Here is a 56031-nt window from a genome sequence, read left to right on the forward strand (position 1 = left end):
CCACCGGCAGGGCGACCATGCGTTCCAGGTCGACGCTGGTGATCGAGTTGATGGTGTTGATCAGCGACACCGCGTCGGCGCCGCCGCGCTGGGCGGCGCGCGCCGACTGGCGGATGTCGGTGATGTTGGGGGTGAGCTTGACGATCACCGGCAGCGAGCAGTGGGTCTTGCACCAGCGGGTGACCATCTCCACGTACTCCGGCACCTGGCCGACCGCCGCGCCCATGCCGCGCTCGGGCATGCCGTGGGGGCAGCCGAAGTTCAGCTCGATGCCGTCGGCGCCGGTGGCTTCCACCAGCGGCAGGATGTATTTCCACGACTCCTCGACGCAGGGCACCATCAACGACACGATCAGCGCGCGGTCCGGCCAGTCCTTCTTCACCTGGGCGATCTCGCGCAGGTTGATCTCCAGCGAGCGGTCGGTGATCAGCTCGATGTTATTGATCCCCTGCACCTGGCGGTTCGGCCCGAAGTGCGCGGAATAGCGCGACGACACGTTGACCGCCGCCGGGTCTTCGCCGAGGGTCTTCCAGACCACCCCGCCCCAGCCCGCCTCATAGGCGCGGACCACGTTGTAGGCCTTGTCGGTGGGCGGCGCGGATGCCAGCCAGAAGGGGTTGGGCGACTTGATGCCGGCGAATTCGATAGACAGGTCGGCCATCACGCAGCCTCCACGTTGAGCATGAGTTGGGCGTGGATCGCTTCCGCCGCCAGTTTGCCGTGCTGCACCGCCTGCACCGTGAGGTCCTCGCCGAGCGCCACGCAGTCGCCGCCGGCGTAGATGCCCGGGATGCTGGTGCGCATCTGCCCGTCGACCTGGATGCGGCCGCCGTCGCGGCGCAGTTGCGCCGCCAGCGGATCGCCCAGGCTGGCGTCGTCGAAGGCCTGGCCGATGGCCTTGAAGATGGCGTCGGCGGCCAGCTCGAAATGGTCGCCGGTGTCGCCCAGGCGGCCGTTCTCCAGGCGGGTGCGGGCGAAGCGCATGCCGCGCACCCGGCCATGCTCGTCGAGCAGTACCCGTTCCGGTCGGGCCCAGGTCAGCAGGCGCACCTGGCTGGCCTTGGCGATCTCCTGCTCGTGGCCGGTGGCGCCCATTTCCTCGAAGCCGCGGCGATAGACCAGATTGACGTCGCGGGCGCCGAGCCGGCTCATCTGCACTGCCATGTCGATGGCGGTGTTGCCGGCGCCGATGACGATGCAACGGTCGGCGACGGGCAGGTCGAGCAGGTCGTCGCTCTGCCGCAGTTCGCGGATGTAGTCGGTAGCGGCGAGCAGGCCGGGGGCGTCTTCGTCTTCCAGGCCGAGGCGCTTGCTGGCGGCCAGGCCGATGCCGAGGAACACCGCGTCGTACTCTTCGTGCAGGGCGCCGAGCGCGAGGTTGTCGCCGAGGCGTTGGCCGTGGCGCAGTTCGATGCCGCCGATCTGCAGGAGGAATTCCACTTCGCGCCGGGCGAAGTCGTCCACCAGCTTGTAGCGGGCGATGCCGTACTCGTTGAGGCCGCCGGCCTTGGCGCGGGCCTCGAAGAGCACCACCTCGTGGCCGTGCATGGCCAGGCGGTGGGCACAGGACAGCCCGGCCGGCCCGGCGCCGACCACGGCGATGCGCTTGCCGGTGGCCGGCGAGCGCTTGAACGGATGCTCGCTGAAGCCGGCGTGGTCGAGGGCGTAGCGTTGCAGCTGGCCGATCAGCACCGGCGCGCACTCCTGCGCGTTGTTGCGCACGCAGGCCTGCTGGCAAAGGATCTCCGTGGGGCAGACGCGGGCGCAGCTGCCGCCGAGGATGTTCGCCGAGAGGATCTTCTGCGCCGCGCCCTGGACATTCTCCTGGGCGATGCTGCGGATGAACCCGGGGATGTCGATGCCGGTCGGGCAGGCGTTGACGCAGGGCGCGTCGTAGCAGTACAGGCAACGGGCGCTTTCGAGGTCGGCCTGGCGGGCGTTGAGCGGCGGCGCGAGGTCGGCGAAGCGCTCGGCGAGCGTGTCCGCGCCGGCGTCCGGACGGGGGAGGTGGTTCAGGGAATCGATCACGGTTGTAGCCTCTCTTCTGGTTTCTTCTCGGGGCAGTCAACGGCAATACGGCACCGTCCGGCCTCTACGGGCCGGTCCGGTATTGCGGGAAGGATCAGCGCTCGACGGCGACCGGGCGCTGGCGTTCGGCGCGGCGGCCGAGCACTTCGTACACCGACGGGTAGGCCGGGCGCTCCACGTAGCGTCCGGCGCCGGGTTCGGCGCGCAGGTCGCCGGCGGCCCAGAGCAGCTTGCCCTGGCTGATGGTGTGGCTGGGAACGCCGCGCACGGTGCGGCCTTCGAAAATGTTGAAATCGACCCGCTGGTGATGGGTGGCGGCCGAGAGGGTGCGGCTGCCCTGCGGGTCCCAGAGCACCAGGTCGGCATCCGCGCCGACGCGGATCGCGCCCTTGCGCGGGAACAGGTTGAAGATCTTCGCGGTGTTGGTGGAGGTCAGCGCGACGAACTCGTGCATCGACAGGCGCCCGCTGTTGACCCCGGCGTCCCAGAGCAGCGCCAGGCGGTCCTCGATACCGGCCGTGCCGTTGGGAATCTTGCTGAAGTCGTCGCGGCCCATGGCCTTCTGTTCGGCGCAGAAGCAGCAGTGGTCGGTGGCGGTGGTATGCAGGTTGCCGGACTGCAGGCCGCGCCACAGCGCTTCCTGGTGTTCGACGGGACGGAACGGCGGGCTCATCACGTAGCCGGCCGCGGTGGCCCAGTCCGGGTGGCGGTAGACGCTGTCGTCGAGCAGCAGGTGCCCGGCCAGGACCTCGCCGTAGACCGGCTGGCCCTTGGCGCGGGCATAGGCGATCTCGTCCAGTGCCTCGCGGCTGGAAATATGCACCAGGTACAGCGGCGTACCCAGCGTCTCGGCGATGCGGATGGCGCGGCTGGCGGCCTCGCCCTCGACCTGCGGCGGCCGCGACAGCGGGTGCGCCTCGGGGCCGGTGAGGCCCTGGGCGAGGAGTTTCCGCTGCAGGTGGAAGACCAGTTCGCCGTTCTCCGCGTGCACCGTCGGCACCGCGCCTAGCTCCAGGCAGCGCTCGAAGCTGGCCACCAGGGTATCGTCGGCGGCCATGATGGCGTTCTTGTAGGCCATGAAGTGCTTGAAGCTGTTCACCCCGTGCTGCGCCACCAGTTCGCCCATCTCCCGCGCCACCTCGTCGCTCCACCAGGTGATGGCGACGTGGAAGCCGTAGTCGGCGGCGGACTTCTGCGCCCAGCCGCGCCAGGTGTGGAAGGCCTCCAGCAGCGACTGCTGCGGATTGGGAATGACGAAGTCGATGATCGAGGTGGTGCCGCCGGCCAGCCCGGCCGCGGTGCCGCTGAAGAAGTCCTCGCTGGCCACCGTGCCCATGAAGGGCAACTGCATATGGGTATGGGGATCGATGCCGCCCGGCATCAGGTACTGGCCGCCGCCGTCGAGGACGTCACAGCCGGAGGGGGGGTCGAGGTTCTCGCCGATGGCCTGGATCAGGCCGTTGGCACAGAGCACGTCGGCTCGATAACTCTCTTCGTGAGTGACCACGGTGGCGCCACGGATCAACAGGGACATGCCGTCTTTCCTCGCAGGCTGACCGGTCGTTGCCGGTTCTTGAAATTGTTTTTTCGCCATGCGCCGAGGGTTTCGTTAATCCTGTCAGCGCTGACAGGATTCGAATCTAGATGCTGATCATGGATTGAGCAAGATTATTTTCAAATGGTTGTTTGAGTTTATAACTAATTGATTTTGAATGAATAAAAATAAATATCACCAAAATGGTGAGGGTTCTCACCATTTTGACGCGCTTGACAAGAACGCAAAAAGGTCGAGATTTCCCATGCAAAATCAGCCGCTTGAAAGCCGTGTTCGGGCGGTTGTGGGGAGATGAAAGAAGTTCGCCTGCACTCCTTTGGTTCCTGACCGGGACGACAGGCTCGCGCATTTCCCCCGACGACGCGCCGGACTGCCCGCCGGCATGTCGCCGTGATTGTCGATGAAGTGTTTCAGATCAGTCGGTTACCTCCAGTAGACCGGCCTGCCCAGTGACGTCGCGGGGTTTTCGGCACGCTTATTGAGTGCCGCCCGCGACGGCATTGTCCGGACCGGAGGTGCGGTACTGGTGGTGCGGTACTCCGGCCATCGCATTAGCCCGATGAGCGAATAACTAGAAGAATCCTGGAGAGGCCCATGCAACAGAGCAGATCGGAAGTGACCGAGCGCGACGGCTTGGTCGAGCTGTCCGCCGGCAGCGACGTACTCGACAGTCCCCGCTACAACCACGACATCGCCCCGACCCGGGTGGAACAGCGTACCTGGAACAAGTGGCACATCACCGCGCTGTGGATCGGCATGTCCATCTGCGTGCCCACCTACACCCTCGGCGGAGTACTTACCGCCTACTTCGGCCTCAGCGTCGGCGAAGCGCTGCTGGCGATCCTGCTGGCCAACCTGGTGGTGCTGATCCCGCTGACCCTCAATGCCTTCGCCGGCACCCGCTACGGCATTCCCTTCCCGGTGCTGCTGCGCGCCTCGTTCGGGATCATCGGCTCCAACGTGCCATGCCTGATCCGCGCCGTGGTCGCGTGCGGCTGGCTCGGCATCCAGACGCTGTTCGGCGGGCTGGCGATCCACCTCTTCCTCGGTTCGCTCTTTCCCGCCTGGAAGGCCCTCGGCGGCACCGGCGAGGTGATCGGTTTCCTCCTGTTCTGGGGCTTGAACCTTTGGGTGGTGCTGCGCGGCGCGGAGTCGATCAAGTGGCTGGAGACACTCTCGGCACCGCTGCTGGTGCTGGTCGGCCTCGGCCTGCTGGTGTGGGCGCTGCCGCACATCTCGGTCAGCGAACTGCTGGCGCAGCCGCCGAAGCGTCCGGAGGGCGCCAGCGTCACCGGCTACTTCATGGCCGGGCTGACCGCGATGGTCGGCTTCTGGGCCACGCTGTCGCTGAACATCCCCGACTTCAGCCGCTACGCGCGCAGCCAGAAGGATCAGATACTCGGACAGATCTTCGGCCTGCCGCTGACCATGTTCCTGTTCGCCGCCCTCGGCGTGGTGATGACCGCCGCCTCGGCCTCGCTGGTGGGCGAGACGGTTTCCGACCCGGTCAGCCTGATCGGCCACATCCCCAGCCCCGGCTGGGTAGCGGTGGCGATGGCGTTGATCATCGTCGCTACCCTCTCGACCAACACCGCGGCGAACATCGTCTCGCCGACCAATGACTTCCAGAACATCGCGCCGAAACTCATCGGCCGCACCCGCGCGGTCTGGCTCACCGGTTTCATCGGCCTGGCGCTGATGGCCCACGAGTTGCTGAAGAAGCTCGGCTGGATCGTTTCCGACCTCAGCCTGGAAAGCGTCTACTCCAACTGGCTGCTCGGCTACTCCAGCCTGCTCGGGCCGATCGCGGGGATCATGGTGGTGGACTACTTCCTGGTGCGCAGGCAACGCCTCGACCTCGCCGGACTCTACCGCGACGACGTCTACCCGGCCTGGAACTGGCCCGGCTTCGCCGCCTTCGCGGTGCCGGTGGCGCTGACCGTCATGGCCATCGGCAATCGCCAGTTCCACTGGTTCTACGACTACGGCTGGTTCACCGGCTCGCTGCTCGGCGGCGCGCTCTACTACGGCCTCTGCGGCCGCCGCGCGCGGAGCCCGGCGGCGCTGGCCAAACCGCTGCCCTGATGGGCGCACAGGCGGCCGGCGAGCCGCCGATACCCACTCCAAGCCTGAGGAGACGACAATGAGCACTGCCCGGAACGTCCTGCAATCCACCCAGCGGCACATCGATGGCCAGCGTCTCTGGCAATCGCTGATGGATCTCGCCCGCCTCGGCGCCACCGCCAAGGGCGGGGTCTGCCGCCTGGCCCTGACCGATCTCGACCGCCAGGCCCGCGATCTCTTCGTGCAATGGTGCGAAGCGGCCGGCTGCACGGTCAGCGTCGATCGGGTCGGCAACATCTTCGCCCGTCGTCCCGGGCGCAATCCGGAACTGCCGCCGGTGATGACCGGTAGCCACATCGACACCCAGCCCACCGGCGGCAAGTTCGACGGCTGCTTCGGGGTGATGGCCGGCCTCGAGGTGATCCGCACCCTCAACGACCTCGGCGTGGAAACCGAGGCGCCGCTGGAGGTGGTGGTGTGGACCAACGAGGAAGGCTCGCGTTTCGCGCCCTGCATGATGGGCTCGGGCGTATTCGCCGGGAAGTTCACCCTGGAGGAGACCCTGGCCAAGCGCGATGCCGACGGTGTCAGCGTAGGCGAGGCGCTGGACGCCATCGGCTATGCGGGGGCGCGCGATTGTCTCGGGCATCCGGTGGGTGCCTATTTCGAGGCGCACATCGAACAGGGGCCGATCCTCGAGGACGAGGAGAAGACCATCGGCGTGGTGCTCGGCGCGCTCGGCCAGAAGTGGTTCGACCTGTCCTTGCGCGGCGTCGAGGCACACGCCGGGCCGACGCCGATGCACCTGCGCAAGGACGCCCTGGTCGGCGCCGCCGCGGTGGTCGAGGCGGTCAATCGCGCGGCCCTCGGCCACCAGCCGCACGCCTGCGGCACGGTCGGCTGCCTGCACGCCTATCCCGGCTCGCGCAACGTGATACCTGGCGAAGTGAAGATGACCCTGGACTTCCGCCATCTGCAACCGGAGCGCCTGGACGCGATGATCGCCGAGGTCCGCCAGGTGATCGCCGCGACCTGCGAGAAGCATGGCTTGCAATACGAGCTGGTGCCGACCGCCGACTTCCCGCCGCTGTACTTCGACCAGGGGTGCGTCGGCGCGGTGCGCGAGGCGGCGCAGGCGCTGGGGATGCCGCACATGGACATCGTCAGCGGCGCCGGTCACGACGCGATCTTCCTTGCCGAACTCGGTCCGGCGGGGATGATCTTCGTGCCCTGCGAGAACGGCATCAGCCACAACGAGATCGAGAATGCCAGTCTGGACGACCTGGCCGCCGGCTGCGCGGTGCTGTTGCGAGCCATGCTCAAGGCTTCCGAGGCGATCGCCGGCGGCCGCCTGGCGGCCTGAGCGGCGCTTCCATCGAGGCGCGGGCATTGACCGCCTTCTACACGGGTTCGGTAGGGCGAATAACGCCAGGGGCGTTATCCGCCGATGCGCGGCTGGTCGGCGGATAACCGCGTTGCGGTCATGCGCCCTACGTGGCGGTGCTGCGCGGGGTACGGTGGGGCGTTATCCGCCGCTGCGTCGCTGGGGCGGCGCGCTGGGTTCAGATCACCTTGCCGTCGCGCAGTCTTTCCAGCGCGGCCGCGTCCAGGCCGAGGAGCGTCTCGAGGACATCGTCGGTGTGCTGGCCGAGGGTAGGCGGCGGGTTGCGGTATTCCACCGGCGTCTCGGACAGGCGGATCGGGCTGGCCACCTGCGGCACCGTGCCGCCCAGCGGGTGCGGCAGCTCCACGCGCAGGCCGCGGGCCTGCACCTGCGGGTCGGCGAACACCTGCGCCAGGTCGTTGATCGGCCCGCAGGGCACGCCGGCGCGCTCCAGGGAAAGAATCCACTCGGCGGTGCTGTGCAGCACCGTGGCCTGGCGGATCAGCGGGATCAGCACCTCGCGGTTGGCCACCCGCGCCTTGTTGGTGGCGAAGCGCGGGTCGTCGGCCCATTCCGGATGGTCTGCCAGCTCGGCGAACTTGCGGAACTGGCTGTCGTTGCCGACCGTGAGGATCATGTCGCCGTCGGCGGTGGGGAAGTCCTGGTACGGCACGATGTTCGGGTGCGCGTTGCCCAGGCGCCGCGGCGGCACGCCGGTGGTCAGGTAGTTGAGGGTCTGGTTGGCCAGGCAGGCGACCTGCACGTCGAGCAGGGCCATGTCGATGTGCTGGCCGATGCCGCTGACGTCGCGGTGGGCGAGGGCGGCGAGCACCGCGGTGGAGGAGTACAGTCCGGTGAGGATGTCGGTCAGCGCCACGCCGACCTTCACCGGACCGGCGCCTTCCTCGTTGTCGGCGCGCCCGGTGAGGCTCATCAGGCCGCCCAGGCCCTGGATCATGAAGTCATAGCCGGCGCGCTTGGCATAGGGGCCGGACTGGCCGAAGCCGGTGATCGAACAGTAGATCAGCTTCGGGTTGACCTGCTTCAGCGATTCGTAGTCGAGGCCATAGGCCTTGAGCCCGCCGACCTTGAAGTTCTCCAGCAGGATGTCGGCCTTGGCCGCCAGTTCGCGGACGATGCGCTGGCCTTCCGGCTGGGTGAAGTCCACCGTCACCGACTTCTTGTTGCGGTTGGCCGAGAGGTAGTAGGCCGCCTCGCCGGTGTCGTTGCCTTCGGCATCCTTGAGGAACGGCGGGCCCCAGGCGCGGGTGTCGTCGCCGCTGCCGGGGCGTTCGATCTTGATCACCTCGGCGCCGAGGTCGGCGAGGATCTGCCCGGCCCAGGGGCCGGCCAGGACACGGGACAGGTCGAGTACGCGGATATGGGAAAGGGCGCCGGGCATGACGGTTCTCGCTGCTGGGGGCTGGAAACGGAAATGGCCGGGAAGACGGGTTCCTTGCCCGTCTCCCCGGCGGCCGGCGCGCTACCGTGAAAAAGCGCGCCGGGGTGTTGCTCGGTGACTCAGAAGAACGCCTGGATGCCGGTCTGCGCGCGGCCGAGGATCAGCGCGTGGACATCGTGGGTACCCTCGTAGGTGTTCACCACCTCCAGGTTGACCAGGTGGCGGGCGATGCCGAACTCGTCGGAGATGCCGTTGCCGCCCAGCATGTCGCGGGCCAGGCGGGCGATGTCGAGGGCCTTGCCGCAGCTGTTGCGCTTCATGATCGAGGTGATTTCCACCGCCGCGGTGCCTTCGTCCTTCATCCGCCCCAGGCGCAGGCAGCCTTGCAGGGCCAGGGTGATCTCGGTCTGCATGTCGGCCAGCTTCTTCTGGATCAGTTGGTTGGCGGCCAGCGGGCGGCCGAACTGCTGGCGGTCGAGCACGTACTGGCGGGCGGTGTGCCAGCAGAACTCGGCGGCGCCCAGGGCGCCCCACGAAATGCCGTAGCGCGCCGAGTTCAGGCAGGTGAACGGACCGCGCAGGCCGCGTACTTCGGGGAAGGCGTTCTCTTCCGGAACGAACACGTTGTCCATCACGATCTCGCCGGTGATCGAGGCGCGCAGGCCGACCTTGCCGTGGATCGCCGGGGCGCTCAGGCCTTCCCAGCCCTTCTCGAGGACGAAGCCGCGGATCTGCCCTTCGTCGTCCTTGGCCCAGACCACGAAGACGTCGGCGATCGGGCTGTTGGTGATCCACATCTTGCTGCCGCTCAGGCGATAGCCGCCGTCGACCTTCTTCGCCCGGGTGACCATCGAGCCCGGGTCGGAACCGTGGTTCGGCTCGGTCAGGCCGAAGCAGCCGATGTACTCGCCGCTGGCCAGCTTGGGCAGGTACTTCTGCCGGGTGGCTTCGTTGCCGAATTCATGGATCGGCACCATCACCAGCGAGGACTGCACGCTCATCATCGAGCGATAGCCGGAGTCGACGCGCTCGACTTCGCGAGCGATCAGGCCATAGCAGACGTAGTTGAGGCCGCTGCCGCCATAGGCTTCGGGAATGGTCGCGCCGAGCAGGCCGGTCTCGCCCATCTCGCGGAAGATCTTCGGGTCGGTCTGTTCGTGGCGGAAGGCTTCGAGCACGCGCGGGGCCAGCTTGGCCTGGGCGAACTGCTGGGCGCTGTCGCGAACCATGCGCTCTTCTTCGGTGAGCTGCTGGTCCAGCAGCAGGGGATCTTCCCAGTTGAAGCTAGCTTTGGTGGCCATGCGTACATCCTCGTCGAGCGGTAGCGGAGGCTGGCGTGGGCCAGCCGGAATGGAAGCATCCTAAGAGCCTGGCGAGTGGGGCGGCAAACGAGGAATTCGCACTGATCTGTGCTATTTTCTCACTCCGAAAAATGAATGCCCGTATTTCATGCCCTTCGCGAGGCGCGAGGAAGCGTGACCAGGGCGTCATAGATGCGAAACCAGCACTCCGGAGTCTTCCGTGCGACGCAAGATCCCTTCCACCGCCGCGCTGGTCAGCTTCGAGTCCGCCGCGCGCCACGAGAGCTTCACCAAGGCGGCGGAAGAACTGTCCCTGACCCAGAGCGCGATCTGCCGGCAGATCGCCACGCTCGAGGAGTTCCTCGGTGTCGAGCTGTTCCGTCGCTCGCGGCGCGGGGTCAAGCTCACCGAGGCCGGGCTGTCCTATAGCCGGCGGGTGGCGGTACGCCTCGACGCGGTGGAGCGCGACACCCTGGCGGTGATGGGCCACCAGGGCGGCGGCGCGATCGAGCTGGCGGTGGTGCCGACCTTCGGTACCCAGTGGCTGTTGCCGCGGCTCAAGCGCTTCCAGCGTCTGCACCCGGAGGTCACGGTCAACCTGACCAACCGTACCCGTCCGTTCCTCTTCGCCGACACCGAGTTCGACGCCGCGCTGTACTTCGGCGATGCCGACTGGTCGGGTACCGTCTCGCATTTCCTGATGCGCGAGAATCCGGTGCCGGTGTGCAGCCCGGAGCTGCTGGGCGGGCGCCGAACGCTGAGCGCCGAGCAGATCGCCGGGCTGCCACTGATGCAGCAGAGCACCCGGCCCTACGGCTGGCGCCAGTGGTTCCATTCCCAGGGCCTGAACGTCGCCCACGACATGAGCGGGCCGCGCTACGAGCTGTTCTCGATGCTCGCCCAGGCGGCGATGCACGGCATGGGCGTGGCGCTGGTACCGCCGTTCCTGATCCAGGAGGAACTGGCCGACGGCCGGCTAATCGTGCCCATGCAACATGCCTATTTGAGCGAGAACGCGTATTACCTGATCATTCCCGAGCGCAGGGTCGAGTCGGCCATGCTCAACGCCTTCCGCGACTGGCTGGTGGAAGAGGCCAGGCAGTACCGCGAGGCCAACGGACTCGGCTGAACGCGCAGGAACACCGGGCGGCGCAGGCAGGACGCGCCGCTCCGGGACCGGGCTTGCCGGCCGGGTCCCGCGGAGCCGCGGCGGCGATCCCGCCGGGCATCCTCCACGACGGCCAGGACGGCGGCCGCGGAGCACCACACCAGGAGTTCACATGAATTTCCACACCCGCAAGTGGGTCAAGCCAGAAGATCTCAACCCCAACGGCACCCTGTTCGGTGGCAGCCTGCTGCGCTGGATCGACGAAGAGGCGGCGATCTACGCGATCATCCAGCTGGGCAACCAGCGCGTGGTCACCAAGTACGTTTCCGAGATCAACTTCGTCAGCTCGGCGCGCCAGGGCGACATCATCGAGTTGGGCATCACCGCCACCGACTTCGGCCGCACCTCGCTGACCATGACCTGCCACGTGCGCAACAAGATCACCCGCAAGAGCATCCTCACCATCGACAAGATGGTCTTCGTCAACCTCGGCCCGGACGGCTTGCCGGCGCCCCATGGCAAGACCGAGATCACCTACATCAAGGACCAGTTCAAGGAAGACGAAGTCCTGCCCTGAGCGGCGCGCCAGGCGGCCGGCAGCCGAGCCGGCCGCCGCGTTTCAGAACAGCCGGGTGAGCAGCCAGTAGAGCGAGGCCGAGAGCAGGATCGCCGCCGGCAGCGTCAGCACCCAGGCCATCAGCAGGTTGCGGATGGTCCTCCACTGCAACCCCGAACCGTTCGCCGCCATGGTCCCGGCCACCCCCGAGGAGAGCACGTGGGTGGTGGACACCGGCAAGCCGTACAGGTCCGCCGCGCCAATGGTCAACATCGCCACGGTTTCCGCCGAGGCGCCCTGGGCGTAGGTCAGGTGGGTCTTGCCGATCTTCTCGCCGACCGTCACCACGATGCGTTTCCAGCCGACCATGGTGCCCAGGCCGAGGGCGATGGCCACGGCGATCTTTACCCACAGCGGGATGAACTTGGTGGCGTCGTCGATCTTCTGCTTGAACGCCTGCAGCTTGCCGCGGGTGTCGGCGTCGAAGCGGCCGACGCCGTCCTGGTCCATCAGGCGGATCGCCTCGGAGGTCAGGTACATGTCGTTGCGCACGTTGCCCATGGCTTCCGCCGGTACCCGCGAGAACGCACCGTAGCCTTTCACTTCCCGGCCGATCGAGCCGGTCAGCGCGGCCAGCGCCGGGATCAGCTCAGGCGATGCCTGCTTGCTGCGCACGTACTCGGAGAGCACCTGGCGCGGATCGGCCGGCGCCGGTTGCGGCGCGCTCTTCACCAGCGCTTGCCGGGTGACCTCGGCGACCGCGGCGAACTGCACCGCCTGGTCCGCCGGCATGGTGCGGTTCAGCGCGTAGGCCATCGGCAGGGTGCCGACCAGGATCAGCATGATCAGGCCCATGCCTTTCTGCCCGTCGTTGGAGCCGTGGGCGAACGATACCCCGGTGCAGGTCAGGATCAGCAGGCCGCGGATCCACCAGGGCGGCGGCGCCTTGCCCTTCGGCGCCTTGTACAGTGCGCGGTTCTTCACCAGCAGGCGCAGCGCCAGGAGCAGCAGGGCGGCGCAGGCGAAGCCGATCAGCGGCGAAAGCAGCAGCGAGTAGCCGACCTTGCTCGCCTGGCCCCAGTCCACCCCGCTGGTGCCGTCGCGGCCGTGCATCAGCGCATTGGCCACGCCGACGCCGATGATCGAGCCGATCAGGGTGTGCGAGGACGACGCCGGCAGGCCCAGCCACCAGGTCCCGAGGTTCCACAGGATGGCGGCGATCAGCAGGGCGAAGACCATGGCGAAGCCGGCCGAGGAACCGACTTGCAGGATCAGTTCCACCGGCAGCAGGGCGATGATGCCGAAGGCCACCGCGCCGCTGGAGAGCAATACGCCGAGGAAGTTGAAGCAGCCCGACCAGACCACCGCGAAGTGCGGCGGCAGCGAGTGGGTGTAGATCACCGTGGCCACGGCGTTGGCGGTGTCGTGGAAGCCGTTGACGAATTCGAAGCCGAGGGCGATCAGCAGGGCCACGCCGAGCAGCAGGAAGGGCGTCCAGGTGGTGACCGCGCTGCCGACGTCGTCGATGTCCTGCACCAGGCTGTAGGCGCTGAACAGCAGGCCGATGGCGAGGGCGGCGAAGAAGACGATGGCGGCGAGGCGGCCGGGCTTGTGCTCGAGTTGCGGCTTGCCGGCGCTGGCGATGGCGTCGGCGGGAAGGACATCGGTGGTCATGGTGCAGGTCCGCGCTGGGGTGACCGGCACATCATGGGCAGGCGATTGTGACAAGTTGTGTCTTGCGCCTGTCGGCTTCGGCTGGCGAAGAAAAGGGCAGGGGCCGCGGGAGGCCGCTGGAAGCCGGATGGGGTCGGGCGCCAGGCGGCCTGCCCGCTGCGGGCGCGAAGGTTAATGAATTCCTGCGATGAGTGCCATCATTTCGTCGCTAGAAAGTTGGCATGTCGAGAGATTTGCCGAACCGGACACGCTCGGGAAGGCGAGAGGCGCTGGACTAGACTGAGAAGTGCGCGGCAGGACCGGTCGCTTGCCGGTCCGTCGCGCGGGACGAGCGTCTTCGTCCCGGGGTGGCCCGGCCGGGCGGCCGGGGAGGTCGATATGCGTATGCCGTGGCGGCTCGCGCTGGCGCTGTGGCTGTGCTTAGCCGGCCAGGCATGCCTGGCCGCCAGCGCAACGGTGCGGGTACTCTCCGTGGACGGCGCGATCGGCCCGGCCAGCGCCGATTACCTGGTGCGCGGCATCCAGCGTGCCGCCGAGGACGGCGCGCAACTGGTGGTGCTGGAAATGGACACGCCCGGCGGCCTGGACCCATCGATGCGGCGCATCGTCAAGGCGATCCTCGCCAGCCGGGTACCGGTCGCCGGCTTCGTCGCTCCCGCCGGCGCCCGGGCGGCCAGCGCCGGTACCTATATCCTCTACGCCTGCCATGTCGCGGCGATGGCGCCCGGTACCAATCTCGGCGCCGCCACGCCGGTGGCGCTGGGGGCGCCGGACGAAGCCGAAGGCAAACCCCCGGCGCGGGGCGCCGGCCCCATGGCGCGCAAGCAGGTCAACGATGCCGCCGCCTATATCCGCGGCCTCGCGCAACTGCGCGGGCGCAACGCCGAATGGGCCGAGCGCGCGGTGCGCGAGGCGGTCAGCCTGGCGGCGAGCGAGGCGGCGGCGCAGAAGGTGATCGACCTGCAGGCTCGCGATCTGCCCGACCTGCTGCGCCAGCTCGATGGCCGCAGCCTGCGCGTCGGCGAGCGCGCGTTGACCCTGGCCACCACCGGCGCCACGGTCGAGCGCCAGGCACCGGACTGGCGCGCGCGGCTGCTGGCGGTGCTCACCGACCCCAGCGTGGCGCTGATCCTGATGATGATCGGTATCTACGGGCTGATCTTCGAACTGGCCAATCCCGGCATGGCGCTGCCCGGCGTGCTTGGCGGCATCTGCCTGCTGCTCGGCCTGTACGCCCTGCAGATGCTGCCGGTCAACTACGCCGGTCTGGCGCTGATCGCGCTGGGCCTGGCGTTCATGGTGGGCGAGGCGTTCGTCGCCAGTTTCGGCGTGCTCGGCATCGGCGGGATCGTCTCGTTCGTGGCCGGCGCGCTGATCCTGATCGATACCGAGGTGCCCGGCTACGGCATTCCGCCAGGCCTGGTGGTGGCCCTGGCATTGCTCAGCGCGGCGCTGATCGTCGGTCTGCTGGGCATGGCCCTGCGCGCTCGCCGGCAGGCGGTGGTGAGTGGCACCGCCGGACTGGTCGGCAGTCTGGCGACTGTGGCGGCGGTGGATCCCGAACAACCCTGCGCAGGCTGGGTGCTGCTCCAGGGCGAGCGCTGGCGGGTGCTCGCCACGCGGCCGCTGGCGGTGGGCCAGCCGGTCTGGGTGCTGGCACGCAAGGGCCTGCTCCTGGAAGTCGCGCTGGCCGATGAAGGAGGTGGATGATGGGTATTTCCTATGGTTTGGCGATGTTGCTGGCGTTCCTCGCGCTGCTGCTGTTCAGCGCGCTGCGCATCCTCCGCGAGTACGAGCGCGGCGTGGTGTTCCAGCTCGGGCGCTTCTGGAAGGTCAAGGGGCCGGGGCTGGTGCTGGTGATCCCGGCGCTCCAGCAGATGGTGCGCATCGACCTGCGCACCATCGTTCTCGACGTGCCGCCGCAGGATGTGATTTCCCGCGACAACGTTTCGGTGAAGGTCAACGCGGTGGTGTACTTCCGCGTACTCGATCCGCAGAAGGCGATCATCCAGGTGGAGAACTACCTGGCCGCCACCAGCCAACTGGCGCAGACCACCCTGCGCGCGGTGCTGGGCAAGCATGAACTGGACGAGATGCTCGCCGAGCGCGAGCGCCTGAACCTGGATATCCAGCAGGTGCTCGACGCGCAGACCGATGCCTGGGGCATCAAGGTGGCGAATGTGGAAATCAAGCACGTCGATCTCAACGAATCGATGGTCCGCGCCATCGCCCGGCAGGCCGAGGCGGAACGTGAGCGCAGGGCCAAGGTGATCCACGCCGAGGGCGAGCTGCAAGCCTCGGAGAAACTCATGCAGGCGGCGCAGATGCTCGGCCGGCAGAGCGGTGCCATGCAGTTGCGCTACATGCAGACCCTCGGTGCGATCGCTGGCGACAAGAGTACGACCATCGTCTTCCCGATGCCGATCGAACTCTTCGGCGGCAAGTACCCAGGTGCCGCGCCGCGGAACGAAAAGGCTGCCGGAGAGGACCAGGAGAGGTGAAAGCGCCCGGTTTGTGATCGAAATATCATCGAGCCGCGACACGGGGACATGCGTGCCCGGGGTCGGGATGGCTATGCTGTGGCGATCCATCCCCGGGAACCGTCCTTCATGCTGCGATGCGCACTCCTGCTGCTGTCATTGCTTCTTTCCTGTGCTTCGCCCGCCGCCAACCTGCGCCTGGTCGGCGACGCCTGGCCGCCCTTCGTCGATGCGCGCCTGCCCGGCAACGGCCTGGCGGTCGAGCTGGTGACCACCGCGCTCAAGCGTGCCGGCTTCGACGCCAGCTTCCAGCAGGTGCCCTGGTCGCGGGCCCTGTACGGCGTGCGCAGCGGCGACTACGACATCGCCCTGAGCGCCTGGTACGAGCCTGCCCGCAGCCTCTATGGGCAGTTTTCCCGCGCCTACCTGACCAACCGCATCCGCCTGCTGCAACGCAAGGGCCGCGGCATCGAGTTCACCCGCCTGAGCGACCTGCGGCCCTACCGCATCGCGGTGGTGCGCGACTACGCCTACGCCCCCGAGTTCGACCGCGACAGCGGGCTGCAGAAGGTCAACGTGACCAGCTTCGCCAATGCCGCGCGGATGCTCGAGGCGGGGCGGGTCGACCTGGCGGTGGAGGATGAGCTGGCGCTGGGCTTCGCCCTCAACGGCGAACTGGCCTACCTGCGCGACAAGCTCGAGGTCCTGCCGACGCCGCTCGGCGAAAATGGCCTGCACCTGCTGGTGAGCCTGAGGAACCCGCGCCACGAGGAAATCGTCGACGGCTTCGACCTGGCCATCCGCGGCATGCGCGACGACGGCAGCTACCAGCGTCTGCTGCAGCGCTACGGCGCGCGCTAGGGCTGCCCGGGCAGCGGCTGCTCGCCGGCCAGTTCCTTCTTCAACAGGTGCGCGGCCAGGGTGCGCAGCGGCGCGAGCTGGCGGCAGATGTGCGCCAGCTGGGTCTGCACCAGGCGATGGCCGTCGTCCATTTCCTCGGGCATCTGTTCCAGTTCCTTGGCCAGCGCTTCCTCCTCCTCGCTGTAGATGGCGACCGGACGCTTCTGCTCCAGGCAGGCGGCGATCTCCTCCAGACTGGCGGAGAGGCGCTCGGCGGCGCGTTGCAGGAGGCCGTCGCTGGCGTCCTCGGGCAGGTTCTCGCGGTGCGCGCCGAGGCCGGACAGGTAGCTGAGCAGGGTGTGCGTGAGGACCAGGAAGCGGAAGCCGATCTCCGCGTCCTTCCTGAAGTGGCCGGGCTCCAGGAGCATGTTCGAGAGGGTGGTGGAGAGCGCCGCGTCGGCGTTGTGCGCGTTGCGCCGGGCGGTGCGGTAGTCGAGGTCGTCGCGCTTGCCGGTGGCGTACTGCTGCATGATCTGCCGCAGGTAGCGGCTGTTGCAGGCCAGGGTGTTGGCGAGCATGCGGTTGAGCCGGCGGCCCTGCCAGTCGGGCAGCACCAGGAACACCGCGAGGCCGGCGATCAGGCTGCCCAGCAGGGTGTCGAACAGGCGCGGCAGGATAAGTCCGTAGCCGTCGCCGACCTGGTTGAAGCAGAACAGCACCAGCAGGGTGATCGCCGCCGTCGCCAGGGTATAGCGGCTGCTGCGGGTGGCGAAGAAGGCCACCCCGGCGGCGACCGCGAACAGCGACTGCACCAGCGGGTTGGGGAACAGGTCGATCAGCGCCCAGCCGGCCACCAGGCCGACCAGGGTACCGAGGATCCGCTGCACCAGGCGCAGGCGGGTCGCACCGTAGTTGGGCTGGCAGACGAACACCGTGGTGAGCAGGATCCAGTAGCCCTGGGTCGGGTGGATCCAGTGCAGCACACCATAGCCGGCGGTCAGCGCCAGGGCCATGCGCAGGCCGTGGCGGAACAGCAGCGAGGTCGGGGTGAGCTGCTGGCGCAGGCGCTCGAAGGCGTCCTTCAGGCTGCGCGGCGAGCGATCGAGCAGGGCGCTGTCCTGTTCGTCGGCGATGGCGTCCGGATTGCTCGCCCCGGCCAGCTTGCGGTCCAGCGTGGCGAGGTTGGCGGCCAGGGCGCCGAGCGAGCGCAATAGGCCCTTCCAGGCCGGGTTGCTCTGCTGGCGCAGGTGTTCGAGCGATGCCTGCAGGTCCTCCAGGGCCTGCTCGCTGTCGTCGTAGTCGAACGGCTGGCGCAGGCGGATCGCCCGCGCCAGGGCCTGGCAGGCCTTGCCCTGCTGGTTGAGCAGGCGCTGGCAGCGGAACAGCACGTCGCTGTGGAAGAACGCTTCGGCCAGGCGGTTGTACGGGTAGTGCGAGGAACTGGCGCGCTCGTGGACATCCTGGGCGATGAAGTAGAGTTTCAGGTAGCGGCTCACCTTCGGCCCCGGGCGGCCGTGGCCGAGGCGGTTGAGGATGGTCTCCTTGGCCTGGTTCAGCGCCACCACCACCTTGCCGTTCTGCCGCGCCAGCGCCAGGCGCTGGCCTTCCACGTCGAGCTGGCGCAGGGGTTCGAACAGGCTCGACTTGATCCGCAGGTACTCGCCCAGTTCGAAGTACAGGCGCGCCAGGCTCTGCTGCACCGGCTGGTTGGAGAACAGCGCGTTCCACAGCACCGAGAGCAGCCCGTACCACGCCGCGCCGGCCACCAGCAGCAGCGGTTCGTGCCAGACGTCGGCGACCTCGCCGCCGCGCTGGTCGACGCCGATCATGGTGTAGATCGACAGGATCAGGGTCGCCGAGGCGATCGCCGCGTAGCGTTCGCCGAGAGCGCCGAGCAGGATCATGCCGAACGCCGACAGCGCCATCCCGGAAACGAACAGCCAGGGATAGGGAAACAGGAGTTCGACGGCGAAGGCGGCGACGCTGAAGCACAGCAGGGTCACCAGTAGCGCCTGCAGGCGGCCGAGCCAGTTGTCGTCGGTCTCCGCCAGGGCGCTGGCGATGATCCCGAGGAACAGCGGGATCAGCAGCTCGATGCGGCCCTGCCACCAGCACAGCAGCATGGCTCCGGCCAGGGCGAGGAAGACCCGCAGGCTATAGGCGAACTTGTCGAGGGCCCAGAGGCGGCGGAGCGTATGTGTCAGCGAAGTGGGCGGCATGGGGGCGGAGGGCTGTCCGAGGGTCCGTGATTCAGCCTATGTGGGCTGTCTGGCGAATTCAAATGGCTCGCACGGGTTGCTGTCCCGCCCGAGCCGGCCATTCGCGGATGCAGGCTTCGTGCCTTCGAGCGCTGAGACGCCGGCGCCGGCGCGGAAGCCACCCGCCGGCGCGGCTCGCGCCCTGACCGCGGCGCGCGGCGGTTGCCGCAGGGGGCCGTTACAGCAGGCGCACCTTGAACGAGCGGCCCTTGATCCTGCCTTCGCTCAGGCGCTTCAGGGCCTGGTGGGCGAGGCCGCGCTCGATGGCGACGAAGGCCTGGAAGTCGAAGATGGCGATCTTGCCCACCGCGCTGCCGGGCAGCCCGGCGTCGCCGGTGAGGGCGCCGAGCAGGTCGCCGGGACGTACCTTGTCCTTGCGACCGCCGGCGATGCACAGGGTGCTCATCGGCGGCAGCAGCGGTTCCGGGTTGGCCTTCAGCTGGCCGAGGGCGTACCAGGCCAGCGGCTGCTTCTGCAGATCCTCGATGGCCTGCGCGCGGCTGGCCTCGGCCGGTGCCACCAGCGACAGGGCCAGGCCCTTCTCGCCGGCGCGCCCGCTGCGGCCGATGCGATGGATGTGGACCTCCGGGTCGCGCGCCAGCTCGACGTTGATCACGGTTTCCAGGGCGGCGATGTCCAGCCCCCGGGCGGCCACGTCGGTGGCCACCAGCACGGTGCAGCTGCGGTTGGCGAATACCGTCAGGACCTGGTCGCGTTCGCGCTGCTCCAGGTCGCCGTGCAGGGCCAGGGCGGAGATCCTGTGCGCCTTCAGCGCGTCGGCCAGTTCCTGGCACTGCTGGCGGGTCTGGCAGAACGCCACGCAGGATTGCGGGCGGAAATGCTGGAGCAGGCGTACCACGGCGTCCATGCGCTGCTTCGGATCGATCTCGAAGAAGCGCTGCTCGATCTGGCTGTCGGTGTGCAGCGACTCGACCTTCACCTGCTGCGGATCGCGCATGAAGGCCTTGGCCAGTTTCTCGATGCCGTCCGGGTAGGTGGCGGAGAACAGCAGGGTCTGCCGGCGCTCGGGGAGCTGGCCGATGATCTCGGCGATGCTGTCGTAGAAGCCCATGTCGAGCATCCGGTCGGCTTCGTCGAGGACCAGGGTATTGAGCCCGTCGAGGACCAGGGTGCCCTTGCGCAGGTGCTCCTGGATGCGCCCGGGGGTGCCGACGACGACGTGCGCGCCATGCTCCAGCGAAGCCACCTGCGGGCCGTAGGGCACGCCGCCGCAGAGGGTCAGGACCTTGATGTTGTCGGCGGCGCGGGCCAGCCGGCGGATCTCCTTGGCGACCTGGTCGGCCAGCTCGCGGGTCGGGCACAGCACCAGCGCCTGGCAGCCGAAGTAGCGCGGGTTCAGCGGCGCGAGCAGGCCGAGGCCGAAGGCGGCGGTCTTGCCGCTGCCGGTCTTGGCCTGGGCGATCAGGTCGCGACCCTGGAGGATCAGCGGCAGGCTCTGCGCCTGGATCGGCGTCATCTCCCGGTAACCGAGGGAGTCGAGATTGGCCAGGAGGTCCGCGGAAAGCGGCAGCGAGGAGAAAACGGTGGAAGTCACGGGGAGGGCTCGGCAGGCGATTCGAGCGGGCTAGTCTAGCAGCCTGCGGCCGCTTGCCGCGTGCGAGCGCCGCCGAGGCAGCGGCGACAGGCAATGTATCTTTGGCCAGTACCATTCGTCAGAAAAACGAAAAAAGCGCGTTTCTGTATTTTTATACAGGTTCGCTTTCCTCAGTTTTTTGTCGTAGAGTGCTGACACTGTGTTTGCATGGGTCGCCGTCGATCGTGACCTGATGCGGTCGGAAATTCCAGCCCGTCCTGCTCGACTCCTTGTAACTCCTTGCAACTCAGTTACCGGCTACGATTTCGTGGCTAAATCAATACCCCTAGTTCCAAGGAGAACTTGCAATGTCCCGTCAGAACGGCACCGTTAAGTGGTTCAACGAAACCAAAGGCTACGGCTTCATCACCCCGGAAAGCGGCCCGGACGTTTTCGTTCACTTCCGTGCCATCGAAGGTAACGGCTTCAAGACCCTGGCCGAAGGCCAGAAGGTCAGCTTCGAAGTCGTGCAAGGCCAGAAAGGCATGCAGGCCGAGCGCGTTCAGGTGATCAACTAAGATCCCTGGGCCCCAGCCCGAAGAACCCGGATGGAAACATCCGGGTTTTTTATTGCCCGCAGAAACCCGTCACACTGTCTTCACCTGCCGTTCACCCAGTCTTGCGAGCACCCGGTCAGAGTGGCCCGGTCCCGTACGGAGTCGTTTCGATGAAGCCTGTGCAATCCCGTCGTCTGGCCTTCGCCGCACTGTTGTCGCTATCGTTCTCTTCCGCGTCCTGCCATGCCGCCGCCGAGCACTGGGGCTGGATCGAGCAGTCCTGGCTGATGCCCGAGCGCATGCAGGCCAAGGCCAAGCTGGATACCGGCGCGCTGACCTCGTCGCTGGACGCGAAGAACATCCATCGCTACAAGAAGGACGGCGAGCGCTGGGTGCGCTTCGAGGTGGTGCTGCCCACCGCCGGGAGCAAGGCGCCGGTCAGCGTGACCTTCGAGCGCAAGGTACTGCGGGTGATCAAGGTGCGCGGCGCCGGCGGCAGCGACAGCCGCCCGGTGGTGGCGATGGACATCTGCCTGGGCGACAAGCTGCTGCGCGAGCAGTTCTCCCTGCGCGACCGCGGCAACATGAACTATCCGGTGCTGCTCGGTCGCCGCACGCTCGATCACCTCGGCGCGGTCGACGTGTCCCGCACCTTCACTCGCAAACCCTCCTGCGGAGCGCTCGCCGCTCAGTAGAAGAACCAGCGCAGCAGGCCCGCGGCCAGCGCCAGCCAGAGCAGCACGATCAGCGCCGTCATCCACGGGTTGCGCGGGCGCGCCTCGACTTCGCGAGCCCGCGCCCGGCACTCGGCGAGCAACGCGGGTGGGGTGAGGCGGATCGCCAGCCAGATCCCCAGCGGCACCAGCAGCAGGTCGTCGAGGTAGCCGAGCAGCGGGATGAAGTCCGGGATCAGGTCGATCGGGCTCAGGGCATAGGCCACCACCAGCAGCGCCACCAGCCGGGCCGGCCAGGGCATGTGCGGATGGCGGCTGCACAGCCAGAGGGCGATGACCTCGGTCTTCAGCCCGCGAGCCCAGCGCCTGAGCGTGGCGAGCCAGGCCATCCTAGAGGTCCGGGTCCTTTTCCGGATCGACCCGGCGCGGGCTGGTGCGACCGTCCTCGCTGCCGAGCTGGAAGAAGATCGCCGCGGCCAGCATCGACATCAGGCCGACGCTGACATAGGTGGCGTGGAAGGCGCCGAGGACGGTGTCCTGCCCCGTATCCAGGTCGGTCTGGAACCCCCCCAGCAATGCCGCCGCGCAGGCCACGCCGAGGCTGATCGACAGTTGCACGACCACCGACATCAGGCTGTTGCCGCTGCTGGCGTTGCTGTCCTGCAGGTCGATCAGGGTGAGGGTGTTCATCGCCGTGAATTGCAGGGAGTTCACCGCGCCGAGCAGGCTCAGGTGCAGCAGCAGCCAGACGTAGGGGGTGTCCTGGTCGACCAGGCCGAAACCGGCGATCAGGCAGCCGAGGATCAGGGTGTTGCCGACCAGCAGCTTGCGGTAGCCGAAGAAATCCAGCAGCGGCTTGGCCAGCGGCTTGGCGACCATCGCGAACAGCGCCAGCGGGATCATGGTCATGCCGGCGGTGGAGGGCGGGTAGCCCAGGCCCACCTGTAGCAGCAGCGGGGTGAGGAAGGGCAGGGCGCCGCTGCCCAGGCGGGCGAACAGGTTGCCGAGGATGCCGACGGCGAAGGTCCGCGCCTGGAACAGGCTCGGCGGGAACAGCGGCTTGTCGATGCGCAGCGCGCGCAGCCAGTAGGCGGTGAGCAGGACCAGCCCGCCGACCAGCAGCAGGACCACGCGCAGGTGCGACAGGTGCAGCTCGCCAAGGCCTTCCAGGGCGATGGAGATCAGCACCATGGAGCCGCCGAAGAGCAGGAAGCCGATGCTGTCGAAGCGGCTCGGCAACGGGCTGCGCAGGTCCGGCATGAGTTTCATCGCCACCAGGCAGCCGAGCAGGCCGACCGGCAGGTTGATCAGGAAGATCCAGTGCCAGGAGGCGTATTCCACCAGCCAGCCCCCCAGCGTCGGCCCGGCCAGCGGGCCGAGCAGGCCAGGGATGGTGACGAAGCTGAGTACCCGCACCAGGTCCTGGCGCGGATAGACGCGCAGGATCACCAGCCGCCCCACCGGCATCATCAGCGCGCCGCCGACACCCTGCACGATACGCGCACCGACCAGCAGCTCGAGGCTCGGCGACAGCGCGCAGAGCAACGAGCCGAGGCTGAACAGCAGCACCGCGCCGAGAAACACCCGGCGCGTGCCGAAGCGGTCGGCGATCCAGCCCGAGGCCGGGATCAGCAGGGCCACGGTGAGCAGGTAGGCGATCACCACCGCCTGCATGCGCAGCGGGTTTTCGTTCAGCGAGGTGGCCATGCTCGGCAGCGCGGTGTTGAGGATGGTGCCGTCGAGGGCTTGCATGAAGAAGGCGACGGCGACCAGCCAGGGCAGTTGGCGGGCGATGCGGGGGGTGAGCTGGAACGGCTCGCTCATGAACGGGCTCCCTCGGGCGGACAGGCCTCAAGCATAGAGAACTTCTCGCGGCGATGGCATTGCCGGCGACCGGATCGGGACGATCCGCGGGGCATTCCTACGCAAGTCGCGATCCAGAGCGCTCGGCTTTCATTGTCCTGGATCAAGTCGAAGCGCTGGCGCTCGCCGGCCGCTGTGCTAGTACTCAAGAGTCACCCCGTCAGTGGCTGCGGATGCGACGCCGCCCGTGCCGTCATCGCACGGACATGTCCCGCGTTGCATGCTCGACGGCGCGTGCTTCACCGCCTTGTCGCGATGTTCTCCACGCACCGCTCGGCGCCCCCGGTCGCCGCCGCCGATGCTGAAGCCTTCTTCCGTGGAAACAGGAGCCCTCCCATGGCCCAGGAACTTTGCGCCATCTGCCACGAACGTCCCGCCGTCGCCCGCGTCAGCCTGGTGCAGAACGGCCAGCGCCGCGAACTCGCCCTGTGCGAACTGCATTACCGCCAGTTGATGCGCCAGCAGCGCATGCGTTCGCCGCTGGAGTCGCTGTTCGGCGGCGGCAGCCCGTTCGACGAGATCTTCTCCGGCTTCGGCGAGCAGAGCCCGGTCAGCCCGGTGCGCGCCCGCGAGCCGGAGGCGGTGGACATCGCCGAGTACTTCAGCAAGCAGACCACCGAGTACCTGCAACGCGCCGCCCAGGTCGCCGCCGAATTCGGCAAGCGCGAAGTGGACACCGAGCATCTGCTCTACGCCCTGGCCGATGCCGACGTGGTGCAGGCGGTGCTCAAGCAGTTCGGCCTGTCGCCGGCCGACCTCAAGCAGTACATCGAGGCCAACGCCGTGCGCGGCGCCGGCAAGGGCGAGGCGAGCGAGGACATGACCATCTCGCCGCGGGTGAAGAGCGCCTTGCAGCACGCCTTCGGCCTGTCCCGCGAGCTCGGCCACAGCTATGTCGGTCCCGAGCACCTGTTGCTCGGCCTGGCGGCGGTGCCGGACAGCTTCGCCGGGACGCTGCTGAAGAAGTACGGCCTGACCGAGCAGGCGCTGCGGCAGAAGGCGGTCAAGGTGGTCGGCAAGGGCGCCGAGGACGGCCGCGTCGACGGCCCGAGCAGCACCCCGCAACTGGACAAGTTCAGCCGCGACCTGACCAGGCTGGCCCGCGAAGGCAAGCTCGATCCGGTGATCGGCCGCTCGAAGGAAGTCGAGACCACCATCGAGGTGCTCGCCCGGCGCAAGAAGAACAACCCGGTGCTGATCGGCGAGCCCGGCGTCGGCAAGACCGCCATCGTCGAAGGCCTGGCCCAGCGCATGGTCCAGGGCGAGGTGCCGGAGGTGCTGCGCGACAAGCGCCTGGTCGAACTGAACATCAACGCCATGGTCGCCGGCGCCAAGTACCGCGGCGAGTTCGAGGAACGCCTCAAGCAGGTGATGGACGAGCTGCAGGCGGCGCAGAGCGAGATCATCCTGTTCATCGACGAGGTGCATACCATCGTCGGTGCCGGCCAGGGTGGCGGCGAAGGCGGGCTGGACGTGGCCAACGTGCTGAAGCCGGCGATGGCGCGCGGCGAGATGAACCTGATCGGCGCCACCACCCTCAACGAATACCAGAAGTACATCGAGAAGGACGCCGCGCTGGAGCGGCGCTTCCAGCCGGTGTTCGTCCCCGAGCCGACGGTGGAGCAGACCATCTCCATCCTCCGCGGCCTGCGCGACAAGCTCGAAGGCCATCACAAGGTGACCATCCGCGACGAGGCTTTCGTCGCCGCCGCCGAGCTGTCCGACCGCTACATCGGCAACCGCTTCCTGCCGGACAAGGCCATCGACCTGATCGATCAGGCCGCCGCCCGCGTGCGCATCGCCAGCACCTCGCGGCCGGCCGAGATCCAGGAACTGGAGGCCGAGCTGGCGCAGCTCAAGCGCGAGCAGGACTACGCCGCCAGCCGCAAGTGGTACGACGAGGCGAAGGTCTTCGAGAAACGCATCCAGGAGCGCAAGGAACATCTCGAGCAGATCACCGAGCGCTGGCAGCAGACCCAGGGGTCGAAGACCGAGGAGGTGCGCGTCGAGGACATCGCCGAGATCATCTCCAGGCTCACCGGCATCCCGGTCACCGAGCTGACCGCCGAGGAGCGCGAGAAGCTCCTGCGGATGGAAGAGCGTCTGCACCAGCGGGTGATCGGCCAGCAGGAGGCGATCACCGCGGTCAGCGACGCCGTGCGCCTGGCCCGCGCCGGGCTGCGCCAGGGCAGCCGGCCGATCGCCACCTTCCTGTTCCTCGGCCCGACCGGGGTGGGCAAGACCGAGCTGGCCAAGGCCCTGGCCGAGGTGGTGTTCGGCGACGAGGACGCGATGATCCGCATCGACATGAGCGAATACATGGAGCGCCACGCGGTGTCCCGGCTGATCGGTGCGCCGCCGGGCTACGTCGGCTACGAGGAGGGCGGCCAGCTCACCGAGCGGGTGCGCCGGCGGCCGTACAGCGTGATCCTGCTCGACGAGATCGAGAAGGCCCACGCCGACGTCAACAACATCCTCCTGCAGGTGTTCGACGACGGCCGCCTCACCGATGGCAAGGGGCGCGTGGTGGACTTCACCAACACCATCATCATCGCCACCAGCAACCTCGGCTCCGACCTGATCATGAAGAACGCCCAGGCCGGCGAATTCGCCCAGCCGCCGGAGAAGCTCAAGCGCGAGCTGATGAACACCCTGCGCGGGCACTTCCGCCCGGAGTTCCTCAATCGCCTCGACGAAGTGATCGTCTTCGAGTCGCTGAGCAAGGCGCAGATCGAGGACATCGTGCGCCTGCAACTGGAGCGGGTGAAGCGCGCCGCGCACGCCCAGGACATCCACCTGCACATCGACGACAGCCTGGTCGGCCACCTCGCCGAAGAGGCCTACCAGCCGGAGTTCGGCGCCCGCGAGCTGAAGCGGCAGATCCGCCAGCAACTGGAGACGCGCCTGGCCACGGCGATGCTCAAGGGCGATGTGAAGGAAGGCGAGACGATCACCTTCTTCCACGACGCCAGGGATGGCGTCGGCTACCGCAAGGGCGCCGCGCCGAAGCCGGCGGCGCGCAAGAAGGCCGGCGCCGGCGAGACGTCCAAGGGGCGGGCGACGGCGACGAGGAAGCCGGCGGCGAAGAAAGGCGCTGCCGCCAAGGGCAAGGCCGACAAGCCGAAGGCCAAGTGACCCGACCAAGGTTGGGGAACAAGGCACCGGCCTGCCGGTCGAAATCTCACCCCGGCCCGCGAATGCGGCCGGGGCGTTCGATATCTCATGAGGAATTGCCGATGCGCGTCACTACCCACGCTACCCTGGCCGCGGCCCTGCTGCTCAGCGCCGCCTCCGCGTTCGCCTTCAATCTCGGGGACGCCGCGAAGGCGGTCGCCGGGGCCTCCCAGGGCGACTCCGCCCAGGTAGCCACCACCCCGCAGACCAGCGGCCTGCTCGGCGCACTCACCGGCCAGCTCGGGGTCAGCCAGGAGCAGGCGGTCGGCGGTACCGGCGCCCTGCTCGGGCTGGCCAAGAACCAGCTGGCCGGCAACGATTATTCGCAACTGGTGAAGACCATCCCGGGCCTCGACAAGCTGTCCGGCAACAATGCCCTGGCCGGCCTCGGCGGGCTCGGCAATATGCTTGGCAAGAACGCCGGCGCCGACAAGGGCCTCGGTTCGCTGCTGGGCAACGCCGACAGCATGGGCGACGTCGACAAGGCCTTCAATACCCTGGGCATGGATAGCGGCATGACCGAGAAATTCGCCCAGGTGCTGGTCGACTATTTCGGCAAACAGGGCGCCAACAGCGAGCTGCTGGGCAGCCTGAGCAACCTCTGGGGAGTGAGCAAGGCGGGCGGCTCGTCGCTGCTCTGATCTGCCGCCACCGACGGGAAAGCCCGGGCATCCACCCGGGCTTTTTCATTTGCGCCGGGGGTCACCAGCGGATCGGCGGATAACCGCGTTGCGGTTACTCGCCCTACGAGGTGGGTGCGACGCCTGGATATTCGTTGCCCCGCACCGATAGGGCGAATAACGCCCCCGGCGTTATCCGCCGTGGCTCCGTAGAAACGGGGTCATTCCGGCGAGGCGTTCGGCCGGTACTTCAGCGCAGTTGCCGCAGGCGCGCGATGCGTTCGTCCTTTTCTTCCCACATGCGCGAGACCCATTCCTGCACGTACTGGCGGAACACCGGGTCGTTCTCGTAGTCGCCCTGCCAAAGGGCGGGATCGATCGGCCGGGTCTGGATGTCGACGATCACCTTCGGCACCCGTCCGCAGAGCAGGTCCCAGAAGCCCGGCACCTTGTCGCTCGGGTAGACCACGGTGACGTCGAGCAGGGCGTCCAGCTGCTCGCCCAGCGCGGCGAGGACGAAGGCCACCCCGCCGGCCTTGGGCTTGAGCAGGTGGCGATAGGGCGACTGTTGCCGGGCCTTCTTTTGCTCGCTGAAGCGCGTGCCTTCCAGGTAGTTCACCACGGTCACCGGGATGCGCTTGAACTTCTCGCAGGCGGCCTTGGTGATCTCCAGGTCCTTGCCCTTGAGTTCCGGGTGCTTCTCCAGGAAGGCCTTGGAATAGCGCTTCATGAACGGATACTCCAGCGCCCACCAGGCCAGGCCGAGGAAGGGCACCCAGATCAGCTCCTTCTTGAGGAAGAACTTGAAGTACGGGGTGCGCCGGTTGAACACCTGGATCAACGCGGGGATGTCCACCCACGACTGGTGGTTGCTCACCACCAGGTAGGAGGTGTCCTGGCGCAGGTCGCCGGCGCCGCGTACGTCCCAGACCGTCGGCGTGCAGGTGGCGAAGATCCACTTGTCGATCTCCGCCCAGGTCTCGGCGATCCACATCACGCCCCTGGAGCAGAGGTCCTTCAGGCGCTGGCCGGGGAGCACCAGCTTGAGCAGAGCGATCAGCATCATCGGGCCGATCAGGATCAGCGTGTTGAGAAGCAGCAGAAGGCTGCTGGTCAGGCCGGTCAACAGTTCCCGCATGGTTGGTTTCCCTGTCCTGGGTGTGGGTCGACGCGGCCCATCATACGCATCAGCGCCGTGCCGCCCAAGCCGCCGGCGTGGCGAACGAAACCGCACCGTGCTAGTCCTATGTGGACCTCGTATCACTTCAGGAGATGCCCGCGTGAAGCGTGTCCTTGCCTTGCTCTCGCTGTTCGCCCTGCCGGTCCTCGCCGCCGAACCCAACCTCTACGGCCGCTACGAATGGGTCTCGCTGCCGGAGCTGGATCGTACCCTGCAGGCGAAGATGGACACCGGCGCCTATACCTCCTCCCTGTCGGCAAAGGACATCGAGCTGTTCCAGCGCGACGGCGAGGAATGGGTGCGCTTCCGCCTGGCCACCAAGGAGGCCGACGGCTCGGTGTTCGAGCACAAGCTGGCGCGCATCGGCAAGATCAAGAACCGCGCCGACAACCGCAGCGGCGAGGACGAGGACGAGGACCGCCTGAGCGAGCGCCCGGTGATCGACCTGCAGGTCTGCCTGGGCGGCGAGATGAAGACCATCGAGGTCAACCTCACCGACCGCAGCGCCTTCAACTATCCGTTCCTGATGGGTACCAAGGGCCTGCGCAAGTTCCACGTGGCGGTCGATCCCGCCGAGCGCTTCGTCGCCGGCAAGCCCGCCTGCAAGTAAGCCTGCCCCGCGACCGGCGGCGCGATTGACGCGCACGCCGGCTTGCGGCACCGTTCCGGCATTCCCGTCAGCCGCCGTCACGCCATGCCGCATATCCTGATCGTCGAAGATGAAGCCGCGATTGCCGACACCCTGCTCTACGCCCTGCAGGCCGAGGGTTTCGCCACCACCTGGGTGCCTCTCGCCGGCGAGGCGCTGGCGTTGCAGGAGCGCCAGCCGGCGGACCTGCTGATCCTCGACGTCGGCCTGCCGGACATCAGCGGCTTCGAGGCCTGCAAGCGCCTGCGGCGGTTCTCCGAGGTACCGGTGATCTTCCTCACCGCCCGCGACGCCGAGATCGACCGGGTGGTGGGCCTGGAGATCGGCGCCGACGACTACGTGGTCAAGCCGTTCAGCCCGCGCGAGGTGGCGGCGCGGGTCAAGGCCATCCTCAAGCGCATGGCGCCGCGCCCGGCGCCGCTGGAAGAGGCTGCCTTGCACGGACCGTTCCAGGTCGACGCGGAGCGCGTGCGCATCCACTACCACGGCGCCCCGCTCAACCTCACCCGTCATGAGTTCCGCCTGCTGCAGACGCTGCTCGGGCAGCCCGAGCGGGTATTCAGCCGCGAGCAGTTGCTCGACGCCCTCGGCGTCGCCAGCGAGGCCGGCTACGAGCGCAACATCGACAGCCACATCAAGAGCCTGCGCGCCAAGCTGCGCCAGGTGAACGCGCGTGGCGAGGCGATCCAGACCCATCGCGGCCTGGGCTACAGCTACAGCCCGGACCACGCCTGATGCCGCTCGGCGTACGGATCTTCCTGGTCTACTTCCTGTTCGTCGGTCTCACCGGCTACTTCGTGCTGAGCACGGTGATGGACGAGGTGCGCCCCGGGGTGCGCCAGTCCACCGAGGAAACCCTGGTGGACACCGCCAACCTGCTCGCCGAGATCCTCCGCCAGGACGTGAAGAACGGCACCCTGGCACAGAGCGACCTGCCGGAGATGCTCGAGGACTACGGCAAGCGGGTGCCGCAGGCGGACATCTGGGGGTTGCGCAAGGAGGCGGTGAACCATCGCATCTATGTCACCGATGCCAGCGGCAAGGTGCTGCTGGATTCCACCGGGATCGCCGTCGGCCAGGACTACTCGCGCTGGAACGACGTCTACCGGACCCTGCGTGGCCAGTACGGCGCGCGCTCCAGTCGCGAAGACCCGGACGATCCGGACTCCTCGGTGATGTACGTGGCCGCGCCGATCAAGGATGCCGGGAAGATCATCGGGGTGGTTTCGGTGGCCAAGCCGAACAGCAGCCTGCAACCCTACATCGACCGTTCGCAGCGGCGCCTGGCCTGGCTCGGCGCCGGCCTGATCGCCCTCGGCCTGCTGGTCGGCGGCCTGCTCTCCTGGTGGCTCAGCGGCGCGCTGCGGCGCCTGACCCGCTACGCCCAGGCGATCAGCGAGGGGCGCCGCGCCGAACTGCCGCGCTATCGCGGTGGCGAGATGGCGCAGTTGGCGGGCGCGGTGGAACGCATGCGCACCCAACTGGAAGGCAAGGACTATGTCGAGCGCTACGTGCATACCCTGACCCACGAACTGAAGAGCCCGCTGGCGGCGATCCGCGGCGCCGCCGAGCTGCTCGACGGCGAGATGCCGGCCGAGCAGCGGGCGCGTTTCGTCGCCAATATCGCCGGCGAGAGCGAGCGCCTGCAGCAGTTGATCGAGCGCCTGCTGAGCCTGGCCCAGGTGGAACAGCGGCAGGGGCTGGAGGAGGTCGGCCCGGTCGACCTGAGGGAGGTCGCCGAGGCCTTGCTCGAAGGCCAGGCGGCGCGCATCCAGCGCCAGGGCCTGACGGTGGAGAAGCGCCTCGACGGTCCTTGCGCGATACGCGGCGAGCGGTTCCTGGTGCGCCAGGCGCTGGCCAACCTGCTCGACAACGCCCTCGACTTCACCCCGCCCGGCGGTCGCCTCCGCCTCAGCGCCGAGGTCGACGGCAAGGGTGTCGCCCTGCGCCTGTTCAACCAGGGCCCGGCGATTCCCGACTATGCCCTGGCGCGCCTCACCGAGCGCTTCTACTCGCTGCCGCGCCCGGCCAGCGGGCGCAAGAGCACCGGGCTGGGACTGAATTTCGTCGCCGAGGTGGCGCAACTGCATGGCGGCCGGCTGCAGGTCGGCAACCATGAGGACGGCGTCGAGGCGCTGCTCTGGCTGCCGCGCGGCTGAAGCGGCTCCACACAAACTCCATCGATTCTCCACACGACGCCCCGCGGCAACCCACGAGCGCGTCGCAGACTCTCCGCCATCACCCTGACGGAGAGTCCCCATGAACCGCACGCTGGCCTACAAGCTTGGCGCCATCGCCCTGCTCATCCTGCTGTTGCTGATCCCCCTGCTGATGATCGACGGCCTGATCCGCGATCGCCAGGAGGCCCGCGACGGCGTGCTGCAGGACATCGCCCGCAGCTCCAGCTACAGCCAGCGCCTCACCGGGCCGCTGCTGGTGGTGCCCTACCGCAGGACGGTGCGCGAATGGGTCACCGAGGAGAAGACCCAGAAGCGCGTCCTGCAGGAGCGCGAACAGCGTGGCGAGCTGTACTTCCTGCCCGATCGCTTCGCCCTCGACGGCCAGATGCGCACCGAGCTGCGCTACCGCGGGATCTACCAGGCGCGCCTGTACCACGTCGACAACAAGGTCGGCGGCTACTTCCAGGTGCCGGCGCACTACGGCATCGAGGAGGACCTGGAGGACTACCAGTTCGAGACGCCGTTCCTGGCGATGGGCATCAGCGACATCCGCGGCATCGAGAACGCCCTGCGGCTTTCCCTCAACGGCGCCGGCGTCGACTTCGAGCCGGGCAGCCGGGTCGGCCTGCTCGGCAGCGGCGTGCACGCACCGCTGCAAGGCGTCGACGGGCGCCAGGCGCAGCGCCTGGAGTACGCCTTCGACCTGACCCTGCTGGGCAGCGAGCGGCTGGACATCGTGCCGGTGGGGCGCGACAGCCAGGTCATCCTCAAGGCCGACTGGCCACACCCGAGCTTCGGCGGCGAATTCCTGCCCAGCGAGCGGGAGATCACCGCCGAGGGCTTCACCGCGCGCTGGCAGACCAGTTTCTTCGCCACCAACATGGAAGAGGCGCTGCGCAGTTGCGTGCAGGAGCAGCGCTGCGACGGCTTCCAGGCGCGCGCCTTCGGCGTCGGCCTGGTCGACCCGGTGGACCAGTACCTGAAGGCCGACCGGGCGATCAAGTATGCGTTGCTGTTCATCACCCTGACCTTCGCCGGCTTCTTCCTCTTCGAGGTGCTCAAGCGCCTGGCGGTGCACCCGATCCAGTACGCGCTGGTCGGCCTGGCGCTGGCGTTCTTCTACCTGCTGCTGCTATCGCTGGCCGAGCACGTCGGCTTCGAGCTGGCCTACCTGGCCTCCGCCGGGGCCTGCGTCGGCCTGATCGGCTTCTACCTGTGCTTCGTCCTGCGCAGCGTGACCCGTGGCCTGGGCTTCAGCGCCGGCCTGGCCGGGCTGTACGGGCTGCTCTACGGCCTGCTCAGCGCCGAGGACTACGCCTTGCTGATGGGCTCGCTGCTGCTGTTCGCGGTGCTCGCCGCGGTGATGGTGCTGACCCGCAGGCTGGACTGGTACGGCGTCGGTCGCAAGGACCTCCCGGCCGTACCCGCCAAGGCCTGACGACGAGGGCGGCGGCACCGGCCGCCGCCGATTTCCAAGGAGGAAAACCATGCGCCTGTTCTTCGAGTTCACCCTCTGCGCCGCCCTCGGCCTGCTGGTCAGCGGCGTGATCCTGATCTTCCTGCTGTTCTTCGGCAAGTTCGGCCTGATCGAGTACTGGATCGCCAGCGGCAAGCCCCTGGCCCACGCCATGCTGGTGCTGATGCCGGGCGGATTCTGGGAAGGCCTCAGCGGCATCGAGGACGCCGCCGGCAACCCCCATGTGCGCTCCTTCCTCGAACTCTGCATGGGACTGGGGCAGAGCGCTCTGCTGCTGGGCCTGCTGCTGTTCCGCCTGGTGTGCTGGAAATGAATGGCTATGTCGGCCTGCGCGACGACCGCCGCGACGGCGAGCGCCTGGCGGCGCGGATCGGCCTGCTGTTCCCCGGCCCCTCGGCGGCCTGGCTGCAACGCGCCGAGCGCCTGCGGCGGCAGCAGGCGTCGGCGGGCCCCGGGGTCAGGCGCGGGTCGCCTGCATCGACGGGCGCTGGCTGACCTCGGCGAACCAGGCGGCCAACTGCGGATAGTGGCCGCGCCAGTCCCACTCCGGCTGGCGCAGGTCGAGATAGCCCAGGGCGCAGGCGACGCCGATGGCGGCGATGTCGAAGCGCGCCCGCAGTTCGGCGATGCAGTCGCTCTCCAGCCAGGCCAGGGAACGCGCGATCTTTTCCCGTTGCGCGTCGAGCCAGGCGTCCCAGCGCTTTTCCTCGGGGCGGACGAAGGCTTCGTAGCGGACCAGCACCGCCGCGTCGAGGATGGCATCCGCCAGCGAGGCGATGGTCAGGCGCCGCCAGCGGGCGCTGCCTTCGCGGGGAATCAGCGGTTCGCCGACGTGCTGCTGGTCGAAGTAGTCGCAGATCACCCGGCTGTCGTGCAGCACCTGGCCGTCCGGCAGGCGCAGGGCGGGGATCTTGCCGGCCGGGTTGCTGGCGTTGAGCTGCCGGATGGGCGCGACCGGCGTCGGCATGGCTTCCTCGAGGACCACGCGCTCGCGTTGGCCGGTCTCGTGGAGCAGGACCAGGACCTTGCGCACGAAGGGCGAGGCGGCGGCGTAGAACAGCGTATGGGTGGCGTTCATGCGGGCTCCTTGGATGGATCAATCGCGGACGACGCGAAGACGATCGGTGGCGGGCTCGGCGCTCCAGGTCTCGCCGGGCCGCCCGCCGAGCAGGGCGTTGCCGGGCGCCGGCCGGTCGCTGGGCAGGACGCGGAATGTCGCCTGCTCGCTGTCGAAACGCAAGAGCGCGCCGCTGGCGGCGTCGTGCAGCCAGACCCGGTCCATGGCGTCGACCCGCAGGCTGTCCGGGCGGGCCTGGCTGTCCGGCAGCGGCCAGCTTTGCCACGAGGCATCGCTGGGATCGTAGCGGTACAGCCGGGCGCCGCCGCTGTCGCTGGCCCAGAGCCTGCCGATGGAGTCGGCGCCGAGGCCGCGAAGGGCCTTCGTGCCTTCAGGCGCGGGCAACCGCTCGGCGCTGCCGTCGAGCGGATCGACATGCACCAGCGCGTCGTCCTGTGCGTACCAGACCTCGCCGTCCGGGGTGACGCAGATGCCGCTCGCCGCCTTGCCCTGGGGCGCCGGCCAGACTTCCACCACGCGCCGCTGCGGATCCAGGCGGCCATGGAAACCACGGCTGCCGGTGAACCAGAGCCGTCCGTCGTCGTCGAACGCGGCGGCCTCCAGCCCGACCGGCGCGGCCTTGGCCGGCAGCGCGAAGCGCTCGCTGCCGAGGCGCTCGCCGCCGACGCGGAGGATGGCGTCGAGGCCGCTGTCGAGCACCCAGGCGTTGCCGCTCTCGTCGCTGACGATGGCTCGCGGCCGCGCGCCTTCGCCGAGCGGCACCTGCACGCTCGCGCCGCTGGTCGGATCGAGCCGGCCCAGTGCGTGCCCGCCGGCGGCGCCGAACCATACCGGTCCCTGGGCGGTGGGCGCGACCGCGTAGGGCGCGGAGCCCTTGTCCAGCGGGTAATACTGCTCGCCCGCCAGGGCGGCGCCATTCAGCGACAGGCCGACAAGCAGGCCCAGCAACGGGGATGACAGGCAACGCATGCAATTCTCCTCGAACGACGGGCGGGACGTGGAAAGGCCCTGTCTTGCTATTCTGGCAAGCCATTGAGCATAGGAGGAACTGCGAATGCCCACAGTGGAAATACTCGGGGCGGAATGCCGCGCGGGGGGCGCGGTGAACGACGATGCGCTGGGTTGCACGGCGCAGGCCGCCTGGGTGATCGACGGTGCCACCAGCATCGGCCGCAGCGTGCTGGGCGTGGAAAGCGACGCGCGCTGGCTGGCCCAGGCGGTGGACCGGCACCTGCGGTTGCTGCTGGAAGTCGAGCCCGAGCAATCCAGCGAGACCCTGCTGCGGCGCCTGCTCAACGATATCCAGGGCGACTTCCGCGCGCAGAGCGGCCGCGACTGGCACGACCTCGAAGACATGCCGGCGGCCTGCCTGAGCCTGCTGCGGATTCGCGGCGGCGAGGTCGAACTGCTCAACATCGGCGACAGCCGGATCCTCGTCGAAGGCGCCGACGGCCAGGTGCGCAGCTTCGGCGAATCGGCCCTGCACGAACTGGACCGGCAATCGCTGGCGCATTTCTGCCGGATGCGCGAGGAGCACCCGCAGTGGGACCACGCCGAACTGTTCAAGGCCAGCCGCCCGCGCGTGCGGCAGAACCGCCAGCTGATGAACAAGCCCGAGGGCTACTGGGCGCTGGACATAAGCGATCGCTGGCTCGGCCAGGTGCAGCGCGAGACCCTGCCGCTCGCCGCGTTGCGCTCTTTCGTGCTGATGACCGACGGCTTCGACCGGCTGGTCGAGCCTTTCCGCCGCTATACCGACGAGCAGTTGCTGCGGCGCCTCGAGGAAGTCGGGGTGAGCGCCCTGCTCGACGAGTTGCGCCAGATCGAACAGGGCGACGACCAGGCCCTGGCGTTCCCGCGTTTCAAGATCCACGACGACGCCAGCGCGCTGTGGGGGCGGATCGCGGGGTGAACGACGATATCCGGCGCCCAGAATATAGGTGCTTCCCTTTGCGGCGGCTCCCCTATCCCGGCCCTCTCCCACGGGCGGGAGGGGCATCCGGTGCCCGGCAGGCAGGTTCTGCGGCAGGGCGAGTAACCGCTAAGCGGTTATCCGCCGTTGCACACCCGTGACGCGTCGCTCACCACTTGTAGCTGACGCTGCCCACCACGCTGCGCTGATCGCCGTAGTAGCAGTAGTAGCCGTCGCAGGACGCCAGGTAATCCTTGTTGAACAGATTGTTGGCATTGACCGCCACGCTGACGCCTTTCAGGCTGCCGTTCAATTGGCCCAGGTCGTAGCGCACGGCGGCGTCGTACAGGGTGTACGAGCCGGCGTAGCCGTCGTAGGTGTTGGCCTGGTCGCCGTAGGTCGAGCCTACGTAGCGGGCGCCGGCACCTACGCTGAAACCGTTGAGCGCACCCTCGTGCCAGGTGTAGTCGGCCCATAGCGAGGCCTGGTTGCGCGGCGCCTGTTGCAGGCGGTTGCCTGCGTACTGGCCTTTTTTCACTTCGGTGTCGGTGTAGCTATAGGCGCCGATCATCTTCAGGTTTTCGGTGACGTTGCTGGTGGCTTCCAGCTCAATCCCGGAGACCTTAACCTCGCCAGCCTGCGAGGTAGTGGGTGTCCCATTGATGTTGTCGGTGACCCTCACGTTCTCCTGGCGTAGGTCGTAGACGGCTGCGGTGAACAGCGAATCGGAGCCTACGGGTTGATACTTGACGCCCAGTTCCCATTGTTTGCCTTCGGTGGGTTTGAACATCTTGTTGGAGCCTATATCGTCGGCGCCGGTGCTTGGCTGGAATGACTCCGCATAGGAAAGGTAGGGCGCCAGGCCGTTGTCGAAGATGTAGCTCAGAGCTGCGTTAGCGCTGAATTTCTTGTCGCGGCTGGTGTTGGTGGCATCGTTCTGATTGTAGAACGTGGCGCCGGCATGTACCCAGTCCTCGCGGCCACCGAGGGTCAGGCGCCAGTTGTCGAGGGCGATCTGATCTTGGAGGTAGAGCCCGGTCTGATAAGTCTTCTGTCGGTAGTCATAGAACGCACTAGAGCGCGATGGCTTGGGAATCGGCTGACCATAGATCGGGTTGTTGACGTTGGTCGGCGGCACACCGGTGAAGTTGTAGATCGAGGTGTAGTCGGTGCGGGTGCGGTTGTGATCGATACCCAGCAGGAGAGTATGGCGCAGCGCACCGGTCTCGAAATCAGCCTGGAAATTGTTATCTACCACGAACTGACTGACGTCCTCGTCCACCGAGGTAGTCATGCGCTGTAAGGTGCCGTCGGCGCTGGCCGCATCGATACTGCTGGTTGGCGTAAGCGTCTGGAACGACAGGTCGTTGCGCAGGTAGCGCAGGTTCTGGCGGAACTGCCAGACATCGTTGATGCGCCGTTCGAAGGAATAGCCCAACCAATAGTAGGTGCGGTCGTAGAAGTCCCAATCCGGATCGCCGAGGTTCTTGTGATGGGAAATCTTTCCGAACGGAGCGTCGTATTTGGTCCCGCGCAGCGGCAGGAATTGGCTGGTGGCGGCTGTATCGTCGCGGTTGAACTGGCCGAGGAAGGTCAGCCGGGTGTCGTCGTCGATGTTCCAGGTCAGGCTCGGGGCGATGTTGTAGCGCTTGTCGTCGATATGATCGACCTGGGTGTTGCTGTCGCGTACCACCCCGGAGAGGCGGTAGAGAAAGCGGCCCTCGTCGTCGAGCGGGCCGGTGCTGTCGAAGCTGACCTGCTTGTGGTTGTAGTTGCCGACCTCGGCCTTCACCTCGTGACTGGCGACGTTCTGCGGACGCAGGCTGACCATGTCGAGCATGCCGCCCGGCGGGGTCTGGCCGTAGACCGAGGAGGCCGGGCCGCGCAACAGGGCGACACGCTCCAGGTTCCAGGTTTCCAGCTTCGGGTTGTTGTAGACACCGACCGCCATCGGCAGGCCGTCGAGGAACTGGGTCGGCTTGAAGCCGCGTACCTTCAACCAGTCGGAGCGGGTGTCGCTGCCGAAGCTGCTGGCGACGACGCCGGGCATGTAGCGCACCGCGTCGTCGAGGTTGTGCACGGCGCGGTCGGCCATCTGCTGGCGGGTCGCCACCGAGATCGAGCGCGGGGTTTCGAGGATCGGCGTATCGGTCTTGGTCCCGGTCATGCTGCGCTTGGCCACGTAGCCGCTGGTCGGCCCCAGTGGGTCTTCCTCGGCACCGCTGACCGTCATCGCCTGCAACGACAGGGTGTCTTCCGGCACCTTGCGCAGGCTGTAGGTGCCGCCGGCGTTTTCCACCAGCTCCAGGCCGCTGCCCCTGAGCGCTTCGCGCAATGCGCCGGGCGCGTCGAAGCGACCTTGCACGGCGTGGGCGCTGCGTCCTTCGGCGAGCGCCGGGTCCAGGGTGAGGACCAGGCCGGCCTGGGCCGCGATGCGGTTCAGGGTGCCCGCCAGCGGCCCGGCGGCGATGCGGTAGTCGCGCACGCTGGCCTGTTCGGCCGGGGCGGCGTGGAGGAACGGTGCGGGAACGGCAAGGGCGATGGCGATGGCGATGGCGAGCAGGCCGGGACGGAACGTCGGGCGGGGCATGTGCGGGGCTCCTGGATGGAAACGAGTCTCAATGCCTCCTTGCCGGACGAGTCGGAAAAAGTGATAGGGCCGGCGGGAAAAATTTTTCGCGACCCGTTCGGTTCAGCGTGGCACCACTTCGAACCACCAGGCGTTGTGCCTCACGCTGCGTACCGGCAGGCTCGGCTCCAGAGCCTGGAGGGCGAGGCGGGTGTCCTTCAGCGGGAAACTGCCGGTGACGCGCAGGTCGGCGATGCTCGGGTCGACCCGCAGCAGTGCCGGCGAGTAGCGCCCCAGTTCCGCCACCAGGTCGGCCAGCCGGGCGTTCTCCACCACCAGCATGCCTTGCGCCCAGGCGCCGGCCAGGGCCGGAGCCGCTGCGCTGGCCTGCAGGCCTTGCGGCAGGATCAGCACCTGCTGGCCTTCCTTGATCACACGTTCTTCGCTGAGCGTTTCCGCGCGCGCGGCCACCGCCGACTGCAATACGGTGAGGCGCGTACCGGGCTCCTCGCGACGGACCAGGAAGCGCGTGCCGAGGGCGCGCATGTCGCCGTCGGCGCTGCTGACCACGAAGGGGCGCGGGTCGCCATGGGCGGTTTCCACCAGGATCTCGCCGGCCAGCAGCACGACCTGGCGGCGTTCGCCGTCGAAGCGGACATCGATGGCGCTGCGGCTGTTCAGGCGCACATGGGTGGCGTCGGGGAGGGTCAGCTCGCGCTGCTCGCCGGTGGCGCTGTAGGCGTCGGCCAGCAGGTAGCGGACCGGGACGTAGCGGTTGGCCACGCCGAGCCCGACGCCCAGCGCCAGCAGCAGTCCCAGGGCGCTGCCGCCGAGCCGGCGCAGGCGGCGCTTGAAGCGTGCGTTGCCGGACAGCAGGGCGTTGCGCGCCGGCCCGTTGGCGGCTCTCGCCAGGTGCCGGTCGAGGCCGCCGAGCTGTTCCCAGGCGCGTTCGTGTTCGGGATGCGCCGCATACCAGCGGTGGAAGGCGCGGTGGTCGTCGGGATGGGCCTCGCCGGAATCGAGCAGCAACTGCCAGGCGATGGCTTCGTCGAGCACCCGCGCGTGCACTGCTGTCTGGCGCTCGTCGGGGTTCATCGCGGTTCCCCGTAGAGGGCGATGTAGCACTGGCGCAGGCCCTGGGCCAGGTACTGGCGCACGCGCGGCACCGAGACCCCGAGACGCTCGGCGATCTCGGCGTGGGGCATGCCGTCCAGGCGGTTGTAGAGGAACGCGCTGCGCGCCTTCAGCGACAGCGTGCCGAGCAGGCGGTCGATCTCGCGCAGGTCCTCGAGGATCAGGTACCGCTCTTCGGCCGAAGGCTGCTCCGCTTCCGGAACCAGCGCCAGTTCGGCGAGATAGGCCTGCTCCAGGGCGGCGCGGCGGAAGTGGTCGATCAGCAGGCCGCGCGCCACCTTCGCCAGGAACGCACGCGGTTCGCGCAGGCCGGGCAGCTCCGGGCGGCCGAGGAGGCGGACGAAGGTGTCCTGGCTGAGGTCTTCGGCGCGCTGGCGGCAGCCGAGGTTGCGGTTCAGCCAGGCGAGCAGCCAGCCGCGGTGGTCCCGGTACAGGCTACCCACGAATTCGCTGTTGCTGACTTCACCCGCCGCCACGGACGCTCCCCATCCCGTAACGGGATCGAATGGAAAAACGAGAATTATTCGCAAATGATCGCAAAGTGCGACTATCCCTGCAATTGGCGTCCGTCGGGAAGCCACTTGAGTCGCCCCGGTGGTTTGCCGGAGGATCGGCGTTCCGATAACAAGAACAGGAGTCTCGTCGTGGCCGAACCTTTGCTGATCATCGGTTCCTATCTATCCCCCTATGTGCGCAAGGTACTGGTGCTGCTGGAGCTGAAAGGCGTCGCTTACCGCATCGACCCCATCGTGCCGTTCTTCGGCGACGAGGCCTTCGAGCGCCTCAGTCCGTTGCGGCAGATACCGGTGCTGGTGGACGGTGACTTCGTCCTCAACGATTCCAGCGTGATCTGCCAGTACCTGGAAGAGCGCTATCCGCAGCCGAGCCTGTATCCCGCCGATCTCGGCCAGCGCGCCCAGGCCCGCTGGCTGGAGGAGTACGCCGATTCGCGGCTGGGCCAGGTGATCATCTGGCAGTTGTTCCACCAGCAGGTGATCAATCGCGGGATCTGGAAGCGCGAGCCTGACCAGGCGGTCCTGCAGCGCACCTACGACGAGGACCTGCCCTCGGTCTGCGCCTACCTGGAAGGGCGGACGCCGGAACGGGGCTGGCTGCTCGGCGAACTGTCCATCGCCGATGTCGCCATCGCCTGCCTGTTCCGCAATGCCCAACTGGCGCGCTACCAGGTCGACGGCGAGCGCTGGCCGCGCCTGGCGCGCCTGCTGGCCGACGCCTTCGCCCTGCCGGTGTTCCAGCGCCTGGCGCGTTTCGAGAACGCCAGCGCGCAGACGCCGGTGGCCGAACAGCGCAAGGTGCTGGGCGAGGCCGGCGCGCCGTTGAGCGCCACCAGTCATGGGCGCGAGCAGCCGGTCCGCGGGCCGATGAGTCGCTGAAGCGGCCAGGGGCGCCTAGCGGCGCCCTCTTTATGCACGCCCATTCAGCGAGCGGATAAGACCCCGTACGGGGCTGGCGAGGATGTCGTCCGGGACTATCTTATCTAGACCAGTCTATATAAAAACCTGGGCGAGCCCGCCATGAACGTCCCCGAAGGATTCCAGCCATTGTTCCGCAGCAGCCCGTTGCTCGACCTGCTCGGCCCCTTCTTCTGCCGGCGCGATGCGCAGCGCCAACTGGTGGTGGCGCTGCGCATCGAAGAGAAGCACTGCAATCACGGCGGCAGCGCCCACGGCGGCCTGCTCTCGACCCTGGCCGACGTCGGCCTCGGCTACGCCATGGCGTTTTCCCGCGAGCCGCCGCAGCCGATGGTGACCGTCGGCCTGCGCCTGGACTTCTGCGGCGTCGCGCGGGTCGGCGATTGGCTGGAGGTGCATACCCGGGTCGACAAGCTCGGCCAGCGCATGGCCTTCGCCTCGGCCCGGCTGCACAGCGGCGAGCGCCTGGTGGCCAGCGCCAGCGGTGTGTTTCATCTACCCTGAGGCTCGGGCATGCTTGCCCGCTCGTCTGCCGTGAGTTGGAGAGTCAGGTTTGCCGAAGAAGTCCAATGCCGCCGAACGCATCGTCCATGCCACCGCCTCGCTGCTGGCCAGCCGCGGCTACTTCGGTACCGGGCTGAGCGACATCATCGCCCGCGCCGAGGCGCCGAAAGGTTCGCTCTATCACTACTTCCCCCAGGGCAAGCCGCAGATCGCCAGCGCGGCGATCGGCTTCGTCGGCGCCGAGGTCGAGACCTTCCTCGACCGTGCCGGCGCCACGGCGCCCCACGCGCGCAACGTCCTGCGCGAATTCACCGCGACCCTGCGCGGCTGGCTGGAGCGATCGGCTTTCGAGGAAGCCTGCCCGGTGTTTTCCACTACCTTGAGCATCGATGCCGAGCTGGCCCCGGTGCATGCCGAGTGCCGCCGCGCGCTGCGCGCATGGCACGCCGGCATCGAGCGCGCGTTGCGCGCCGACGGCATGGCGGAGAAGGCTGCCGGCTCGCGCGCCTGGTTGATTCTCGCGGCGCTGGAGGGCGCGGTCGGCGTGGCCCGCGCCGAGCGTTCGGTGGATGCCCTCGACGCGATCGAGGAGGAACTGCGGGCGTTGCTGCCGGCTTAGCTGTCCCGCGCCGGCCGGGCGCCCTTCAGTGCTGCACGCTGTCCACCGCGATCGCTTCGCCGGACACCTCGCGGTACGCCGCTCGGCGGTTGGCCAGGGCGTAGTGGATCAGACCCGCCAGGCCGGCGCCGAAGAACCAGGAGAACGGCGACAGTTCGGCGAACGCCGGCAGCAGCGCCAGCAGGGTGGAGATGATCGCCGCCGGGACGAAGGCGGCGATGGCTCGCGGATTCACCCCGCGCGCGTAGTGGTAGGCGCCGGCGCGGCTCTCGGTGTACAGCTCCGGCAGGTTCACCCGGCCTTTGCGCACCAGGTAGTAGTCGACCATGATGATCCCGTACAGCGGGCCGAGCAGCGCGCCGAGGCCGCCGAGGAAGTAGAGGATCACCCCGGGGCTGTTGTACAGGTGCCAGGGCAGGATCAGTACCGCGATGGTCGCGCTGATCAGCCCGGCGCGGCGGAAGTTCAGCAGGTTCGGCGCCAGGTTGGTGAGCACGTAGGCCGGGGCGACGAAGTTGGCCATGATGTTCACCGCCACGGTGACGATCAGCAGCGCCAGGCTGGCCAGTACCAGGAAGGCGGTGTCGGGGATCGCCGCGACGATGTCGGTGGGGCTCTGGATGAGCTGGCCGTCGATCCTGAACTGGGCGCCGGCGAGCACCACCGCGAACAGGCCGAACAGCAGGATGTTCACCGGCAGCCCCCAGAAGTTGCCGACGCTGATGGTGCGCTTGTCCGGGCAGCCGCGGGCGAAATCGCAGAAATTCAGGATCATGGTGCCGTAGAGGGTGACCCAGAACGCCGCGCCGCCGAAGATCTTCAGCCACATCTGCGAACCGCTCATGGGTTCGCCGCTGGACCAGGCGATGGAGGCGCCGGCGCGCAGGTACATCCAGGCGGCGAGGGCGGCGACGGTGAGCAGGATCACCGGTCCGGCGAAGGATTCGTAGCGACGCACCATCTCCATGCCGTAGGCGAAGATCAGCAGTTGCACGCACCAGATGGCGACGAAGGTCGCCCAGCCCAGGCTCGACAGGCCGAGGATCGCATCCTGGTCGTAGGCCGCGAGGCCCGGCCAGATCGCCGTCAGCAGGACGCGCAGGACGATCGAGGCGAGATAGGTCTGGATGCCGAACCAGGCGATGGCGATCACCGCGCGGATCAACGCGGGAAGCTGCGCGCCATGGATGCCGAAGGCGATCCGGCACATCACCGGGTAGGGCAGGCCGGTCTTCTGGCCCATGTAGCCGGACAGGTTCATCAGCCCGTAGACCATCAGCGCGCCCAGGGCCAGCGCGGCGAGGATCTGCGCGCCGCTCATGCCGAGGGCGAAGAGGCCGATGGCGAAGGAGTAGTTGGCGATGTTGTGCACGTCGTTGGTCCACAGCGCGAACAGGCTGTAGCGTCCCCAGCGACGCCCTTCGGCCTTGCTCGGGGCGAGGTCGGCGCTGTACAGGCGCGGGCTCAGCGGCGGCAGTTCGCTGCCGGCGTGATGGCTGGCGCGGGGCAGGCAATCGAGACTGGCGGGAGTGCCCAGGTCCAGGCGCGCCGCCGAGAACTCCGCTGCGCGCAGCCCGGCGCGGGGCAGGCAGTCGAGACTGGCCGGAGTGCCCAGGTCGAGCATCGCGGCGGAGAACTCGGCTGCGCTCTGGCCGGCCCGCGGCAGATGGTCGAGGCTTTCCAGGGTGCCGAGGTCGAGCAGCGAGGGGGAAAACTCGCGGGGCGCGGCGGGCGGCTTCGGGGTGCTGGACATGGCGGTCTCCTCCGGCAGTCGGAAGAACTCGGCGCGAGGTCGGGTTCGTCTGTTATTTTTGTATACAAGAATTTCGAATATTTAAGCCAGTTATGTGCCAACCGTTCCTCGACCGGATTTTCCGCGCTCTGTGGAAACCGGCCTTTCGGCGGCAAGCCCCTGAAACCGCTTGGGAAAAAGCTGTCGCTTCGATCAGGTAAGAATTTCTAACCGATTCATAGGTTTATGCTGAAGGATGAGAGGGAGGAGAAAAAACGGGGCGGCCAGGAGGCCGTATTGGGAAAATTGTGCACAATAATTGTGCCCAGTGTTACCGCGACGCCCGTCGACGGTGCGCGGCGTGAAGCTCAGCCTGTCCGGGAAATGTCCAGGCCCTTCAACTGCCCGATCATCCACGCATGGGCGTCACGCCCGGCATGCTGGACATGGCTGTAGAGCCGCAGCACGTAGGGCGGAATGTCGAACGGGGCGGGATACAGGGCGAGGCCGGCGGCTTCCGCCAGGGCCTGGGCGGCATGTCGGGGAGCGGTGAGCAGGAAATCGGTGGAGCCTGCCAGGAACAGCGCCGCGAGCACCGTCGGCAGTTGCACCGCCACTTCGCGACGCAGGCCGGAGCGGGCCAGCAGCCGGTCGATCACGCCGCTGTCCTCGTTCCACGGCGTCACCACCGCATGCCGCTCGGCCAGGTAGCCCTCCAGAGTCGGTGCCCCGGCGAGGCGCGGGTGGTCGCGGCGCGCCACCACCACGTAGCGGTCGGCGAACCAGTCATGGGCCTGGATCCCTTCTGGCAGGCGCTCGTGTTCCTCGTCGTAGCCAAGGGCGAAATCGATCCGCCCGCTGGCCAGGGCTTCCACCGACAGCTTGCGCTCGGCATTGACCAGGCGCAGGCGCACCCCGGGCGCGCTGTGCTGCAGGCGGTCCATCAGCGGCGGGAGCAGGGCGAAGGCGGTGTAGTCGGTGGTGGCAAAGACGAAAGTGCGCTGGCTCTGTCCCGGCACGAACGGCCGCCATTCCTCGAGTCCCTCGCCCAGGGCACGCAGGGCGGCGGCCACCGCGCCGGCCAGGTGCTCGGCGCGCTGGGTCGGCTGCATGCGGTTGCCCTGGCGCAGGAACAACTCGTCGTCCAGCCCCTGGCGCAGGCGCCCCAGCGCATGGCTGAAGGCCGAGGCGCTGATCGCCAGCTCGCCGGCGGCGGTACCGACGTTGCGGTGGCGATACAGGGAGTCGAACACCAGCAGCAGGTTGAGATCGAGACGGCGCAGCAGTGGATGCATGATATTCAGTTGCCGATGAGAAGAATGCACTTCATGCATCTTATCAGTCGCACTAGGATGGCCGGGTTTCTCATCGGAAGGTTGCCCATGACGCTCGAAATCCGTCCCGCCGTACCGGCCGACGCCGAACAGATCCTTGCCTTCATCATCGAACTGGCCGACTACGAGCGGGCCCGCCACGAGGTGGTCACCGATGTCGAAGGCATCCGCCGCAGCCTGTTCGCCGAAGGCTCGCCGACCCGCGCGCTGATGTGCCTGAGCGAGGGCCGGCCGATCGGCTATGCGGTGTACTTCTACAGCTACTCGACCTGGCTGGGACGCAACGGCATCTACCTCGAGGACCTCTACGTCACCCCGGAGTGCCGTGGCGTCGGCGCCGGTCGCCGGCTGCTCCGCGAACTGGCCCGCGAGGCCGTGGCCAACGACTGCGGACGCCTGGAGTGGAGCGTGCTGGACTGGAACCAGCCGGCCATCGACTTCTACCGCTCCATCGGCGCGCTGCCGCAGGACGAGTGGGTGCGTTACCGGCTGGATGGCGAGGCGTTGCGCAGGATGGCGCAGTAGCTGGCGGCAAGCCGCGTGCCTTGGGCGGGTGATGCCGGGGGAGAGCGTGGAGTAGGGCGAATATCGCCCTACGGTCTATATCGCTCGCGACTTCTAGCAGTTAACAACCGGGGAGGAAGTCGCTTGAAGCTTGAGCTGGCTTCAGGCTTCAAGCGACGTGCAGGCAGAACAAGCGATCCCTCGCGATATCCGCCGTATCAGCGACCCGTCCGCCATGAAAAAGCCGCCCCTCGGGGCGGCTTTTCGTTGCGCTGCGGTGAACGGCCTACAGCCCGTTCTTCGCCTTGAACTCGCGACGGCGGCGATGCAGGACCGGCTCGGTGTAGCCGTTCGGCTGCTTCGTGCCTTCCACCACCAGTTCCAGGGCTGCCTGGAACGCGACGTTGTCGTCGAAGTCCGGCGCCATCGGCCGGTAGGACGGGTCGCTGGCGTTCTGCCGGTCGACCACCACGGCCATGCGCTTGAGACTCTCGACCACCTGCTCCTGGCTGATCACGCCGTGGCGCAGCCAGTTGGCCAGCAACTGGCTGGAGATACGCAGGGTGGCGCGGTCTTCCATCAGGCCGACGTCGTTGATGTCCGGTACCTTGGAGCAGCCGACCCCCTGGTCGATCCAGCGCACTACATAGCCGAGGATGCCCTGGGCGTTGTTGTCCACCTCGTTCTTGATCTCTTCCGCGGTCCAGTTGGTGTTCGGTGCCAGCGGGATGGTCAGGATGTCGTCCACCGAGGCCGGGGTGCGCTTGGCCAGCTCGGCCTGGCGGGCGAACACGTCGACCTTGTGGTAGTGCAGGGCGTGCAGGGTGGCGGCGGTCGGCGACGGGACCCAGGCGGTGTTGGCGCCGGCCAGCGGGTGGCCGATCTTCTGCTCGAGCATGGCGGCCATCAGGTCGGGCATGGCCCACATGCCCTTGCCGATCTGCGCCTTGCCTTGCAGGCCGGTGGCCAGGCCGACATCGACGTTGTTGTTCTCGTAGGCGCCGATCCACTTCTCCGACTTCATGGCGCCCTTGCGCACCACGGCGCCGGCTTCCATGGAGGTGTGGATCTCGTCGCCGGTGCGGTCGAGGAAGCCGGTGTTGATGAACACCACGCGATCCTTGGCCGCCTTGATGCAGGCCTTCAGGTTCACGGTGGTGCGGCGTTCCTCGTCCATGATGCCGACTTTCAGCGTGTTGCGCGGCAGGCCGAGGACGTCCTCGACGCGGCCGAACAGCTCGTTGGTGAAGGCGGCCTCTTCCGGGCCGTGCATCTTCGGCTTGACGATGTACACGCTGCCGGTGCGGCTGTTCTTGCGGCTGGTGTTGCCGTTCAGGTTGTGGATGGCGATCAGGCTGGTGAACAGGCCGTCCTGGATGCCTTCCGGCACTTCGTTGCCGTGCTTGTCGAGGATCGCGTCGTTGGTCATCAGGTGGCCGACGTTGCGGACGAACAGCAGCGAACGGCCGTGCAGGGTCAGTTCGGAGCCGTCGGCCCCGGTGTAGACGCGGTCCGGGTTCATGGTGCGGGTGAAGGTCGTGCCGCCCTTGCTGACTTCCTCGGCCAGGTTGCCCTTCATCAGGCCCAGCCAGTTGCGGTAGATCACTACCTTGTCGTCGGCGTCGACCGCGGCGACCGAATCCTCGCAGTCCATGATGGTGGTGAGGGCGGCTTCCATCAGCACGTCCTTCACGCCGGCGGCGTCGGTCTGGCCGATCGGGCTGCTGGGGTCGATCTGGATTTCGAAGTGCAGGCCGTTGTGCTTGAGCAGCACGGCCTGCGGCTTGGCGGCATCGCCCTGGAAGGCAAGGAACTGGCCGGCGTTCTTCAGGCCGGTTTCGCTGCCGTTCTTCAGCGCCACGACCAGCGCGCCGTTCTTCACGCTGTAGGAAGTGGCGTCGACATGGGAGCCGGACTCCAGCGGCGCGGCCTCGTCGAGGAAGGCGCGAGCGAAGGCGATGACCTTGTCGCCGCGAACCTTGTTGTAGCCCTTGCCCTTCTCCGCGCCGCCTTCCTCGCTGATCACGTCGGTGCCGTAGAGCGCGTCGTACAGCGAACCCCAGCGGGCGTTGGAGGCGTTCAGGGCGAAGCGCGCATTCATCACCGGCACCACCAACTGCGGGCCGGCCATGCGGGCGATCTCGTCGTCGACGTTCTGGGTGCCGGCCTGGAAGTCCTCCGCCTCGGGCAGCAGGTAGCCGATTTCCTCGAGGAAGGCCTTGTAGGCCGCGGCGTCATGGGCCTGGCCGGCGCGAGCCTGGTGCCAGCCGTTGATCTTGGCCTGGAGGTCGTCGCGCTTGGCGAGCAGGGCTTTATTCTTCGGCGCGAGGTCGTTGATCACGGCCTCCGCACCGGTCCAGAACGAGTCGGCAGAGACGCCGGTTCCGGGGATGGCTTCGTTGTTCACGAAGTCGAACAGGACTTTGGCGACCTGCAGGCCACCGACTTGAACGCGTTCAGTCATTGTTTGCCTCACTCTGCTCTAGACCAGCTCTGGACCCGGGCCGCACGGCCTTGTAGTCCGAGCCGCGGCATACTACATGATGCCGCGGGAAAAATCAGTGGTTACGCGTCGCGTTACGACTGGATGACGCTTCACGGTCACGTTGGCCAGGCTCAATGTTCGCAAAAAAACTGTACTTTGTTCCAGATAAATCTAAAAACAGTACACGATTTCTTTCGAACCCAAGTGCGGCGCGGCGTCGCAGGATGTTTCAATGCGCCCCGAGCGCCTTGCCTATACTCCCGGAATCGCCCCAGGAGCCTCGCCATGCCCGTCCATGCAGCATCCCTCGCCGATCTCGCCGACCTGGTTCCGCTGTTTTCCGCCTACCTCGACTTCTACGAAGTGCCGGCGCCGGAAGAACAGGTCCGCGCATTCCTCGCCGAGCGCCTGCGCCAGGGCGACTCGACCCTGTTCCTGGCCAGGGACGCCGAGGCGCGGGCGCTGGGCTTCGTCCAACTCTATCCGCTGTTCGCCTCGCTGGCGCTACGACCTTCGTGGCTGCTCAGCGATCTCTTCGTTCGCCCGGAGGCGCGCCGCCAGGGCGTCGGCGAGGCCCTGATGAACCAGGCCCGGCGTTTCGCCGAAAGCATGGGCGCCTGCGGCCTGCAATTGGAGACGGCGAAGACCAACCATGCCGGGCAGTCGCTCTACGAGCGCCTCGGCTATGTCCGTGACGAACAGTTCTACACTTACTGGCTGCAGCTCTGAACTCCCATTCGTCCCAGCAGGAGGCAAGCTCATGGATCACCTGGTCCTGACCGTGATCGCCACCGACCATCCCGGCCTGGTCGAGCGCATCGCCCAATGCATTGCTTCCCACGGCGGCAACTGGCTGGAAAGCCGCATGTCGCGGATGGCCGGACAGTTCGCCGGGATCCTGCGGGTGGCCGTGCCGGCGGAAGGCTACGACGAACTGGTCGAGGGCCTGCAAGGCTTGTCCAAACATGGCATCCGTGTGCTGCTGGCGGAAAGCGGGATCGAGCCGGTGTGCAGCTGGAAACCGATCCGGCTTGACCTGGTGGGCAACGACCGGCCCGGTATCGTCCGCGACATCACCCGGCTGCTCGCCGAGCATGGGGTGAACCTGGAGAGCCTGGCCACCGAGGTGCGCCCCGCGCCAATGAGCAGCGAACCGCTGTTCCACGCCGAGGCGCTGCTGGCGGTGCCCCTGACCCTGCCGCTGGATACCCTGCGCGAGCGCCTGGAAGACCTGGCCGACGACCTGATGGTGGAGTTGGTGCTGGAAGCCTCCTGAAGTTGTTCAGGAAAGCCGGGGACGGGCCTGTGGAAAAACCTTGGGTGAAACCCTGAAGCCCAGGCGCCGCGAGGCTTTGGGGTCATAGCGCGTTTTTTGACCAGCGGCGTTGCGGTTATTCCCAAACCAGGTGGACCAGCCTGTGGGTATTCTGTGTGGATAAGCTTGAAGGCCTCTATCCATGGGCGATACAAGGGTTTGCTCGTTTTCTGAGCAGCCTCTCTTGTGCTTTTGCTTGTGGATTAACCTTCGCCGCTATCTTTGCCCCTGTGCACAAATAACGTGGAGCAGTCTGTGGGTAAGCCGGGGAAGAATCCATGCAGGCCTTTATCCATCGGTAGTCCAGGTGTCCGTACGTTTTTTGATCGATGGCTTTTCTGGTTCATCCACAGTTGCTCACAAAAGCCTTGGGCAGCTTTGTGGATAAGCCTTGTGTATATCGCTGTAACCATTGGTAAGACTGGCGAGCAGAGGTGTGCTCAAAGACTGATCAGGCGCTTTGCAGGGCCTCTTCCGAAGAGTTATCCACGTGCCTGCGGATAGGAGAAGCAGGTCTATGCACAAAGTGCGTGCATGATCCTGTGGAAAAGCCTGGGGTGGATCGCTGAACGTCAGTATTGGCGGGGGATAGGAAGGAGTGCGTGTTTTTTCGCCAGGCTTGCGGAGTTCCGCAAGCCTGGGGATAACGTCAGCCCGGCTGCGGCAGGCGGCGCAGGCTGCGCCAGGCGTCGAGGCTGTAGACGGCCAGGGCGAGCCAGATGAAGGCGAAGGCGGTCAGGCGGCTGGAATCCAGATGCTCGCCGAACAGCAGGATCGCCTGCAGCAGGACCAGCGTCGGCGCCAGGTATTGCAGGAAGCCCAGGGTGGCGTAGGGCAGGTGGCGCGCCGCGGCGTTGAAGCAGACCAGCGGAACCAGCGTCACCGGGCCCGCGGCAACCACCCACAAGGCTTCGGGGGTGCTCCAGAACGCCGCTTCGCTGGTCGGCCCGTCGGCGAACAACAGCAGCCAGACCAGCGCCAGCGGCAGCAGCAGCCAGGTTTCCACCACCAGTCCGGGCAGCGCGGCGACCGGCGCCTGCTTGCGGATCAGGCCGTAGAAGCCGAAGGTCAGCGCCAGTACCAGCGACACCCAGGGCAGGCTGCCGAGTTGCCAGACCTGCTGCGCCACGCCCAGCGAGGCCAGGGCCACCGCCAGCCATTGCAAGGGACGCAGGCGCTCCTTGAGCAGGAGCATGCCGAGCATCACGTTGATCAGCGGGTTGATGTAGTAGCCCAGGCTGGCCTCGAGCATGTGGCCGTTGTTCACCGCCCAGACGTAGGTCATCCAGTTGCTGGCGATCAGCAGCCCGCTGGCGGCCAGCACCACGAAGCGCCTCGGGTTCTGGCGCAACTCGCGCCACCAGCCCGGGTGCTTCCAGAACAGCAGCAGGACGGCGCCGAACAGGGCCGACCAGACCGCGCGCTGGACGATGATTTCCACCGCGGGGATGCGTTCGAGCAATTTGAAGTAGAGCGGGAACAGTCCCCAGATCACATAAGCCGTCAGGCCGAGGACATAGCCCCGACGGAGGTTGGCGGTCGCCATGGAGAATCCTTGAAACGTCAGGCAGGTAGGAGTGGCCGTGCATCGAATGCACGCGCGAGTGACCTGTGAATTCTAGTAGGGGGGCGGCGAGCTTGTCTGCGCACAGTTCCCGCGGAAAAGCACCGGCACACTTGCGGGAGCCGCCGAGGGGCTGTGGATAGAAACGGGCGAATGGCGCTGCGCGCCATTCGCCCTGTACGGAGAGCGCGCTCAGAACAGCCGCAGCGGTTCCTCGTCCAGCGCCGCCAGTTGTTCGCGCAGCACCAGCACCTGCTCGCCCCAGTAGCGCTCGCTGCCGAACCAGGGGAAGCTCGGCGGGAACGCCGGGTCGTCCCAGCGCCGCGCGAGCCAGGCGCTGTAGTGCATCAGGCGGAGGCTGCGCAGGCCTTCCAGCAGGGGCAACTGGCGTGGGTCGAAGTCGTGGAACTCGTTGTAGCCATCGACCAGTTCGGCGATCTGCGCCAGGCGCTCATGGCGTTCGCCGGCGAGCATCATCCACAGGTCCTGCAGCGCCGGGCCCATGCGACAGTCGTCGAGGTCGACCATGTGGTAGACCTCGTCGCGGCACAGCAGGTTGCCCGGATGGCAGTCGCCGTGCAGGCGGATCGGCTGGTAGGGCACTTCGGCGAACAGCGCGTCGACGCGCCTGAGCAGGTCGCGGGCCACCGACTCGTAGGCCGGCAGCAGGCTGCGGGGGATGAAGTCGCCTTCCAGCAAGGTGGCCAGCGAGGCGTGGCCGAAGTTATCCACGGTGAGCGCCTCACGGTGCTCGAACGGCCGGGTGGCCCCCACCGCGTGCAGGCGGCCGAGCAACTGGCCAAGGCGGTAGAGCTGGTCGAGATTGCCCGGCTCGGGCGCGCGACCGCCGCGCCGGGGAAACAGGGCGAAACGGAAGCCGGCAAAACCGAACAGGCTCTCGCCCTCGCGCGTCAGCGGCGCCACCACCGGCACCTCGCATTCCGCCAGCTCGGCGGAGAACGCGTGTTCCTCGCGGATCGCCGCGTCGCTCCAGCGGTCCGGCCGGTAGAACTTGGCGATCAGCGGCTCGTCGTCCTCGATACCGACCTGGTAGACCCGGTTTTCGTAGCTGTTGAGTGCCAGCACCCGGGCGTCGCTGAGATAGCCGAGGCTTTCCACGGCATCCAGGACCAGGTCGGGGGTCAGTGAGTCGAAGGGATGGGACATGACGGGGCATCCAGGGCTCGAAAGTCCCCTAGTGTACGCAAGCCGGCGCGCCCCGGCAGATTCACAGCGGCGTGCCGAGCAGGACCTGGGCCGGGTCGACGGAGACGACCACCTTCCGGCCCTTCTTCAGGCCCAGGCTGGCCAGGCGTTCGCCGGAAAGCAGCGCGCAGAGGGTCAGGCCGCTGCCCAGGCCGATGCGCACCTCGCTCGGGCCGGCCTTGGCCGCGAGGATTTCCTCCAGGGTGCCGTGCAACTGGTTCGGCTGGTCGTCGCGCGGCTCCAGGTCGACTTCCAGCCAGCCGGCCTTGATCAGCGCCAGCACCGGACGGCCGCGGCCGAGTTCGAGCTGCTCGGTGCTGGTGCGGGTGATCAGCGCCTCGATGCGTTGCTGGCCGGGCAGCTCGATGGCGATGCGGTCGTGGAAGCCTTCGCCATGGATCGACAGCACCCGCCCGTGCAACTGGTTGCGCGCGCTGGTGCGCAGCATCAGGCGGCCTATCAGGTTGAGGTCCTCGGCGTCCTCGGCGGCCTGCAGCACCTGTGCCTGCAAGGCTTCCAGGCGCCGGTAGAGGGCCAGCAGGCGCTCGCCCTCGGCGGTCAGCCGCGCGCCGCCGCCGCCCTTGCCGCCGACGCTGCGCTCGACCAGCGGGCGGTCGGCCAGGTTGTTCAGTTCGTCGATGGCGTCCCAGGCGCCCTTGTAGCTGATGCCCACGGCCTTCGCCGCACGGGTGATGGAGCCCAGTTCGGCGATCTGCGCGAGCAGGGCGATGCGTTGCGGGCGGCGGGTGACGTGCTGGGCGAGGGTGGAGAGTGCGGACATGGAGGCTTCGCTATGAGCGGACGTATACGGCGAAGGCTCCAACAGCCCACGGCAAAACGCAAGGGCGTCAGTCCGCGGCCCGGTAGAGGCTGTAGCCGGCGGCGGAACCGGCCACGTCCCAGGCCAGGTCCTTCCAGCTCCAGCCGCTGCCGGCGGCACGGCTGTCGTGGAGCTCCTTGCCGATGCCGAAGGCGAGCGAGAAGCTCAGGCCGAAGCGGGCCTGGCGACCACCGCGCAGGCCTCGTTCATGGGCCGCCTGCATGCCGGCCGCGGCGAGGGCGGCGGAGCTGGCGAAGTGCAGGGCTTTGTCCTGGCCCAGCCAGTCGTCTTCGGCGAAATGGCTGCAGCCGCCCAGCGACAGGCAGGCCGCGACCAGCAGTGCGCGCATGGATCCTCTCCCGTATCGGTTGCGCGGCAGTCTAGCCCAGATCAGCCGGGCTTCGGCGTGCGCGCCAGGCAATAGACGTCGACCCGCGCCGCGCCCGCCCGGCGCAACAGGCGGGCGAGGCATTCGGCGGTGGCGCCGGTGGTGAGCACGTCGTCGACCAGCGCCAGGTGCAGGCCGCGAACCTCCTTGCCGGGGGCCAGGGCGAAGGCGTGGCGCAGATTGCGCCGTCGCAGCGCGGCATCCAGGCCCTGCTGGGCAGGGGTGTCGAGCACACGCCGAAGCAGGTGCGGTGCGCAGCGCAGGCGTAGTTCGCCAGCCAGCCAGTCGGCGAGCAACCGCGCCTGGTTGAAGCCGCGGCGACGTTCGCGGCGTGGCGCCAGCGGGACCGGCAGCAGGCGTACGGGGCGCGGCAGGCCTTCGGCATAGCGTTGCCGCAGGTGCTCCGCCAGCAGTTCGCCGAGCAGCCGTCCCAGCGGCCAGGCCGCCTGGTGCTTGAAGCGGTTGATCAGGCTGTCCAGCGGGAAGGCGTAGCGCCAGGGCGCTATCACCTGCTCATAGGCCGGTGGGCGGCGCAGGCACTCGCCGCACAACTGTCCGTCCAGCGGCAGGGGCAGGGCGCAGCGCCGGCATTGCCGGCGCGACCAGGGCAGCTCGGTCGCGCAGGCTCGGCACAGCGGACGAGGCGGTTGGTCGCTGCGGGCGGCGCAGAGCAGGCAGGCCGGTGCCGGCGCGAGCCAGCGCGGCAGATACTGGAGCGGGAGCGACATGGCGGGACTTCCAGGCGGATGTCACGCCATGCAACGACAGGAACGCCCTGCAGACCAGCCGTCGGCAGCGGGTTCGGAATTCGCCTGTGGATTGCCGAAACGCTCCTTCGGCCTTTGCGGAAACAGCCGACGCGTCGATCAGTGGATAAGCCAGCTCATCACGATCAGGCCGAGCACCGTCCAGATGATCCCGCCAATGATCGAACGGCGCATGAAGGCGCGGATGCCGCTATAGAGCAGCAGTAGGCCGAGCACCAGGAAGACGAAGCTGAACAGCGACGCGTCCATGCCGATGGCCCTGGCCAGGCCGTGGAGGAAATCGTCCATGGCGCTCCAGATGCCGCCCAGCAGGCCGGAAAGCAGGTCCACCACGAAGCGGATGGCCCTGCCCAGCATCTCGCCCAGTCCGTCGAAAAAGCCTTCTGTACCCATGAGTGTCCTGTCCTGAGTGGTCCTTGGGTTGGATCAGAGATTAGCCGCCGGGTTCAGCGCCGGCTGCTGCTTTGTTGCGGGGCGAGGAACGACTGGCGGAAGTTCTCGCGCAAGGCGCGCATGCCGGCGCTTGGCTCGGCGTCGCGGCGCCAGGCCAGGCCGACGCTCATCGACGGCACCGGGTCGACCAGCGACAGGGTCTCGATGCGCTTGCCCTCCAGCGACCAGGGTCGGTACACCAGGTCGGAGAGGATCGCCACCCCCGAGCCGTTGGCGACCATGCTGCGCACCGCCTCCACCGAACTGGTGTGAAGGATCACCCGGGGCCGGTGGCCGCTGCGCTCCCAGTAACGCAGCGCGCTCTGTCCGGCTTCGTCGACGGTGAGCATGATGTACGGCTCGCCGGCCACGTCGGCCAGCCCGAGGTTGGCCTTCTCGCCCAGCGGATGGCGGCTCGGCAGCCAGAGGCGGCGTTCGGAGTTGAACAGGGTCTCGGCGGCGATCCCGGGATCGGTGAGGTTGCCGGTGAGCAGCACGGCGATGTCGTAGCGCCCGTCGAGCAGGCCGCGCTCGATGCTGGCGCGTTCGTCTTCGAACAGTTGCAAGCGCAGCTCCGGGTACCACTGCGCCAGGCGTTGCAGATGGTGGGGCAGGAAGTAGCCCATCACCGTGTAGCTGGCGGCGACCTTCAGGCTGCCGCCGACACGGGTGTCCGGCAGAGGGCTGGCCAGGGCGTCGTCGACGCTGCGCTGGATCGAGTACGCATGGTTGAGGAAGTGCCGGCCGCTGTCGGTCAGGTTCATGCCCTGCGCGGTGCGGGTGAACAGGGCGACGCCGAGCATGGCCTCCAGTTCCTGGATCGCGCTGGTCACCGCCGACTGCGAGATGTTCAGGTGGACGGCGGCCTGGGAAATCTGGCCGAACTCGGCGGTGGCGATGAAGTAGCGAACCTGGCGAAGGGTCAGGGCCATGGAATGGGCGTCCGTAGGAGGTATCGGTTTTTCAGAAACGAGTCTATCGAATAATAAATCTACCCAATACCTTCCGCGGCTTTTACCGTGGCCCCATCCCACAACAAGACAGATGAGGCCAGCCGGCAATGACTGAAGTCGACCTCAATTCCGACATGGGCGAAGGCTTCGGCCCATGGACCATCGGCGATGGCGTGGACGCGGCGATCATGCCGCTGATCAGCAGCGCCAACATCGCCACCGGCTTCCATGCCGGCGACCCGAGCAGCATGCGCCGCACCGTGGAGATGGCCGCCGAGCATGGCGTGGCCATCGGCGCCCATCCGGGCTTCCGCGACCTGGTCGGCTTCGGCCGCCGGCACATCCAGGCACCGGCCATCGAGCTGGTCAACGACATGCTCTACCAGCTCGGCGCACTGCGCGAGTTCGCCCGCCTGGAGGGCCTGGCGCTGCAACACGTCAAGCCCCACGGCGCGCTGTACATGCACCTGGCGCGCGACGAGGCGGCCGCCCGCCTGTTCGTCGAAACCCTGCAACGCCTGGAACCGGAACTGCTGCTCTATTGCATGCCGGGCTCGGCCACCTGGCGCATCGGCCGGGAACTGGGCCAGCCGCTGGTGCGTGAGTTCTACGCCGACCGCGACTACGACCGCAGCGGCTCGATCGTCTTCACCCGGCGGGTCGCCGCCCTCGATCCCCGGCAGGTCGCCGACAAGGTCCTGCGCGCCTGCCGCGAGGGCAAGGT

51 protein-coding genes (2 of these 51 running past the window's edge) are annotated in these 56031 nt (G+C 67.6%); 25 read left to right on the forward strand and 26 right to left on the reverse strand.

The genetic code is table 11. The features are described 5' to 3' along the window. The 3 genes from preA to hydA all read right to left on the reverse strand — a co-directional run. On the reverse strand, positions 1-664 hold the 5' portion of the coding sequence (gene preA / locus PSPA7_RS02575) for an NAD-dependent dihydropyrimidine dehydrogenase subunit PreA (RefSeq protein WP_023443368.1). 614 nt of this gene lie to the left of the window's left edge; only the first 664 of its 1278 coding nucleotides appear in the window; its start codon is at positions 662-664; the stop codon falls past the left edge of the window. Beyond that, positions 661-2028: an NAD(P)-dependent oxidoreductase gene (locus tag PSPA7_RS02580; RefSeq protein WP_012074023.1), complete on the reverse strand. Its 1368-nt coding sequence runs from the start codon at positions 2026-2028 to the stop codon at positions 661-663. Before PSPA7_RS02580 ends, preA begins: the two co-directional genes overlap by 4 nt. A gap of 94 nt (positions 2029-2122) precedes the next feature. Beyond that, positions 2123-3562 carry a dihydropyrimidinase gene (hydA, locus tag PSPA7_RS02585; RefSeq protein ID WP_041025278.1) on the reverse strand — a complete coding sequence of 480 codons (1440 nt, stop codon included), beginning with the start codon at positions 3560-3562 and terminating at the stop codon, positions 2123-2125. A gap of 615 nt (positions 3563-4177) precedes the next feature. Between hydA and PSPA7_RS02595 the strand changes: the two genes are divergently transcribed. Both PSPA7_RS02595 and PSPA7_RS02600 read left to right on the forward strand, forming a co-directional pair. Further along, positions 4178-5668, forward strand: coding sequence for an NCS1 family nucleobase:cation symporter-1 (locus tag PSPA7_RS02595; RefSeq protein WP_012074027.1), 1491 nt, complete (start codon positions 4178-4180; stop codon positions 5666-5668). Positions 5669-5726: 58 nt separating this feature from the next. Beyond that, on the forward strand, positions 5727-7010 hold the full coding sequence (locus tag PSPA7_RS02600; protein ID WP_012074028.1) for a Zn-dependent hydrolase: 1284 nt from the start codon (positions 5727-5729) through the stop codon (positions 7008-7010). 199 nt (positions 7011-7209) lie between these two features. Here PSPA7_RS02600 and PSPA7_RS02605 read toward each other — a convergent pair whose 3' ends face one another. Both PSPA7_RS02605 and PSPA7_RS02610 read right to left on the reverse strand, forming a co-directional pair. Beyond that, positions 7210-8433, reverse strand: a complete 1224-nt coding sequence (locus PSPA7_RS02605; protein WP_012074029.1) for a CaiB/BaiF CoA transferase family protein — start codon at positions 8431-8433, stop codon at positions 7210-7212. A gap of 119 nt (positions 8434-8552) precedes the next feature. After that, the gene (locus PSPA7_RS02610; RefSeq protein WP_012074030.1) at positions 8553-9734 is read right to left on the reverse strand and encodes an acyl-CoA dehydrogenase; all 1182 of its coding nucleotides are present in this window, start codon (positions 9732-9734) and stop codon (positions 8553-8555) included. Positions 9735-9954: 220 nt separating this feature from the next. On the opposite strand from PSPA7_RS02610, the gene PSPA7_RS02615 reads away from it, so the two are divergent. Further along, positions 9955-10863, forward strand: coding sequence for a LysR family transcriptional regulator (locus tag PSPA7_RS02615; protein WP_003154941.1), 909 nt, complete (start codon positions 9955-9957; stop codon positions 10861-10863). Between the two features lie 151 nt (positions 10864-11014). Then, positions 11015-11419, forward strand: a complete 405-nt coding sequence (locus tag PSPA7_RS02620) for an acyl-CoA thioesterase (RefSeq protein ID WP_012074031.1) — start codon at positions 11015-11017, stop codon at positions 11417-11419. Between the two features lie 42 nt (positions 11420-11461). Here the strand turns inward: PSPA7_RS02620 and PSPA7_RS02625 are convergent, their stop codons facing one another. Further along, complete coding sequence (locus tag PSPA7_RS02625; protein ID WP_012074032.1) at positions 11462-13072, reverse strand: inorganic phosphate transporter; 1611 nt, start codon at positions 13070-13072, stop codon at positions 11462-11464. Positions 13073-13450: 378 nt separating this feature from the next. Here PSPA7_RS02625 and PSPA7_RS02630 point away from each other — a divergent pair, with 378 nt between their 5' ends. The 3 genes from PSPA7_RS02630 to PSPA7_RS02640 all read left to right on the forward strand — a co-directional run bounded on the left by PSPA7_RS02630 (position 13451) and on the right by PSPA7_RS02640 (position 16413). Further along, a complete protein-coding gene (locus PSPA7_RS02630) occupies positions 13451-14782 on the forward strand; it encodes an NfeD family protein (RefSeq protein WP_012074033.1) in 1332 nt (443 codons plus the stop codon). Then, on the forward strand, positions 14779-15573 hold the full coding sequence (locus PSPA7_RS02635) for a slipin family protein (RefSeq protein ID WP_012074034.1): 795 nt from the start codon (positions 14779-14781) through the stop codon (positions 15571-15573). The genes PSPA7_RS02630 and PSPA7_RS02635 overlap by 4 nt, the downstream gene beginning before the upstream one ends. 108 nt (positions 15574-15681) lie before the next feature. Further along, the gene (locus PSPA7_RS02640) at positions 15682-16413 is read left to right on the forward strand and encodes a substrate-binding periplasmic protein (protein WP_034080840.1); all 732 of its coding nucleotides are present in this window, start codon (positions 15682-15684) and stop codon (positions 16411-16413) included. On the opposite strand, the gene yccS is transcribed toward PSPA7_RS02640, so the two are convergent. Then, positions 16410-18611, reverse strand: coding sequence for a YccS family putative transporter (yccS, locus tag PSPA7_RS02645; protein ID WP_012074036.1), 2202 nt, complete (start codon positions 18609-18611; stop codon positions 16410-16412). The two genes, PSPA7_RS02640 and yccS, sit on opposite strands and share 4 nt — an antisense overlap. A gap of 217 nt (positions 18612-18828) precedes the next feature. After that, the gene (dbpA, locus tag PSPA7_RS02650; protein WP_012074038.1) at positions 18829-20205 is read right to left on the reverse strand and encodes an ATP-dependent RNA helicase DbpA; all 1377 of its coding nucleotides are present in this window, start codon (positions 20203-20205) and stop codon (positions 18829-18831) included. A 347-nt stretch (positions 20206-20552) separates the two neighbouring features. Between dbpA and PSPA7_RS02655 the strand changes: the two genes are divergently transcribed. Together PSPA7_RS02655 and rloA3 are read left to right on the forward strand one after the other, a co-directional pair. Continuing rightward, complete coding sequence (locus PSPA7_RS02655) at positions 20553-20762, forward strand: cold-shock protein (protein WP_003084710.1); 210 nt, start codon at positions 20553-20555, stop codon at positions 20760-20762. 149 nt (positions 20763-20911) lie between these two features. Next, entirely contained in the window at positions 20912-21436 is a 525-nt protein-coding gene (gene rloA3 / locus PSPA7_RS02660; RefSeq protein ID WP_012074039.1) for a retropepsin-like aspartic peptidase RloA3, read from the forward strand. Here the strand turns inward: rloA3 and PSPA7_RS02665 are convergent. Continuing rightward, entirely contained in the window at positions 21430-21804 is a 375-nt protein-coding gene (locus PSPA7_RS02665; RefSeq protein WP_012074040.1) for a YkvA family protein, read from the reverse strand. The genes rloA3 and PSPA7_RS02665 overlap by 7 nt on opposite strands. A 1-nt stretch (position 21805) precedes the next feature. Further along, positions 21806-23239, reverse strand: coding sequence for a multidrug transporter subunit MdtD (gene mdtD / locus PSPA7_RS02670; RefSeq protein ID WP_003154664.1), 1434 nt, complete (start codon positions 23237-23239; stop codon positions 21806-21808). A 375-nt stretch (positions 23240-23614) separates the two neighbouring features. Between mdtD and clpG the strand changes: the two genes are divergently transcribed. Next, the gene (gene clpG, locus PSPA7_RS02675; RefSeq protein ID WP_003154666.1) at positions 23615-26413 is read left to right on the forward strand and encodes an AAA family protein disaggregase ClpG; all 2799 of its coding nucleotides are present in this window, start codon (positions 23615-23617) and stop codon (positions 26411-26413) included. Between the two features lie 101 nt (positions 26414-26514). Next, a complete protein-coding gene (locus PSPA7_RS02680; protein ID WP_012074042.1) occupies positions 26515-27093 on the forward strand; it encodes a DUF2780 domain-containing protein in 579 nt (192 codons plus the stop codon). 229 nt (positions 27094-27322) lie between these two features. Here PSPA7_RS02680 and yihG read toward each other — a convergent pair whose 3' ends face one another. Continuing rightward, entirely contained in the window at positions 27323-28210 is an 888-nt protein-coding gene (gene yihG, locus PSPA7_RS02685) for a 1-acylglycerol-3-phosphate O-acyltransferase, YihG family (protein WP_003099939.1), read from the reverse strand. 142 nt (positions 28211-28352) lie between these two features. Here yihG and rloA2 point away from each other — a divergent pair, with 142 nt between their 5' ends. The 6 genes from rloA2 (at position 28353) to PSPA7_RS02715 (ending at position 33053) form a co-directional block, all read left to right on the forward strand. Beyond that, positions 28353-28862: a retropepsin-like aspartic peptidase RloA2 gene (rloA2, locus tag PSPA7_RS02690; protein WP_003154670.1), complete on the forward strand. Its 510-nt coding sequence runs from the start codon at positions 28353-28355 to the stop codon at positions 28860-28862. 84 nt (positions 28863-28946) lie between these two features. Continuing rightward, positions 28947-29636, forward strand: coding sequence for a two-component system response regulator CreB (gene creB, locus PSPA7_RS02695; RefSeq protein WP_012074043.1), 690 nt, complete (start codon positions 28947-28949; stop codon positions 29634-29636). Next, on the forward strand, positions 29636-31060 hold the full coding sequence (creC, locus tag PSPA7_RS02700) for a two-component system sensor histidine kinase CreC (protein ID WP_012074044.1): 1425 nt from the start codon (positions 29636-29638) through the stop codon (positions 31058-31060). Before creB ends, creC begins: the two co-directional genes overlap by 1 nt. A gap of 100 nt (positions 31061-31160) precedes the next feature. Next, positions 31161-32519 carry a cell envelope integrity protein CreD gene (creD, locus tag PSPA7_RS02705; RefSeq protein ID WP_012074045.1) on the forward strand — a complete coding sequence of 453 codons (1359 nt, stop codon included), beginning with the start codon at positions 31161-31163 and terminating at the stop codon, positions 32517-32519. 49 nt (positions 32520-32568) lie between these two features. Next, the gene (locus PSPA7_RS02710) at positions 32569-32871 is read left to right on the forward strand and encodes a hypothetical protein (protein ID WP_003154248.1); all 303 of its coding nucleotides are present in this window, start codon (positions 32569-32571) and stop codon (positions 32869-32871) included. Continuing rightward, complete coding sequence (locus tag PSPA7_RS02715) at positions 32868-33053, forward strand: hypothetical protein (protein ID WP_012074046.1); 186 nt, start codon at positions 32868-32870, stop codon at positions 33051-33053. The genes PSPA7_RS02710 and PSPA7_RS02715 overlap by 4 nt, the downstream gene beginning before the upstream one ends. On the opposite strand, the gene PSPA7_RS02720 is transcribed toward PSPA7_RS02715, so the two are convergent. Together PSPA7_RS02720 and PSPA7_RS02725 are read right to left on the reverse strand one after the other, a co-directional pair. Then, entirely contained in the window at positions 33016-33636 is a 621-nt protein-coding gene (locus PSPA7_RS02720) for a glutathione S-transferase family protein (protein WP_012074047.1), read from the reverse strand. The genes PSPA7_RS02715 and PSPA7_RS02720 overlap by 38 nt on opposite strands. A gap of 18 nt (positions 33637-33654) precedes the next feature. Continuing rightward, positions 33655-34605, reverse strand: coding sequence for a Vgb family protein (locus PSPA7_RS02725; RefSeq protein WP_012074048.1), 951 nt, complete (start codon positions 34603-34605; stop codon positions 33655-33657). A gap of 85 nt (positions 34606-34690) precedes the next feature. Here PSPA7_RS02725 and PSPA7_RS02730 point away from each other — a divergent pair, with 85 nt between their 5' ends. Continuing rightward, complete coding sequence (locus tag PSPA7_RS02730; protein ID WP_012074049.1) at positions 34691-35548, forward strand: PP2C family serine/threonine-protein phosphatase; 858 nt, start codon at positions 34691-34693, stop codon at positions 35546-35548. A 169-nt stretch (positions 35549-35717) separates the two neighbouring features. Here PSPA7_RS02730 and PSPA7_RS02735 read toward each other — a convergent pair whose 3' ends face one another. The 3 genes from PSPA7_RS02735 to PSPA7_RS02745 all read right to left on the reverse strand — a co-directional run bounded on the left by PSPA7_RS02735 (position 35718) and on the right by PSPA7_RS02745 (position 39727). Next, complete coding sequence (locus PSPA7_RS02735; RefSeq protein WP_012074050.1) at positions 35718-38138, reverse strand: TonB-dependent siderophore receptor; 2421 nt, start codon at positions 38136-38138, stop codon at positions 35718-35720. A gap of 102 nt (positions 38139-38240) precedes the next feature. After that, a complete protein-coding gene (locus tag PSPA7_RS02740; protein WP_012074051.1) occupies positions 38241-39212 on the reverse strand; it encodes a FecR domain-containing protein in 972 nt (323 codons plus the stop codon). Further along, the gene (locus PSPA7_RS02745; protein WP_012074052.1) at positions 39209-39727 is read right to left on the reverse strand and encodes an RNA polymerase sigma factor; all 519 of its coding nucleotides are present in this window, start codon (positions 39725-39727) and stop codon (positions 39209-39211) included. The genes PSPA7_RS02740 and PSPA7_RS02745 overlap by 4 nt, the downstream gene beginning before the upstream one ends. A gap of 168 nt (positions 39728-39895) precedes the next feature. Here PSPA7_RS02745 and PSPA7_RS02750 point away from each other — a divergent pair, with 168 nt between their 5' ends. From PSPA7_RS02750 to PSPA7_RS02760, 3 genes are all read left to right on the forward strand, one after another. Beyond that, the gene (locus PSPA7_RS02750; RefSeq protein WP_012074053.1) at positions 39896-40645 is read left to right on the forward strand and encodes a glutathione S-transferase family protein; all 750 of its coding nucleotides are present in this window, start codon (positions 39896-39898) and stop codon (positions 40643-40645) included. Positions 40646-40786: 141 nt separating this feature from the next. Then, entirely contained in the window at positions 40787-41188 is a 402-nt protein-coding gene (locus tag PSPA7_RS02755) for a PaaI family thioesterase (RefSeq protein WP_023442668.1), read from the forward strand. A gap of 49 nt (positions 41189-41237) precedes the next feature. Continuing rightward, on the forward strand, positions 41238-41807 hold the full coding sequence (locus PSPA7_RS02760) for a TetR/AcrR family transcriptional regulator (protein ID WP_012074054.1): 570 nt from the start codon (positions 41238-41240) through the stop codon (positions 41805-41807). Positions 41808-41832: 25 nt separating this feature from the next. On the opposite strand, the gene PSPA7_RS02765 is transcribed toward PSPA7_RS02760, so the two are convergent. Next, positions 41833-43560, reverse strand: coding sequence for an NCS1 family nucleobase:cation symporter-1 (locus PSPA7_RS02765; protein ID WP_012074055.1), 1728 nt, complete (start codon positions 43558-43560; stop codon positions 41833-41835). Between the two features lie 347 nt (positions 43561-43907). Continuing rightward, a complete protein-coding gene (locus PSPA7_RS02770; protein ID WP_041025279.1) occupies positions 43908-44834 on the reverse strand; it encodes a LysR substrate-binding domain-containing protein in 927 nt (308 codons plus the stop codon). Between the two features lie 87 nt (positions 44835-44921). Here PSPA7_RS02770 and PSPA7_RS02775 point away from each other — a divergent pair, with 87 nt between their 5' ends. Further along, positions 44922-45398 carry a GNAT family N-acetyltransferase gene (locus PSPA7_RS02775; RefSeq protein WP_003152524.1) on the forward strand — a complete coding sequence of 159 codons (477 nt, stop codon included), beginning with the start codon at positions 44922-44924 and terminating at the stop codon, positions 45396-45398. A gap of 265 nt (positions 45399-45663) precedes the next feature. On the opposite strand, the gene PSPA7_RS02780 is transcribed toward PSPA7_RS02775, so the two are convergent. Further along, complete coding sequence (locus PSPA7_RS02780; RefSeq protein ID WP_012074057.1) at positions 45664-47841, reverse strand: malate synthase G; 2178 nt, start codon at positions 47839-47841, stop codon at positions 45664-45666. Positions 47842-48147: 306 nt separating this feature from the next. Here PSPA7_RS02780 and PSPA7_RS02785 point away from each other — a divergent pair, with 306 nt between their 5' ends. Both PSPA7_RS02785 and PSPA7_RS02790 read left to right on the forward strand, forming a co-directional pair. Next, complete coding sequence (locus tag PSPA7_RS02785) at positions 48148-48591, forward strand: GNAT family N-acetyltransferase (RefSeq protein ID WP_012074058.1); 444 nt, start codon at positions 48148-48150, stop codon at positions 48589-48591. 31 nt (positions 48592-48622) lie between these two features. Further along, positions 48623-49138 (forward strand): glycine cleavage system transcriptional repressor, encoded by a 516-nt coding sequence (locus PSPA7_RS02790; protein ID WP_012074059.1) that lies wholly within the window; start codon positions 48623-48625, stop codon positions 49136-49138. 688 nt (positions 49139-49826) lie between these two features. Here PSPA7_RS02790 and rarD read toward each other — a convergent pair. The 7 genes from rarD to PSPA7_RS02825 form a co-directional block, all read right to left on the reverse strand. After that, positions 49827-50723: an EamA family transporter RarD gene (gene rarD / locus PSPA7_RS02795; protein WP_012074060.1), complete on the reverse strand. Its 897-nt coding sequence runs from the start codon at positions 50721-50723 to the stop codon at positions 49827-49829. Positions 50724-50933: 210 nt separating this feature from the next. Then, positions 50934-51908, reverse strand: a complete 975-nt coding sequence (locus PSPA7_RS02800; RefSeq protein ID WP_012074061.1) for a stress response kinase A — start codon at positions 51906-51908, stop codon at positions 50934-50936. Positions 51909-51969: 61 nt separating this feature from the next. After that, the gene (locus PSPA7_RS02805; protein WP_012074062.1) at positions 51970-52728 is read right to left on the reverse strand and encodes a TOBE domain-containing protein; all 759 of its coding nucleotides are present in this window, start codon (positions 52726-52728) and stop codon (positions 51970-51972) included. Positions 52729-52795: 67 nt separating this feature from the next. Next, positions 52796-53116: a YfiM family lipoprotein gene (locus PSPA7_RS02810; protein WP_012074063.1), complete on the reverse strand. Its 321-nt coding sequence runs from the start codon at positions 53114-53116 to the stop codon at positions 52796-52798. A 41-nt stretch (positions 53117-53157) separates the two neighbouring features. Next, positions 53158-53883, reverse strand: coding sequence for a ComFC family protein (locus PSPA7_RS02815; protein ID WP_012074064.1), 726 nt, complete (start codon positions 53881-53883; stop codon positions 53158-53160). 138 nt (positions 53884-54021) lie between these two features. Then, positions 54022-54315 carry a hypothetical protein gene (locus PSPA7_RS02820; RefSeq protein ID WP_003157986.1) on the reverse strand — a complete coding sequence of 98 codons (294 nt, stop codon included), beginning with the start codon at positions 54313-54315 and terminating at the stop codon, positions 54022-54024. A 53-nt stretch (positions 54316-54368) separates the two neighbouring features. Further along, the gene (locus PSPA7_RS02825; protein WP_012074065.1) at positions 54369-55286 is read right to left on the reverse strand and encodes a LysR family transcriptional regulator; all 918 of its coding nucleotides are present in this window, start codon (positions 55284-55286) and stop codon (positions 54369-54371) included. A 128-nt stretch (positions 55287-55414) separates the two neighbouring features. Here PSPA7_RS02825 and PSPA7_RS02830 point away from each other — a divergent pair, with 128 nt between their 5' ends. Continuing rightward, positions 55415-56031: the 5' portion of a 5-oxoprolinase subunit PxpA gene (locus PSPA7_RS02830; RefSeq protein ID WP_003157984.1), read on the forward strand. 142 nt of this gene lie beyond the right edge of the window; the window shows 617 of its 759 coding nt (coding positions 1-617); the start codon lies at positions 55415-55417; the stop codon falls past the right edge of the window.

Source organism: Pseudomonas paraeruginosa PA7 (assembly GCF_000017205.1).
Lineage (GTDB): Bacteria > Pseudomonadota > Gammaproteobacteria > Pseudomonadales > Pseudomonadaceae > Pseudomonas > Pseudomonas paraeruginosa.

Coding starts and splice junctions, on each gene's coding strand:
- yccS (WP_012074036.1), bottom strand. CDS start 18,611: ATGCCGCCCACTTCGCTGACACATACGCTCCGCCGCCTCTGGGCCCTC.
- yihG (WP_003099939.1), bottom strand. CDS start 28,210: ATGCGGGAACTGTTGACCGGCCTGACCAGCAGCCTTCTGCTGCTTCTC.
- PSPA7_RS02820 (WP_003157986.1), bottom strand. CDS start 54,315: ATGGGTACAGAAGGCTTTTTCGACGGACTGGGCGAGATGCTGGGCAGG.
- PSPA7_RS02790 (WP_012074059.1), top strand. CDS start 48,623: ATGGATCACCTGGTCCTGACCGTGATCGCCACCGACCATCCCGGCCTG.
- PSPA7_RS02625 (WP_012074032.1), bottom strand. CDS start 13,072: ATGACCACCGATGTCCTTCCCGCCGACGCCATCGCCAGCGCCGGCAAG.
- creD (WP_012074045.1), top strand. CDS start 31,161: ATGAACCGCACGCTGGCCTACAAGCTTGGCGCCATCGCCCTGCTCATC.
- PSPA7_RS02765 (WP_012074055.1), bottom strand. CDS start 43,560: ATGTCCAGCACCCCGAAGCCGCCCGCCGCGCCCCGCGAGTTTTCCCCC.
- hydA (WP_041025278.1), bottom strand. CDS start 3,562: ATGTCCCTGTTGATCCGTGGCGCCACCGTGGTCACTCACGAAGAGAGT.
- PSPA7_RS02800 (WP_012074061.1), bottom strand. CDS start 51,908: ATGTCCCATCCCTTCGACTCACTGACCCCCGACCTGGTCCTGGATGCC.
- clpG (WP_003154666.1), top strand. CDS start 23,615: ATGGCCCAGGAACTTTGCGCCATCTGCCACGAACGTCCCGCCGTCGCC.
- PSPA7_RS02600 (WP_012074028.1), top strand. CDS start 5,727: ATGAGCACTGCCCGGAACGTCCTGCAATCCACCCAGCGGCACATCGAT.
- PSPA7_RS02595 (WP_012074027.1), top strand. CDS start 4,178: ATGCAACAGAGCAGATCGGAAGTGACCGAGCGCGACGGCTTGGTCGAG.
- PSPA7_RS02710 (WP_003154248.1), top strand. CDS start 32,569: ATGCGCCTGTTCTTCGAGTTCACCCTCTGCGCCGCCCTCGGCCTGCTG.
- mdtD (WP_003154664.1), bottom strand. CDS start 23,239: ATGAGCGAGCCGTTCCAGCTCACCCCCCGCATCGCCCGCCAACTGCCC.
- PSPA7_RS02825 (WP_012074065.1), bottom strand. CDS start 55,286: ATGGCCCTGACCCTTCGCCAGGTTCGCTACTTCATCGCCACCGCCGAG.
- PSPA7_RS02725 (WP_012074048.1), bottom strand. CDS start 34,605: ATGCGTTGCCTGTCATCCCCGTTGCTGGGCCTGCTTGTCGGCCTGTCG.
- PSPA7_RS02630 (WP_012074033.1), top strand. CDS start 13,451: ATGCGTATGCCGTGGCGGCTCGCGCTGGCGCTGTGGCTGTGCTTAGCC.
- rloA3 (WP_012074039.1), top strand. CDS start 20,912: ATGAAGCCTGTGCAATCCCGTCGTCTGGCCTTCGCCGCACTGTTGTCG.
- PSPA7_RS02775 (WP_003152524.1), top strand. CDS start 44,922: ATGACGCTCGAAATCCGTCCCGCCGTACCGGCCGACGCCGAACAGATC.
- PSPA7_RS02815 (WP_012074064.1), bottom strand. CDS start 53,883: ATGTCGCTCCCGCTCCAGTATCTGCCGCGCTGGCTCGCGCCGGCACCG.
- PSPA7_RS02780 (WP_012074057.1), bottom strand. CDS start 47,841: ATGACTGAACGCGTTCAAGTCGGTGGCCTGCAGGTCGCCAAAGTCCTG.
- PSPA7_RS02680 (WP_012074042.1), top strand. CDS start 26,515: ATGCGCGTCACTACCCACGCTACCCTGGCCGCGGCCCTGCTGCTCAGC.
- PSPA7_RS02785 (WP_012074058.1), top strand. CDS start 48,148: ATGCCCGTCCATGCAGCATCCCTCGCCGATCTCGCCGACCTGGTTCCG.
- PSPA7_RS02605 (WP_012074029.1), bottom strand. CDS start 8,433: ATGCCCGGCGCCCTTTCCCATATCCGCGTACTCGACCTGTCCCGTGTC.
- PSPA7_RS02715 (WP_012074046.1), top strand. CDS start 32,868: ATGAATGGCTATGTCGGCCTGCGCGACGACCGCCGCGACGGCGAGCGC.
- PSPA7_RS02720 (WP_012074047.1), bottom strand. CDS start 33,636: ATGAACGCCACCCATACGCTGTTCTACGCCGCCGCCTCGCCCTTCGTG.
- PSPA7_RS02665 (WP_012074040.1), bottom strand. CDS start 21,804: ATGGCCTGGCTCGCCACGCTCAGGCGCTGGGCTCGCGGGCTGAAGACC.
- PSPA7_RS02735 (WP_012074050.1), bottom strand. CDS start 38,138: ATGCCCCGCCCGACGTTCCGTCCCGGCCTGCTCGCCATCGCCATCGCC.
- PSPA7_RS02805 (WP_012074062.1), bottom strand. CDS start 52,728: ATGTCCGCACTCTCCACCCTCGCCCAGCACGTCACCCGCCGCCCGCAA.
- PSPA7_RS02770 (WP_041025279.1), bottom strand. CDS start 44,834: ATGCATCCACTGCTGCGCCGTCTCGATCTCAACCTGCTGCTGGTGTTC.
- PSPA7_RS02620 (WP_012074031.1), top strand. CDS start 11,015: ATGAATTTCCACACCCGCAAGTGGGTCAAGCCAGAAGATCTCAACCCC.
- creC (WP_012074044.1), top strand. CDS start 29,636: ATGCCGCTCGGCGTACGGATCTTCCTGGTCTACTTCCTGTTCGTCGGT.
- PSPA7_RS02610 (WP_012074030.1), bottom strand. CDS start 9,734: ATGGCCACCAAAGCTAGCTTCAACTGGGAAGATCCCCTGCTGCTGGAC.
- PSPA7_RS02740 (WP_012074051.1), bottom strand. CDS start 39,212: ATGAACCCCGACGAGCGCCAGACAGCAGTGCACGCGCGGGTGCTCGAC.
- rarD (WP_012074060.1), bottom strand. CDS start 50,723: ATGGCGACCGCCAACCTCCGTCGGGGCTATGTCCTCGGCCTGACGGCT.
- PSPA7_RS02640 (WP_034080840.1), top strand. CDS start 15,682: ATGCTGCGATGCGCACTCCTGCTGCTGTCATTGCTTCTTTCCTGTGCT.
- PSPA7_RS02810 (WP_012074063.1), bottom strand. CDS start 53,116: ATGCGCGCACTGCTGGTCGCGGCCTGCCTGTCGCTGGGCGGCTGCAGC.
- PSPA7_RS02730 (WP_012074049.1), top strand. CDS start 34,691: ATGCCCACAGTGGAAATACTCGGGGCGGAATGCCGCGCGGGGGGCGCG.
- creB (WP_012074043.1), top strand. CDS start 28,947: ATGCCGCATATCCTGATCGTCGAAGATGAAGCCGCGATTGCCGACACC.
- PSPA7_RS02755 (WP_023442668.1), top strand. CDS start 40,787: ATGAACGTCCCCGAAGGATTCCAGCCATTGTTCCGCAGCAGCCCGTTG.
- PSPA7_RS02655 (WP_003084710.1), top strand. CDS start 20,553: ATGTCCCGTCAGAACGGCACCGTTAAGTGGTTCAACGAAACCAAAGGC.
- PSPA7_RS02635 (WP_012074034.1), top strand. CDS start 14,779: ATGATGGGTATTTCCTATGGTTTGGCGATGTTGCTGGCGTTCCTCGCG.